At 74.3% G+C, this 57,236-nt stretch carries 56 protein-coding genes and 1 riboswitch (2 of these 57 running past the window's edge); of the genes, 6 read left to right on the top strand and 50 right to left on the bottom strand.

The annotated features are described in order from the left end of the window. The 14 genes from rplT to rpe all read right to left on the bottom strand — a co-directional run. Positions 1-41: the start of a 50S ribosomal protein L20 gene (rplT, locus tag O7600_RS00550; RefSeq protein ID WP_091577965.1), read on the bottom strand. 352 nt of this gene lie to the left of the window's left edge; the window shows 41 of its 393 coding nt (coding positions 1-41); the start codon lies at positions 39-41; the stop codon falls past the left edge of the window. A 32-nt stretch (positions 42-73) separates the two neighbouring features. Then, positions 74-268, bottom strand: coding sequence for a 50S ribosomal protein L35 (gene rpmI / locus O7600_RS00545; protein ID WP_007075851.1), 195 nt, complete (start codon positions 266-268; stop codon positions 74-76). Between the two features lie 18 nt (positions 269-286). Then, the gene (gene infC, locus O7600_RS00540; protein ID WP_091577968.1) at positions 287-937 is read right to left on the bottom strand and encodes a translation initiation factor IF-3; all 651 of its coding nucleotides are present in this window, start codon (positions 935-937) and stop codon (positions 287-289) included. A gap of 327 nt (positions 938-1,264) precedes the next feature. Then, complete coding sequence (locus O7600_RS00535; protein ID WP_281591762.1) at positions 1,265-1,738, bottom strand: PH domain-containing protein; 474 nt, start codon at positions 1,736-1,738, stop codon at positions 1,265-1,267. Then, positions 1,735-2,697 (bottom strand): DMT family transporter, encoded by a 963-nt coding sequence (locus tag O7600_RS00530; protein WP_281591761.1) that lies wholly within the window; start codon positions 2,695-2,697, stop codon positions 1,735-1,737. The genes O7600_RS00535 and O7600_RS00530 overlap by 4 nt, the downstream gene beginning before the upstream one ends. Next, the gene (gene hisG, locus O7600_RS00525) at positions 2,694-3,539 is read right to left on the bottom strand and encodes an ATP phosphoribosyltransferase (protein ID WP_091577975.1); all 846 of its coding nucleotides are present in this window, start codon (positions 3,537-3,539) and stop codon (positions 2,694-2,696) included. The genes O7600_RS00530 and hisG overlap by 4 nt, the downstream gene beginning before the upstream one ends. A 42-nt stretch (positions 3,540-3,581) precedes the next feature. After that, a complete protein-coding gene (locus tag O7600_RS00520) occupies positions 3,582-3,863 on the bottom strand; it encodes a phosphoribosyl-ATP diphosphatase (RefSeq protein WP_216642383.1) in 282 nt (93 codons plus the stop codon). A gap of 635 nt (positions 3,864-4,498) precedes the next feature. After that, positions 4,499-4,996: a 6,7-dimethyl-8-ribityllumazine synthase gene (gene ribH / locus O7600_RS00515; RefSeq protein ID WP_281591760.1), complete on the bottom strand. Its 498-nt coding sequence runs from the start codon at positions 4,994-4,996 to the stop codon at positions 4,499-4,501. 4 nt (positions 4,997-5,000) lie between these two features. Further along, complete coding sequence (locus O7600_RS00510; protein ID WP_281591759.1) at positions 5,001-6,266, bottom strand: bifunctional 3,4-dihydroxy-2-butanone-4-phosphate synthase/GTP cyclohydrolase II; 1,266 nt, start codon at positions 6,264-6,266, stop codon at positions 5,001-5,003. Next, positions 6,263-6,961, bottom strand: coding sequence for a nicotinamide riboside transporter PnuC (pnuC, locus tag O7600_RS00505; protein WP_281591758.1), 699 nt, complete (start codon positions 6,959-6,961; stop codon positions 6,263-6,265). The genes O7600_RS00510 and pnuC overlap by 4 nt, the downstream gene beginning before the upstream one ends. Continuing rightward, entirely contained in the window at positions 6,958-7,554 is a 597-nt protein-coding gene (locus O7600_RS00500; protein WP_281591757.1) for a riboflavin synthase, read from the bottom strand. The genes pnuC and O7600_RS00500 overlap by 4 nt, the downstream gene beginning before the upstream one ends. A 2-nt stretch (positions 7,555-7,556) precedes the next feature. Beyond that, positions 7,557-8,618: a bifunctional diaminohydroxyphosphoribosylaminopyrimidine deaminase/5-amino-6-(5-phosphoribosylamino)uracil reductase RibD gene (ribD, locus tag O7600_RS00495; protein ID WP_281591756.1), complete on the bottom strand. Its 1,062-nt coding sequence runs from the start codon at positions 8,616-8,618 to the stop codon at positions 7,557-7,559. Positions 8,619-8,790: 172 nt separating this feature from the next. Beyond that, positions 8,791-8,963, bottom strand: a riboswitch (FMN riboswitch). Between the two features lie 82 nt (positions 8,964-9,045). After that, on the bottom strand, positions 9,046-10,002 hold the full coding sequence (locus O7600_RS00490; protein WP_281591755.1) for a response regulator: 957 nt from the start codon (positions 10,000-10,002) through the stop codon (positions 9,046-9,048). 1 nt (position 10,003) lies between these two features. Next, the gene (gene rpe / locus O7600_RS00485) at positions 10,004-10,684 is read right to left on the bottom strand and encodes a ribulose-phosphate 3-epimerase (RefSeq protein ID WP_281591754.1); all 681 of its coding nucleotides are present in this window, start codon (positions 10,682-10,684) and stop codon (positions 10,004-10,006) included. 261 nt (positions 10,685-10,945) lie between these two features. Between rpe and O7600_RS00480 the strand changes: the two genes are divergently transcribed. Then, positions 10,946-11,833, top strand: coding sequence for a septum formation family protein (locus O7600_RS00480; protein WP_099161523.1), 888 nt, complete (start codon positions 10,946-10,948; stop codon positions 11,831-11,833). Positions 11,834-11,910: 77 nt separating this feature from the next. After that, entirely contained in the window at positions 11,911-12,801 is an 891-nt protein-coding gene (locus O7600_RS00475) for a septum formation family protein (protein WP_281591753.1), read from the top strand. A 42-nt stretch (positions 12,802-12,843) separates the two neighbouring features. Here O7600_RS00475 and O7600_RS00470 read toward each other — a convergent pair whose 3' ends face one another. From O7600_RS00470 to pyrR, 20 genes are all read right to left on the bottom strand, one after another. After that, the gene (locus tag O7600_RS00470) at positions 12,844-14,595 is read right to left on the bottom strand and encodes a M28 family peptidase (protein WP_281591752.1); all 1,752 of its coding nucleotides are present in this window, start codon (positions 14,593-14,595) and stop codon (positions 12,844-12,846) included. A 218-nt stretch (positions 14,596-14,813) separates the two neighbouring features. Next, positions 14,814-16,166 (bottom strand): transcription antitermination factor NusB, encoded by a 1,353-nt coding sequence (locus O7600_RS00465; RefSeq protein WP_348651390.1) that lies wholly within the window; start codon positions 16,164-16,166, stop codon positions 14,814-14,816. Between the two features lie 206 nt (positions 16,167-16,372). Further along, entirely contained in the window at positions 16,373-17,299 is a 927-nt protein-coding gene (gene fmt, locus O7600_RS00460; RefSeq protein ID WP_098746356.1) for a methionyl-tRNA formyltransferase, read from the bottom strand. Between the two features lie 5 nt (positions 17,300-17,304). After that, entirely contained in the window at positions 17,305-17,865 is a 561-nt protein-coding gene (gene def / locus O7600_RS00455; RefSeq protein ID WP_091578009.1) for a peptide deformylase, read from the bottom strand. 42 nt (positions 17,866-17,907) lie between these two features. Further along, positions 17,908-19,182 (bottom strand): cytochrome P450, encoded by a 1,275-nt coding sequence (locus tag O7600_RS00450; RefSeq protein ID WP_281591750.1) that lies wholly within the window; start codon positions 19,180-19,182, stop codon positions 17,908-17,910. An 85-nt stretch (positions 19,183-19,267) separates the two neighbouring features. Beyond that, positions 19,268-20,251 (bottom strand): AAA family ATPase, encoded by a 984-nt coding sequence (locus O7600_RS00445; protein WP_281591749.1) that lies wholly within the window; start codon positions 20,249-20,251, stop codon positions 19,268-19,270. Between the two features lie 232 nt (positions 20,252-20,483). Beyond that, positions 20,484-22,520 (bottom strand): primosomal protein N', encoded by a 2,037-nt coding sequence (locus O7600_RS00440; RefSeq protein WP_281591748.1) that lies wholly within the window; start codon positions 22,518-22,520, stop codon positions 20,484-20,486. A 59-nt stretch (positions 22,521-22,579) separates the two neighbouring features. After that, positions 22,580-23,785 carry a methionine adenosyltransferase gene (gene metK, locus O7600_RS00435; protein ID WP_091578019.1) on the bottom strand — a complete coding sequence of 402 codons (1,206 nt, stop codon included), beginning with the start codon at positions 23,783-23,785 and terminating at the stop codon, positions 22,580-22,582. 83 nt (positions 23,786-23,868) lie between these two features. Further along, positions 23,869-25,077 (bottom strand): bifunctional phosphopantothenoylcysteine decarboxylase/phosphopantothenate--cysteine ligase CoaBC, encoded by a 1,209-nt coding sequence (gene coaBC / locus O7600_RS00430; RefSeq protein ID WP_281591747.1) that lies wholly within the window; start codon positions 25,075-25,077, stop codon positions 23,869-23,871. A gap of 14 nt (positions 25,078-25,091) precedes the next feature. Further along, complete coding sequence (rpoZ, locus tag O7600_RS00425; protein ID WP_013285517.1) at positions 25,092-25,358, bottom strand: DNA-directed RNA polymerase subunit omega; 267 nt, start codon at positions 25,356-25,358, stop codon at positions 25,092-25,094. A gap of 59 nt (positions 25,359-25,417) precedes the next feature. Further along, complete coding sequence (locus O7600_RS00420; protein ID WP_281591746.1) at positions 25,418-25,951, bottom strand: guanylate kinase; 534 nt, start codon at positions 25,949-25,951, stop codon at positions 25,418-25,420. A gap of 25 nt (positions 25,952-25,976) precedes the next feature. Further along, on the bottom strand, positions 25,977-26,294 hold the full coding sequence (gene mihF, locus O7600_RS00415) for an integration host factor, actinobacterial type (RefSeq protein ID WP_013285515.1): 318 nt from the start codon (positions 26,292-26,294) through the stop codon (positions 25,977-25,979). A 179-nt stretch (positions 26,295-26,473) separates the two neighbouring features. Beyond that, the gene (gene pyrF / locus O7600_RS00410) at positions 26,474-27,310 is read right to left on the bottom strand and encodes an orotidine-5'-phosphate decarboxylase (RefSeq protein ID WP_281591745.1); all 837 of its coding nucleotides are present in this window, start codon (positions 27,308-27,310) and stop codon (positions 26,474-26,476) included. A 141-nt stretch (positions 27,311-27,451) separates the two neighbouring features. Continuing rightward, on the bottom strand, positions 27,452-28,726 hold the full coding sequence (locus tag O7600_RS00405) for an adenosylmethionine--8-amino-7-oxononanoate transaminase (RefSeq protein ID WP_281591743.1): 1,275 nt from the start codon (positions 28,724-28,726) through the stop codon (positions 27,452-27,454). Positions 28,727-28,834: 108 nt separating this feature from the next. Beyond that, positions 28,835-29,845 carry a quinone-dependent dihydroorotate dehydrogenase gene (locus O7600_RS00400; RefSeq protein WP_281591742.1) on the bottom strand — a complete coding sequence of 337 codons (1,011 nt, stop codon included), beginning with the start codon at positions 29,843-29,845 and terminating at the stop codon, positions 28,835-28,837. Between the two features lie 94 nt (positions 29,846-29,939). Continuing rightward, positions 29,940-33,287: a carbamoyl-phosphate synthase large subunit gene (gene carB / locus O7600_RS00395; RefSeq protein WP_281591741.1), complete on the bottom strand. Its 3,348-nt coding sequence runs from the start codon at positions 33,285-33,287 to the stop codon at positions 29,940-29,942. Beyond that, positions 33,280-34,428 carry a glutamine-hydrolyzing carbamoyl-phosphate synthase small subunit gene (carA, locus tag O7600_RS00390; protein ID WP_281591740.1) on the bottom strand — a complete coding sequence of 383 codons (1,149 nt, stop codon included), beginning with the start codon at positions 34,426-34,428 and terminating at the stop codon, positions 33,280-33,282. The genes carB and carA overlap by 8 nt, the downstream gene beginning before the upstream one ends. Continuing rightward, positions 34,425-35,702, bottom strand: a complete 1,278-nt coding sequence (locus O7600_RS00385) for a dihydroorotase (RefSeq protein WP_281591739.1) — start codon at positions 35,700-35,702, stop codon at positions 34,425-34,427. Before O7600_RS00385 ends, carA begins: the two co-directional genes overlap by 4 nt. Next, a complete protein-coding gene (locus O7600_RS00380) occupies positions 35,699-36,625 on the bottom strand; it encodes an aspartate carbamoyltransferase catalytic subunit (RefSeq protein WP_091578045.1) in 927 nt (308 codons plus the stop codon). Before O7600_RS00380 ends, O7600_RS00385 begins: the two co-directional genes overlap by 4 nt. Continuing rightward, entirely contained in the window at positions 36,622-37,206 is a 585-nt protein-coding gene (gene pyrR / locus O7600_RS00375; protein WP_281591738.1) for a bifunctional pyr operon transcriptional regulator/uracil phosphoribosyltransferase PyrR, read from the bottom strand. Before pyrR ends, O7600_RS00380 begins: the two co-directional genes overlap by 4 nt. A gap of 285 nt (positions 37,207-37,491) precedes the next feature. Here pyrR and O7600_RS00370 point away from each other — a divergent pair, with 285 nt between their 5' ends. Further along, on the top strand, positions 37,492-37,980 hold the full coding sequence (locus tag O7600_RS00370) for a helix-turn-helix domain-containing protein (RefSeq protein ID WP_013285505.1): 489 nt from the start codon (positions 37,492-37,494) through the stop codon (positions 37,978-37,980). A 61-nt stretch (positions 37,981-38,041) separates the two neighbouring features. Here O7600_RS00370 and nusB read toward each other — a convergent pair whose 3' ends face one another. From nusB to aroB, 4 genes are all read right to left on the bottom strand, one after another. Then, entirely contained in the window at positions 38,042-38,452 is a 411-nt protein-coding gene (gene nusB, locus O7600_RS00365; protein WP_172967998.1) for a transcription antitermination factor NusB, read from the bottom strand. 23 nt (positions 38,453-38,475) lie between these two features. Further along, positions 38,476-39,033, bottom strand: a complete 558-nt coding sequence (gene efp / locus O7600_RS00360) for an elongation factor P (RefSeq protein WP_091578052.1) — start codon at positions 39,031-39,033, stop codon at positions 38,476-38,478. A gap of 86 nt (positions 39,034-39,119) precedes the next feature. Beyond that, positions 39,120-39,560, bottom strand: coding sequence for a type II 3-dehydroquinate dehydratase (aroQ, locus tag O7600_RS00355; RefSeq protein WP_098745348.1), 441 nt, complete (start codon positions 39,558-39,560; stop codon positions 39,120-39,122). Next, complete coding sequence (gene aroB, locus O7600_RS00350) at positions 39,557-40,633, bottom strand: 3-dehydroquinate synthase (protein WP_281591737.1); 1,077 nt, start codon at positions 40,631-40,633, stop codon at positions 39,557-39,559. The genes aroQ and aroB overlap by 4 nt, the downstream gene beginning before the upstream one ends. A 92-nt stretch (positions 40,634-40,725) precedes the next feature. On the opposite strand from aroB, the gene O7600_RS00345 reads away from it, so the two are divergent. Both O7600_RS00345 and O7600_RS00340 read left to right on the top strand, forming a co-directional pair. Then, complete coding sequence (locus tag O7600_RS00345; RefSeq protein ID WP_281591736.1) at positions 40,726-41,247, top strand: DUF2243 domain-containing protein; 522 nt, start codon at positions 40,726-40,728, stop codon at positions 41,245-41,247. Then, positions 41,244-42,044, top strand: a complete 801-nt coding sequence (locus tag O7600_RS00340; protein ID WP_281591735.1) for a cytochrome c oxidase assembly protein — start codon at positions 41,244-41,246, stop codon at positions 42,042-42,044. The genes O7600_RS00345 and O7600_RS00340 overlap by 4 nt, the downstream gene beginning before the upstream one ends. 418 nt (positions 42,045-42,462) lie before the next feature. Here O7600_RS00340 and O7600_RS00335 read toward each other — a convergent pair whose 3' ends face one another. The 11 genes from O7600_RS00335 to O7600_RS00285 form a co-directional block, all read right to left on the bottom strand. Beyond that, the gene (locus O7600_RS00335) at positions 42,463-42,972 is read right to left on the bottom strand and encodes a shikimate kinase (protein WP_281591734.1); all 510 of its coding nucleotides are present in this window, start codon (positions 42,970-42,972) and stop codon (positions 42,463-42,465) included. Further along, positions 42,969-44,147 (bottom strand): chorismate synthase, encoded by a 1,179-nt coding sequence (gene aroC / locus O7600_RS00330; RefSeq protein WP_281591733.1) that lies wholly within the window; start codon positions 44,145-44,147, stop codon positions 42,969-42,971. Before aroC ends, O7600_RS00335 begins: the two co-directional genes overlap by 4 nt. A 158-nt stretch (positions 44,148-44,305) precedes the next feature. Next, positions 44,306-45,118: a shikimate dehydrogenase gene (locus O7600_RS00325; RefSeq protein WP_281591732.1), complete on the bottom strand. Its 813-nt coding sequence runs from the start codon at positions 45,116-45,118 to the stop codon at positions 44,306-44,308. Then, on the bottom strand, positions 45,118-46,314 hold the full coding sequence (gene mltG / locus O7600_RS00320) for an endolytic transglycosylase MltG (RefSeq protein ID WP_099161545.1): 1,197 nt from the start codon (positions 46,312-46,314) through the stop codon (positions 45,118-45,120). Before mltG ends, O7600_RS00325 begins: the two co-directional genes overlap by 1 nt. Then, positions 46,311-46,772, bottom strand: coding sequence for a Holliday junction resolvase RuvX (ruvX, locus tag O7600_RS00315; RefSeq protein WP_091578075.1), 462 nt, complete (start codon positions 46,770-46,772; stop codon positions 46,311-46,313). The genes mltG and ruvX overlap by 4 nt, the downstream gene beginning before the upstream one ends. A 67-nt stretch (positions 46,773-46,839) precedes the next feature. Then, entirely contained in the window at positions 46,840-49,521 is a 2,682-nt protein-coding gene (alaS, locus tag O7600_RS00310) for an alanine--tRNA ligase (protein ID WP_281591731.1), read from the bottom strand. Beyond that, on the bottom strand, positions 49,518-49,823 hold the full coding sequence (locus tag O7600_RS00305; RefSeq protein WP_091578080.1) for a DUF6167 family protein: 306 nt from the start codon (positions 49,821-49,823) through the stop codon (positions 49,518-49,520). The genes alaS and O7600_RS00305 overlap by 4 nt, the downstream gene beginning before the upstream one ends. A 31-nt stretch (positions 49,824-49,854) precedes the next feature. Next, positions 49,855-50,316, bottom strand: a complete 462-nt coding sequence (locus O7600_RS00300; protein WP_091578082.1) for a DUF948 domain-containing protein — start codon at positions 50,314-50,316, stop codon at positions 49,855-49,857. A gap of 147 nt (positions 50,317-50,463) precedes the next feature. After that, positions 50,464-51,114, bottom strand: a complete 651-nt coding sequence (locus O7600_RS30085; protein WP_348651389.1) for a hypothetical protein — start codon at positions 51,112-51,114, stop codon at positions 50,464-50,466. A gap of 2,714 nt (positions 51,115-53,828) precedes the next feature. Further along, positions 53,829-55,319: a replication-associated recombination protein A gene (locus tag O7600_RS00290; RefSeq protein WP_281591729.1), complete on the bottom strand. Its 1,491-nt coding sequence runs from the start codon at positions 55,317-55,319 to the stop codon at positions 53,829-53,831. Positions 55,320-55,393: 74 nt separating this feature from the next. Next, positions 55,394-55,606 carry a hypothetical protein gene (locus O7600_RS00285; protein ID WP_091578088.1) on the bottom strand — a complete coding sequence of 71 codons (213 nt, stop codon included), beginning with the start codon at positions 55,604-55,606 and terminating at the stop codon, positions 55,394-55,396. Between the two features lie 113 nt (positions 55,607-55,719). On the opposite strand from O7600_RS00285, the gene O7600_RS00280 reads away from it, so the two are divergent. Continuing rightward, positions 55,720-56,460, top strand: coding sequence for a GNAT family N-acetyltransferase (locus O7600_RS00280; RefSeq protein WP_281591728.1), 741 nt, complete (start codon positions 55,720-55,722; stop codon positions 56,458-56,460). 160 nt (positions 56,461-56,620) lie between these two features. Here O7600_RS00280 and O7600_RS00275 read toward each other — a convergent pair whose 3' ends face one another. Continuing rightward, positions 56,621-57,236 carry the final stretch of an MFS transporter gene (locus tag O7600_RS00275; RefSeq protein ID WP_281591727.1) on the bottom strand. 776 nt of this gene lie beyond the right edge of the window, so the window shows 616 of its 1,392 coding nt (coding positions 777-1,392); the start codon falls outside the window, past its right edge; its stop codon occupies positions 56,621-56,623.

Genomic DNA, 57,236 nt, shown 5'->3' with positions numbered 1-57,236 from the left:
CGCTTCTTCTGGGCGTTCACAGCCCGCTTGACGCGTGCCATCTCAACTCCTTCTTCGGTTCAGGTGGCGCGCGTCAGCGGCCGAGCAGCTTCTTGATGCGCTTGGTGTCGGCCTTGGCCAGCTCGACCGTGCCGGTCAGCCGACGGGTCTGGGTGCTGGGCTTCTTCTCCAGGTTGTGGCGGAGGCCGGCCTGCTGGGCGACGATCTTGCCCTTGCCGGTCACCTTGACCCGCTTACCCATACCCGTGTGGCTCTTCATCTTCGGCATGTGGAACGTCTCTCCCTGTTACTGGCCGCTGGTGTCAGCGGTCGGGCCGGTCTCACCGGCTGCTGCGGTCTCGCCGGCCGCCGGGGCCTCGCCACCTGCCGGGGCTCCGGACTCCTCCGCGGCGCGGTCCCGGGGCCCACCGCGCGACGCCGTGGCGGCGACCGCGGAGGCCTTGACGGCCCGGTGCGGAGCGAGAACCATGATCATGTTTCGGCCGTCCTGCTTCGGCGCGGCCTCGACGTATCCCAGGTCCGTGATCTCGGACTCGAGCCGACGCAGGAGCCGGTAACCCAGCTCCGGGCGGCTCTGCTCGCGACCGCGGAACATGATCGTCACCTTGACCTTGTCGCCCGCCTTGAGGAACCGCACCACGTGACCCTTCTTGGTCTCGTAGTCGTGCGGGTCGATCTTCGGCCGGAGCTTCATCTCCTTGATGACGGTCTGCTGCTGGTTACGCCGCGCTTCGCGCGCCTTGAGTGCGCTCTCGTACTTGAACTTGCCGAAGTCCATGAGCTTGCACACCGGCGGGCGCGCCATCGGCGCAACCTCGACCAGGTCCAGGTCGACGTCCGCGGCCAGCTGCAGGGCGCGCTCCAGCGGGACGATGCCCACCTGCTCACCCTCGGGGCCGACCAGTCGGACCTCACGTGCCCGGATCTGCTCGTTCACGCGTGGTTCGACGCTGATGGGGCCTCCTCGAGTCGAAGTCTCGTGTGGTGCCGACTCCGTGGGCTCCCGGGCGGGAGCCGACTCGGAAAGCAGAAGGCCCCGGCGTATGCCAGGGCCCACTCGACCGGTCGGCACGATCACAGGATCGCGCATCCGGGATCGGGACGTGCCCGAAACCCGGGGACCGGACCCGGACACCTGGACGGCGACTCGGGTGGGAGCGGGCGCTCCGCTTCATGACCACCCGCGCGTCAGAGACGGAGGCAGTCTGGTCGACTCCGCAAGACTACACCCTCGGCCCAGGCCACCCCAAACCGGGCCCGCAGGTCAGCGGGGTGCCGACTGGCCGGCGGCGAGCGCGGCCAGGTGCGCCTGGTGCAGGCGGCGCAGCGCCCGGACCGCCTCGACCGCGCTCTCCTTGTCGGCGGCCTGCAACGCGACCATCGGCAGCAGGTCGTCGTCGTGCAGCTCCAGGCTGGCCCACGGGGCGCCGCGGTCGAACCGGACCCCGCGCACGACCTCCCAGGGCAGCTCGTAGGAGCTGATCACGTTGCGCACCCGGACGCCCCGCGCGTCGGCGGTCACCCGGGGACGGGTGAACAGCAGGAAACCGAGCGCGCCGAAGACCCCGAGCCCGATCATGGCGAACTGGTCGCCGCGCTGGAACGTGCCGTAGCCGTCACCGGTGGAACCGGACAACGAGGTCGCGACCAGGCTGAACACCACCAGCAGCGTGACGGCCGACGCCCAGCAGACCACCCGGACGCGGCGGGGCCGCACGGTCACCACGGAATCGCTCACCCGACCAGTCTGCCATCCGGCTCGCGCTCACGTTCGGCCGCCACACGGACCGCGCCACGCCGGCGTACCCCGGCCACCAGCACGGCCACCAGCGTGAGCACCGCGCCGGCCAGCACCGGCAGCCGGACGCCGGGCCCGCCGGGCAGCGCCAGGTCGAGCAGCAGCGCCCCGCCGAGCTGCCCGGCCACCAGCGCCAGGCCGGTGCGCAGCACCCCGGCCGCGCGGACGCCGACCAGCAGCGCCAGCACGATGCCGACGCCGAACAGGCCGCCGACGTAGAGCCACCACTGCGTCGGCCAGCGCGGATGCTCGGCGAACGCGCCGGCCAGCACCGCCACCGCGCCGATCACCGTCGTGCTGACCAGGAAGTTCACCGCGAGGCCGGCGGCCGGGCCGACCACGGCCGCGACCCGGCCGTTGAGCGCCGACTGCAACGCGACCGCGAGCCCGCCGACCACGGAGAGCAGCACCAGGCCGACCGCGAGGTCACCGACCGGCCGGCCGAGCTGGGCGAGGGCCACCGCGCCGACGCCGAGCGCCGCCCCGGCCACCCGCGGCACGGTGAGCGGCAACCGCCCGCCGGCGGCCAACCCGGCCCGGTCGACCGCCAGCCCGCCGAGGCTGCCGCCGGCGACCTGGGCGATCGTGAACACCGCCACCCCGAGCACCGGGACCACCACCGGGGCGGTCAGCACGATCACCGCGCCGCCGAGCCCGCCCAGGTACGCCCACCAGGGCAGCCCGGCGCGGCGCAGCCCGGCCAGCCCGGCCCGCATCGACGGCACGACGGCCAGCCCGACCAGCACGAGCAGGCAGCCGCCCAGGTTGTTGACCACCGCGCCGAGCACCGGATCACCGGTCCGCTCCCCCAGCTCCGCGTTGACCACGCCCTGGGCGGCCGAGGCCACGCCACCCAGGACGACGACGGCCAGCGCGGCCGGCAGCGGCAGCGGCCTCACAGCCGGCAGGCGTGGATGTTGGTCACCAGGATCGCCCGGGCGCCCAACTCGTACAGCTCGTCCATGATCCGGTGCACGTCGTCGCGGAGCACCATCGCCTGCACCGCGACCCAGCCCTCCCGGTGCAGCGGCGAGACCGTGGGCGACTCGATGCCCGGGGTGAGCGCACTGGCCCGGTCGAGCAGGCCGGCCGGCACGTCGTAGGCGAGCATCACGTAGCGGCGGGCGACCAGCACGCCGTGCAGCCGACGCTGGAGCTGCTCCTGCTGGGCGCCGCCGGGCGCGCCGGCCCGGCGGACCAGCACCGCCGAGGAGCGCAGCAGCGGCTCGCCGAAGACCACCAGGCCGGCCTGGCGCAGCGTGGCGCCGGTCTCCACCACGTCGGCGACCACGTCGGCCACGCCGAGCCGGATGGCGTTCTCCACCGCGCCGTCGAGCCGGATCACCTCGGCCTTGACGCCCAGCTCGCCCAGGTGCCGCTCGACCAGACCCGGGTACGCGGTGGCGATCCGGTGCCCGCCGAGCTGCTGGACGGAGGCGACGTCGTCGGGGCGGGCGGCGAACCGGAAGGTGGCCCGGCCGAAGTTGAGGTCGACCACCTCCTCGGCCGGCGCGCCGGAGTCGATCAACAGGTCCCGCCCGGTGATGCCGACGTCCAGGTCACCGGAGCCGACGTAGGTGGCGATGTCCTTGGGGCGCAGGTAGAAGAACTGGATGTCGTTGGGCTCGTCCCGGCAGACCAGGTCCTTCGGGTCGGTGCGCTGGCGGTAGCCCGCCTCGCGCAGCATCCCGGCGGCCGACTCGGCCAGGGCGCCCTTGTTGGGTACGGCGACACGCAGCATGGAGTGCTCCTTCGTTCGATCGGATGATCAGCGGACGGGCACTCAGAGATGTCGGTAGACGTCCTTCAGGTCGAGACCGGTGGCCAGCATCAGCACCTGCGCCTGGTAGAGCAGCTGGGAGATCTCCTCGGCGGCCCGCTCCGGACCCTCGTGCTCGGCCGCCATCCACGACTCGGCCGCCTCCTCGACGACCTTCTTGCCGATGAAGTGCACGCCCTTCGCGAGCGCGTCGACGGTGCCCGAGCCGGGGGTGCCGGCGGCGGCCTTGGCCTGCAGCTCGGCGAACAACTCCTCGAACGTCTTCACGGAAGGCGATTCTTCCAGCCGCCCGCCGGAGCCGCTCGCCCCGGGTCCGTCGGTGGGTTCGACCGGCCGCCGCCGCACCCTCCCGGGCGGATCGGGGTGGGGCCTCCGCTCCGACGCTCTCCGCTGGCGTGCCGGCCCTCCGGCGGCCGGAATCCGCCCAGGTGCCTCCGTGCCGCCTGTCGAGCTGATATCAGAAACGACTCAGGCCGCCGACCGCGCCGGCCCGGCACCTCGGCGTCCTGAGTCGATCATCGGAACCCCGGCGGGCGGAGGTCGTGGACAGGGGCCGGCGGCGCCGCCGGGCCGGCACGGGACCGGACGGCACGGGACCGGACGGCACGGGACCGGACGGCACGGGACCGGACGGCACGGGACCCGGCGGCGCGGCGGCGCTCGCCGGCCACGACACGCCGGTTCGAACGGGTGAGTCGTTTCTGATATCAGCTCTAAAGGCGGCGCGAGCCCAACGGGTCACCGGCCGCCGTCGTTCGCCCGACCACCTCGACGCCGGGCGCGCTCAGGCGGTCACGCGGTCACGCGGTCACGCGGTCACGCGGTCACGCGGTCACGCGGTCACGCGGTCACGCGGTCACGCGGTCACGCGGTCACGCGGTCACGCGGTCACGCGGTCACGCGGTCACGCGGTCACGCGGTCAGGCGAAGCCGACGCGGTGGGTGGCGTGGGCGTCCAGGGTACGGACGGCCAGCGCGGCGTCGAGGGCGGCCACCGTGGCCGCCCAGCCCTTGTCCTCGGCCGAGCCGGGCAGCCCGGCCCGGTCCCGGGCCTGCTCGATGGTGTCCACCGTGAGCACCCCGTGCGCCACCGGCTTGCCCTCGTCCAGCGCCACCCGGGTCAACCCCTCGGTGACCGACTGGCAGACGTAGTCGAAGTGCGCGGTCGCGCCACGCACCACGACGCCGAGCGCGACGACCACGTCGTACCGGCGGGCCATGGCCTGGGCCACCACCGGCAGCTCCACCGAGCCGGCCACCCGGGCCACCACGGCCCGCGCGCCGCACGCCTCGGCCGCGGCGACCGCCCGCTCGGCCATGTGGTCGGTCAGCTCGCCGTGCCAGCGGGCCGCCACCACACCGACGGTCATGCCGGCGGCGTCCACCGCAGTCACGCCCGGCTCTCCGAAACCCGCCATCGTCCTACGCTCCGATCTCGTCACCGGCGACCGGCCGGCCCATCGGGGCCTCGGTCGCCTCGTCCAGCCCGTCCAGGAGGTGGCCCATCCGGTCCCGCTTGGTGCGCAGGTAGCGCACGTTCTCCGGGTTGGACCGCACCGGCATGCCCTCCCGGCCGGTCACGGTGAGGCCGTACCCCTCCAGGCCGGCCCGCTTGGCCGGGTTGTTGGTCAGCAGCCGCATCGAACGGACGCCGACGTCGTACAGGATCTGCGCGCCGGTGCCGTAGTCCCGCGCGTCGGCCGGCAGGCCCAGGTCGAGGTTCGCGTCCACCGTGTCGCGCCCCTGGTCCTGGAGCTGGTACGCCTGGAGCTTGTGCAGCAGGCCGATGCCGCGCCCCTCGTGCCCGCGGACGTAGAGCACCACCCCGCGTCCCTCTTGGGCGACCCGGGCCAGCGAGGCCTGCAACTGCGGTCCGCAGTCGCAGCGCAGCGAGCCGAACACGTCCCCGGTGAGGCACTCGGAGTGCACCCGGACCAACACGTCCCGCCCGTCGCCGAGGTCGCCCATGACCAGCGCGACGTGCTCGGCCGAGTCGTGCTCGGCGCGGTAGCCGAGCGCCCGGAACACCCCGTACGGGGTGGGCATCCGCGCCTCGGCGGCCAGTTCGACCTGCTTCTCGGTACGTCGCCGGTGGGCGATCAGGTCGGCGATGGTGACCAGCGTCAGCCCGTACTCGGCGCAGAACTTCTCCAGGTCCGGCAGGCGCATCATGGTGCCGTCGTCGTTGACCAGCTCGCAGAGCACCCCGGCCGGGCGCAGCCCGGCCAGTCGGGTCAGGTCCACCGCCGCCTCGGTGTGCCCGGCCCGGCGCAGCACCCCGCCCGACCGCGCGCGCAGCGGCACCACGTGGCCGGGACGGGCCAGGTCGGTCGGGTCGGTCCCGGCGTCGGCGAGCAGCCGGATGGTGTGCGAGCGGTCCGCGGCGGAGATACCGGTGGTGACACCCTCGCGGGCGTCCACCGTGACCGTGTACGCGGTGCCGCGCCGGTCCTGGTTGGTGTGGTGCATCGGCGGCAGGTCCAGCCGGTCGCACTCGTCCTCGGTCAGCGGCACGCAGATGTAGCCGGAGGTGTAGCGGACCATGAACGCGACCAGTTCCGGCGTGGCCAGCTCGGCCGCGAAGATCAGGTCGCCCTCGTTCTCCCGGTCCTCGTCGTCGACCACGACCACGGGACGCCCGGCGGCGATGTCCGCCACCGCCTGCTCGATGGAACCGAAGATGGTCATGCCACGACCTCCGAGTACGTCGCCGGGATCCGGGTGCGGGCGGTGGTGACGGCCCGGGAGGTGCGCCACCAGCTGTACAGGCCGGCGGCGCAGAACGCGCCGTAGACCAGGTACATCGCGGCCGACGGGTAGAAGCCGCCGCGCAGCAGCAGCGGCACGCCGACCGCGTCCACCGCGATCCAGATCAGCCAGAACTCCACCCAGCCCCGCGCCATGCCGTAGGTGGCGAGCAGGCTGCCGACCAGGATCCAGGCGTCCGGCAGCGGGCCCCACGAGCCGAGCGCGGCCAGCGCCGGGTAGGCGGCGGCGGTGCCGACGGCCGCGACCGCGAGCAGGCCCAGCCGCTCCCGCCAGGTGGCCCAGCGCGGCACCACGGCCGGCTCGCCGCCGCCACCCGCGCGGCGGTTGCGCGACCAGCGCCACCAGCCGTAGACGCTCACCGCGAAGAAGAAGACCTGGCGGCCGGCCTGGCCGTAGAGGTCGTGCGCCTGCGGGGTGGCGAAGACGCCGCCGAGGAAGACGGTGAACAGCAACGCGTTGCCGATCATGCCGACCGGCCAGGCCCACACCACCCGGCGCAACCCGAGCAGCGCCGAGGCGAGCCCGAAGACGTTGCCGACGATCTCCCGGACCAGCACCGGCGAGCCGGCGACGTGCACCTGGGCGTCGAGCAGCCAGCCGAGCGGGCCCGTCACCGGGCACCACCCATCAGCCGCTCGACGTACTTGGCCAGCACGTCGACCTCGAGGTTGACCGGGTCGCCGACCCGCTTCGTGCCGAGCACGGTGAGCTTCAGCGTGGTCGGGATCAGGCCGACCGAGAACCAGTCGTCACCCACCTCGGCGACGGTCAGGGACACGCCGTCGACGGTGATCGAGCCCTTTTCCACCACGTAGCGGGACAGCCCGGCCGGCAGCCGGAACCGGACCGTCTCCCACCGCGCGGCCGGCTCCCGGCCGACGACCTCGCCGACGCCGTCGACGTGGCCCTGCACCAGGTGCCCGCCGAGTCGGCTGTTCAACGCGGCGGCCCGCTCCAGGTTGACCGGGTCGCCGGGGCGCAACGCGCCGAGCGCGGTGCGCCGCAACGTCTCGCCCATCACGTCGGCGGTGAACACGCCGCCGTCGACGTCGACCACGGTCAGACAGACGCCGTTGACCGCGATCGAGTCGCCGTGCCGCGCGTCCGAGGTGACCAGCGGGCCGCGGATGGCGACCAGCGCCGAGTCGTCAGCGGTCTCGGTGCTCCGGACGATCTCGCCCAGCTCCTCGACGATGCCGGTGAACATGTTCAGGCCTCCCTCTTCCGGGGCAGCGCGGTGATCCGCAGGTCGGGACCGACCGGCGTAACGTCGGTGATCTCCAGGTCGATGGCGTCGGCGATTGTCGTCACGCGGGCGTCGAGCAGCGCGGTCGGGCCGGCGCCGAGCAGCTTCGGCGCGACGTACCCGACGATCTTGTCGACCAGGCCGGCGGCGAGGAACGCGCCGGCCAGCGTGGGGCCGCCCTCCAGCAGCGCGGCGCGTACCCCCCGGTGGTGCAGTTCGGCGAGCAGCGCCGTCAGGTCGACCCGGCCGTCCGGGCCGGCGCCGACCTCGGCGGCGGTGGCCACCCAGGTCCGGGCCGCGCCGTCGCGGACCCGGGCGTCGGCCGGGGTCCGCCCCGAGCTGTCCACCACCACGCGCAGCGGCTGCCGGATGGCGAGCGTGCCGTCGCGCAGGTTGCGGGCGGTCAGGCGGGGGTCGTCGGCGAGCACGGTGCCGACTCCGGCGAGCACCGCGTCGACGGTGCCGCGCAGCGCGTGCACGTCGGTGCGGGCCGCCTCCGAGGTGATCCACATGCTGGTGCCGTCGGCGGCGGCGGAGCGCCCGTCGAGCGTGGCGGCGTACTTCCAGATCAGGTACGGCCAGCCGCGGCGCATCGAGGTGAGCCAGGCGATGTTGCCGGCCTCGGCCTCCTCGGTGCGTACCCCGAGGGTGATCTCGATCCCGGCGGCGCGCAGGGTGGCCGCGCCGCCGGAGGCCACCGGGTTCGGGTCGGGCACCGCGACCACCACCCGGGACACGCCGGCCGCGATGAGCGCGTGACTGCAGGGGCCGGTGCGGCCGGTGTGGTCGCAGGGCTCCAGCGTGACGACCGCGGTGCCGCCCCGGGCGCGCTTGCCGGCCTGTGCCAGCGCGACGATCTCGGCGTGCGGCCCGCCGGCGTACGCGTGGAAGCCCTCGCCGACGACCTCGCCGTCGGCGTCGAGCAGCACGCAGCCGACGACCGGGTTGGGGCTGGTGGCGCCGAGGCCGCGGGCGGCCAGCGCGACGGCACGACGCATCGCCTCGTCGACGGAGACGCTCGCCATGGTCTGCCCTGCCCTCCCGCTCGCCGGTCACGCGCGGGCGGGTTCGACAGGAGCGGCACGGACACCGCGCACACGCGGCGGCGGAGAGACCCGGGGACGGCGACGCCGACCCCGGGGAGCCCACGGGCGCGGCTGAGGGTGCTCAGCGGCCACCAGGGACCTCCCCCGTTCCGCGCGCTGTCTCCCATCCGGACTGTCTGGGGGCGGACGAGCCGCACCCCAACCGTCGGCCCCGGATTCTCACCAGGTCCACCGTCCGGCCGAAGCCGTCCGGGTCGCGGGCTTACCACGGTCGGACCGTGGATCACCGCCGGTTCGGAATTTCACCGAGCCCCGCCAGCGCGTGGTGGGTACACCGGAAGTCTTACACGTTCGGCGGCGGCGCGCGCCACAGAGGCGAGCTACCTCACAGCCGCCGGCGCCCGGTTCAGGTGACGCCCCGGCGACGGTCGACCGCCACGTACGAGCCGGGCTGGCTCTTGGCCACGGTCTTCATCTCCGAGGCCACGGCGATGGCCTCCAGCGGGTCGGTGAACCGCTTGCCGGAATCGGACAGCGACACCCCGATGGAGAGGGTGACCAGCGCGGCGCGGCGGATGTTGCCGCGGCGGTCCTTCAACTCGACGAAGCCGCGTTCCCGGTCGATCGGGTCGTAGAGCCCGTCGGCGGCCTTCTCGAAGTCCTCCACGGCCCGGAAGGTCAGCGGCCGGACCTGTTCGGGTGCGCAGACGATGACGAAGTCGTCGCCGCCGACGTGGCCGAGGAAGGCCGGCGGCAGGCCGATCGACACCACCGCGCGGTGCAGGCTGCGGGCCAGCGCGGAGATGAACTCGTCACCGCGGACGAAGCCGTACCGGTCGTTCACGCTCTTGAACCGGTCGATGTCGATGTAGCCGACGGCGTAGTCCACCCCGCTGCGCACCCGGTCGCTGATCTCCCGCCGGATGCGGCTGTTGCCGGGCAGACCGGTCAGCGGGGAGACCTCCCGGAACTCCTTGTTGCGGCGCAGCGTGGAGCTGACCCGCGCGACCAGCTCGGCGGTGTCGAACGGCTTGACCAGGTAGTCGTCGGCGCCCGCACTGAGACCGTTGACCTTGTCGGAGGTCATCCCCTTGGCGGTCAGCATGATCACCGGCAGCGCCGAGGTCATCGGGTCGGCGCGCAGCCGGCGGGTCAGCTCCAGCCCGTCGATGCGGGGCATCATCAGGTCGACCACGGCCAGGTCCGGCCGTTCCCGCTCGATGACCTCCAGCGCCTCCTGACCGTCCGCGGCGTGCAGCACCTCGAAGCCGTGCAGGCGCAGGTTGAACTCGACGAAGCGGGCGATGTCCTCGTCGTCGTCGACGACCAGGATCACGTCGGGTCGGTCGTCGGCCGGGTCCATCTCAGGCCCCGGTCATCGCACGTTCCGCCAGGCCCCGCAGGCGGCGTACCGCCTCGGCCGGGTCGTCGGCGCCGTAGACCGCGGTGCCGGCGACGAACGCGTCCGCGCCGGCCGCGGCGGCCTGCTCGATGGTGTCCGCGGCGATGCCGCCGTCCACCTCGATGCGCAGCTCCAGGTGCCCGCTGTCGACGTGGCGGCGGGCGGCGCGCACCTTGTCCAGCAACTGCGGCAGGAAGCGCTGGCCGCCGAAGCCGGCCTTGATCGTCATGATCAGCAGCGTGTCGAAGCTGGGCAGCAGTTCCAGGTACGGCTCGATCGGGGTGTCCCGGTCGATCGCCAACCCCGCCTTCGCGCCGGCCGAGCGCAGGTCCTTGGCCAGCGCCACCGGGTCGTCGCACGCCTCGGCGTGGAACGTGACGTTGTACGCGCCGGCGTCGGCGTATCCGGGGGCCCAGCGGCGCGGGTCGGTGATCATGAGGTGCACGTCGAACGGGATCTGGGTCACCGCGCGCAGGCTCTGCACCACCGGCAGGCCGATGGTCAGGTTGGGCACGAAGTGGTTGTCCATGACGTCCACGTGCAGCCAGTCGGCGGCGGACTCCACGGCGCGGACCTCGTCGGCGAGGCGGGCGAAATCGGCGGCCAGGATGCTGGGCGCGACGATCGGCGGCGGTACGGTCACGGGGCCAGTGTACGAACGTGGTCACCCGCCGTCCGCAGCGCGGCACCGTGCGGGACAGGCTGTGACCCGCCCGTCACCCGTGGTGCACCATTGACCCGTCCAGCCGGGAAATCGACACGAATAGTCGTCGGTGACTGGCCGATCGATTGAAAGATGACGAAACTCCTACAGGGACGGTCACGTATGCTGCCGCCCGGGCGCGGGGGACGCCGCACGAGCCCGCGGTGTGCGGCTGCCATCTCTCCGGCGAAGGGGCGGACGATGCGACGGTGGCTCCACACGCTCGCGCTGGCCGGTGCCGTGACGGCGGTGATCGCCGGCTGCGTCCCGGCGCACCGGGCCGACGGGGACCTCGTCGACGACTGGGCGGCGCTGCCCGCGCCCCAGCTGTTCGTCCCGGCCACCGACGCGTGCCTGCCCCGGCTCACCGCGGTGGTGCAGGCCGCCACATACGAGACGGTGAACTGCGCCGGCAGCCACCTGGCCGAGGCGGTCCACGTCGGCACGTTCACCGGTCCGGCGGCCGCCGGCGCCCGCCCGGAGCCCGGCTCCCCGGCGCTGCGCGTCGCGCGCACCGAGTGCGACCAGCGGGCCCGGGAGATGATCGGCGGGGACTGGCACGCCGCCCGGCTCACGCTGAACATCGCGTTGCCCCCGGCCACCGCCTGGGTCGCCGGCGCGCGCTGGTTCCGCTGCGACCTGGCCGAGACCGACAGCATCGACAACACCCGGCCGGTCAACCGGATCGGCAGCCTGCGCGGCGCCCTGGTCGGGGACAACCCGCTGGTGCACCGCTGCTTCGACCCGAAGCTGATCGGGCAGAACCTCAACTACATGGCGCCGGTGCTCTGCACCGAGCCGCACCGGGCCGAGTTCGTGGGCGTCTACTCCGAACGCGACGTGAGCTGGGCGGAGTTCACCCGGGGCGCGCCGTCGGTGCACCGGCGCTGCATGACGTTGATCGCCGCCTTCGCCGACGTGCCGGACAACGCCGAGCTGCCGTACCGGGCCGGGTCCATCTTCTACCCGCCGTCGCAGCGGGAGTGGGAGGAGGGCGACCGGGGGGTGCGCTGTTTCCTGTGGAGCGACGACCGGAAGCTGACCCGCTCGATGCGCGGGGCCGGCCCGGAGGGACTGCCCGTCATCTGAGCATCAGTGCCGTATGCTGCGTCGCCGAGGCGTACCGGTCGGCCGGGCGGCTCCGGACGGCGGGGAGGTCGGTCGCGATGCGGCGATGGTGGGCGGCGGTCGCCGCGGGCGCGGTGGCGGTGCTGGCGCTCGGCGGCTGTGCCGCGCCGGCCGGGGTGGACCGTGACCTGGCCGACGACTGGCCCGCGTTCGCCGCGCCCGTGGGCTTCGTGCCGAAGGCCGACGTCTGCCACCCGACCGTCGCCGACGTCGGCTATCTCAGCGGCTACCAACCGGTCGACTGCGCCACCACACACCGGGCCGAGACGCTGCACGTCGGCACGCTGACCGGGCCGGAGGCCGCGCGCTCCGCGCCTCCGCGCGGCGGATCCGCCGGTCTGCGCGCCGCCCACGCCGACTGCGCCCGGCAGGTCACCAAGGCCGTCGGCGCGGACTGGCGGTCGGGGCGGCTGCAGCTGTCAGTGGTCTTCCCGTCGGCCCCGGCGTGGTCCGGCGGGGCCCGCTGGTACCGCTGCGACGTCGCCGAGGTCAACGACCTGGACGACGGCACGGTGACCGAGCGTCAGGGCAGCCTGCGCGCCGCCCTGAAGCCCGGTTCGCCGCTGGCGCTGGGCTGCTTCACCCCGAAGCTGGTCAAGGACGACATCGAGGCGATGCGGCCGGTCGCCTGCACCGCGAAGCACCACGCCGAGTTCGTCGGGATCTGGCAGGCGCCGGACATCAGCTACGCGGAGTTCCAGCGCACCTCGCTGCGGGCGCACAAGGCGTGCCGGGGACTGATCGCCACATACGCCAAGGTGCCGAACGACGGCAACATGCAGTACCGGGCCGGCACCATCATCTACCACCCGTACGAGCAGCAGTGGCGCGACGGCGACCGGGGCGTGCAGTGCTTCCTCTGGGTCTCCGACCGCGCGCTGACCCGGTCGGTCCGGGGCGCCGGGGCCAAGGCGCTGCCGGTCACCTGAGCCGGGTGCGGGGCGGGCGTCGGCCCACCCCGCCCGGTGTGCTCAGCCGACCTGGAGCGTCACGTCGTCCACGACGAAGCTGGTCTGCAACGAAGAGTCCTCGACGCCGGTCCACTTGAGCGTGACCGTCTGACCGGCGTACGCGGCGAGGTTGAAGGTGCGCTGGGTGTAGCCGGTGGCCTTGTTCAGGTTCGAGTAGGTCGCCAGCGTGGTCGAGCCGACCTGCACGGTCAGCTTGTCGTACGCGACCGAGCTGGTCGTCTCGGCCGTGTCGATGTGCAGCCAGAAGGCCAGCGTGTAGCTGGCGCAGCCGGCCGGCAGGGTGACCGACTGGCTCAGCGTGTCGGTGTGCGAGGAGCCGTACCCATCCAGCCACGCCTTGTACGAGCCGGTCCGGGCCGCCTGGCCGGAGTCGTTCGTGATCACGCCCGAGGTGGCCGTCCACGGCGTGCTGCCCGACTCGAAGCTGCTGTTGCCGATGAGCTGCCCGCCGGTGCAGCCGCCGCCCCCGCCGGTCACGGTGAGCGTGTAGCTGGCGGTGCGGGTGGCCGAGCCGGTGCCGGTCACGGTGAGCGTGAACGTGCCGGTGGTCGCCGACGACGAGGCGGTGACCGTCATGGTGGCGGAGCCGCCCGAGGTGACCGAGGACGGGCTGAAGCTCACCGAGACGCCGCTCGGGGCGCCGCTGGCGGACAGCGCCACGGTCTGCGCGCTTCCGCTGGTGGTGGCGGTGCTGACGGTGGCGGTGGTGGAGCCGCCCCGGGCGACGCTGCCGGAGGTGGGGCTCACCGCGACGGAGAAGTCGTTGGTCGGGGTGCCGCCGCCGACCGCGAGCGCCCAGATGGCGTACGCCACGCCGTCGGCGCTGCGGTTGAGGACGGTCGTGTTGATGTTGCTGGTGGTGTCGCAGGAGCGGTGGTAGCAGCCGTCGTACGCCGCGCCCGCGGTGCCGCCCCACTTGCTGGCCTGCGCCGCGGTCTTGGTGTAGCTGGCGCCCGCCGCGTACCCGGAGGTCTGGATGCCGGCGTTGGCGAACGAGTAGTCGTCGGAGCGGCCCTGGCCCTCGGTGTTCTCCTCCGGCTGGATGCCGAACGAGTCCCAGTACGCCTTCAGCGGCGCCGCGGTGGCCGAGGTGATCCGGTTGATGAAGTAGCCGCCGTTGGGCGAGCCGACCATGTCGAAGTTGTAGTAGCCCTTGATGTAGCCCCGCTGGGTGGAGCTGAGCTGGTTGACGTAGTGCTTCGAGCCCTGCAGCCCCTGCTCCTCGCCGTTCCACCAGGCGAACCGGACCCGCTTGGTCATGGTGGGGTTCTGCGCCGCGAGCACCAGGGCGTTCTCCAGCAGGGTGGCCGAGCCGGAACCGTTGTCGTTGATGCCCGGGCCGGCGGAGACGCTGTCCAGGTGGGCGCCGAACATGACGACCTGGTCGGTCGGGCCCTGCGGCCACTCGGCGATGAGGTTGCTGCCCGGGTAGGTGCAGGTGGTGCAGTTCTGCTCGGTGACCGTGTAACCGGCCGCCTGGAGCTTGCCCTTGACGTAGCTGACCGACGCGGCGTAGCCGGCCGAGCCGGCCCGTCGGTTGCCTCCGTTGCTGCTGGCGATGGAGTTGAACTGGGTGAGGTGGGCCTGGACGTTGGCCAGGGAGACGTCCGGCGCGGCGAGCGCGGCGGCGGTGGCGGGCGCCGGGGCGGGGGCCGGCGCGGGAGCGGCGGAGGCGGTGCCGGCCAGGCTCACCGTCGTCAGGGTGGCGACGAGGGCGAGCGCGAGGCTCGTGGTCGGCGTGCTGCGTCTCATGGAGACTCCTCATGGGGGTCGGCGGGCGGGGGTGACGGGTCGACCGGTGATCGGAACAGTTACATGTATCGATCGCACAGTCAACGGCGCGTCACATCCCACCAACCCCCTACCGCTCCCGGGATGCCTCTCCCCCGCCGCCGTCACGCCGATCGAGGGGTCCGCGTCGGGAATCCGACGCGAACCCCTCGAACGGGCCAGCGGAGGGACAGGGCCGGTCAGCCTCGGCGGAGGACGGCCAGGAACATGGCGTCCGTGCCGTGACGGTGCGGCCAGAGCTGCACCGTCGGGCCGTCGCCCAGACCCGGCATGCCGGCCGGCAGCAGCGGCCTGGCGTCGACGAAGTCGACCGGAAGGCCGCAGCGCCGGGACGCCTCGGTCACCGTCACGTGCGTCTCCACCACGTGCGGCGAGCAGGTCACGTACGCGACCAGGCCACCCGGACGGACCGCGCGCAGCGCGGCGGTGAGCAGCTCACGCTGCAGACGGGTCAGCGGCGGCAGGTCCGCCGGCTGGCGGCGCCAGCGCGACTCCGGCCGGCGGCGCAGCGACCCCAGCCCCGTGCACGGCGCGTCGACCAGCACCCGGTCGAAGTGCCCCTCCGGCAGCTTCGGGTCGCCGCCGACACTGCGCCCGTCCGTGTGCACCACCGTGACCGGCAGCCCGCGGGTGGCCTGGGCGACCAGGCGGGCCCGGTGCTCGGCCACCTCGACCGCGGTCAACCGCGCCCCGCGCGTCGCCGCGATCGCACCGAGCAGGCCGGACTTGCCGCCCGGGCCGGCGCACAGATCCAGCCACCGGCCGTCCGGGCCCTCCAGCGGCGCGTTCGCCAGCGCGTCGGCCACCAACTGGGAGCCCTCGTCCTGCACGTGCGCCCGCCCGTCGGCCACCGCCGCCAGGTCGCCCGGCGCGCCACCGGGCAGGTAGACCGCGTACGGCGAGAACGCGCCCGGCGCGCCGCCGACCTCGTCGGCCAGCGCCACCGGGTCGGCCAGGCCGGGTCGGGCGCACAGGTGCACCGGCGGGCGCTCGTTGTCCTCGATCAGCAGCCGGGTGGTCTCCCCCAGGTCACCGCCGAGCGCCTCGGCGAACGCCCGGACGATCCACTGCGGATGGCTGTACGCCAGCGCCAGGTGCCCGATCGGGTCGGTCTCCTCGGCCGGGGCGAGCTTGGCCACCCACGCGTCGGCGTCCCGCCCGGCGATCTCGCGCAGCACCGCGTTGGCGAAGCCGGTCGCGCCCGGACCCACCGTCCGGACCAGGTCCACGGTGGAGGAGACCGCGGCGTGCGCCGGCACCCGGGTGTGCAGCAGCTGGTAGGCCCCGAGCCGCAGCGCGTCCCGCACCGGCGGGTCGATGCGCTGCACGTCCCGGCCCGCCGCGTCGGTGACGATCGCGTCCAGGGTGCCGGTGTGCCGCAGCGTGCCGTAGGTCAGCTCGGTGGCGAACGCCGCGTCGCGGCCGCTGAGCCCCGCCTCGCGCAGCATCGTCGGGAGCACCAGGTTGGCGAACGCGTCGTCGCGGTGCACCGCGGCGATCGCCTCGTACGCGACCTGCCGCGGCAGGTCCACCACCGGACGGGCCGGACGCCCGCCCCGCCGGTCCCCACCGAGCCGGTCCCCGCCTCGCCGGTCGCCGCGCTCACGGTCACCACCGAACCGGTCACCGCCCCGCCGATCCGACCCGGTCCGGTCGCCACGCTGGCGGTCGCCGTGCTCACGCGCGTACCACCGGGGACGCTCGCCCTCGGCGGGCCGGTCCGGGCGCGACGGCCCCGTCACGCGAACACCTCGCCGGCGGCGACCCGGGCGCCGCGCGCCCAGTCGCCGGCCGACATGGGCTTCTTGCCGGCGGCGCGCACCTCACCGAGGCGCACCGGCCCGGTGGCGGTGCCGACCAGGACGCCGGACTTCTCCGCCAGCAGCTCGCCCGGCTTCAGCTCCGGGCCGTTGGCCAGCGGGGTGACCGGGCCGAGCTTGACCCGGTCGTCGCGGAAGGTGGTCCACGGACCCGGGGCCGGCGTGCAGGCGCGGATCCGCCGGTCCACCGCGAACGCCGGGTCGGTCCAGCGCACCCGCGCGTCCTCGACGGTGAGCTTCGGGGCGAGCGAGACGCCGTCCGACGGCTGCGGCTGCGCCCGGGCGGTGCCGGCGTCGATCGCGTCGAGCACGGCGACCAGCAGCCCGGCGCCCGAGTGGGCCAGCCGCTCCAGCAGGTCGCCGGAGGTGTCGGTGGGACGAATCTCGTCGGTGACGGTGCCGTAGACCGGGCCGGTGTCCAGCCCCTCCTCCAGCTCGAACACACTGGCCCCGGTCAGCTCGTCGCCGTGCAGCACGGCGTGCTGGACCGGCGCCGCGCCCCGCCAGGCGGGCAGCAGCGAGAAGTGCAGGTTGATCCAGCCGTGCCGGGGGATCTCCAGCGCCACCGGCGGCACCAGCGCGCCGTAGGCGACCACGGGCACGCAGTCCGGCGCCAACGCGCGCAGCCGGTCGAGGAACTCCGGTTCGCGCGGCCGGGCCGGGGTGAGCACCTCGACGCCGTGCGCGTCGGCCCACGCGCCGACGGGCGAGCGGTGCAGCCCTCGGCCCCGGCCGGCCGGGGCGTCGGGGCGGGTGACCACGGCGAGCAGCTCGTGGCCGGAGGCGGCGATCGCGTCCAGGGCCGGTACGGCGACCGCCGGCGTGCCGGCGAAGACCAGGCGCATCCGGGTCACCGCCCCAGGCCGAACGGGTTGGTGACGGGATGCGGGCTCAGCTTGACCGTGGGCGGGGCGGCTTGGTCGTACCAGTCCGCCTGCCGGATCGCCTTCATGGCCTCCTTGCGGCCGGCCGCGTCGAGGCGGTCGAGGAAGAGCACCCCGTCGAGGTGGTCGGTCTCGTGCTGCAGGCAGCGGGCCATCAGGCCGGTGCCGACGATCTGCATCGGGTCGCCGTGCGCGGTGAAGCCCTTGGCGATCACGTTCTGCCGGCGCTTCGTGTCGAAGTAGAGCCCAGGGATGGACAGGCAACCCTCCGGGCCGTCCTGTTCCTCCTCGTCGGGGAACTCCAGCACCGGGTTGACCAGGTGGCCGAGCATGTCGTCGACGTCGAAGGTGAACACCCGCAGGCCCACCCCGAGCTGCGGCGCGGCCAGGCCGGCGCCGTTCTGCTCGCGCATCGTGTCGGTCAGGTCGGCGATCAGCTTGCGCAGCTCGGCGTCGAAGTCGACCACGGGGTCGGCCGGCGTGCGCAGCACCGGGTCGCCGAACAGACGGATGGGCTGGACGGTCACGCGGCGTGGCTCCTTGTCTGGGACGGGTGGTGCCGTCCCAGTCTACGGAGTGCGGCTGGACGCTCCCGGTGGCGTACCGGGAACGGTGACCGAGGCCGCCTCCCGCCCGACGGTGACCGGCAGCGTGGCGTAACCGCGCAGGGTGAGCCGGACCCGCCGCTCGGGCGCGCCGGCCAGAGCCAGCCCGGGCAGCCGGCGCAGCAGCAGCGGGAACGCCACCTGCGCCTCCAGCCGGGCCAGCGCGGCACCGAGGCAGTAGTGCGGCCCGGCGCCGAAGGACAGCGGGTGGATCTGCGGTCGCCACGGGTCGAAGCGCGCCGGCTCCGGGTAGCGGCGGGGGTCACGGTTGGCCGCGCCGAGCATCACGATGACCCAGCTCTCCGGCGGCAGGTCGAGGCCGCCGTGCCGGGACGGCTCGGTGCTCATCCGGGAGGTCAGCTGCACCGGCGAGTCGTAGCGCAGCAGCTCGTCGACGTATCCGGGGGCGAACTCCGGGTGCTCGCGCAGCGTCGCGGCCGCGTCGGGGTGGTCGAGCAGCGCCACCAGACCGTTGCCGAGCAGGTTGGTGGTGGTCTCGAAGCCGGCCACCAGCAGCACGATCAGGTTGGCCAGCAACTCGTCGCCGGAGAGGCTCTCACCGCCGGTGTCGTGGGCCTGGACCAGCGCGGTCGTCAGGTCGTCGGCGGGGGCCCGGCGGCGGGCCGCGACCAGCTCGGTGAAGTAGGCCCGCAGCTCGCCCGCGCCCCGGTCGGCCACGGCCAGCTCGTCGGCCGTGATCTCCGGCTCCAGCACCCCGGTCAGGTCGGTGGCCCAGCGCCGGAACAGCGGCCGGTCCGCCGCCGGGACGCCGAGCAACGCGCAGATCACCCCGACCGGCAACGGGTACGCGAACTCGGCCATGACGTCGACCGGCGCGCCGCCCCGCCCGCCGGCCAGCAGCCGGTCGATCAGGTCGTCGGCCTGCGCCTGCACCACGTCGCGCATCGCGGCGATCCGGCGTGGGGTGAACGCGCCGGCGGCGAGGCGCCGCATCCGGCTGTGGTCGGGCGGGTTGGTGCGCAGCATCGACCGGGAGATGGACAGCACCGCCGGGCTCTCCCGCCAGCCGGGCATGAACTGGTCGCGCAGGCCGTCGTCCATCACCCCGAACCGGGCGTCGCGCAGGATCGCGTCGGCCTCGGCGTACCCGGTCACCACGTAGAAGACGGGCCCGGCCTGGACCACCGGGCCGTGCGCGCGCAACCGCTCGTACGTCGGGTAGGGGTCGACCCGGCCCGCGGGGGACATCAGCAGCGCGAGGGCGTCGGCAGGATCCACGGTCGGCCTCCCCAGGCGTCGGAGACCCCCATCATGCCCCGTTTCCGCCGGATCGGGCGATCCCGTCGCCGCGCCCGGACGGCCGTCAGGCTCCGGCGCCCGGCTCCCCGGCGAGCACCGCACCACCGCCGAGCAGGGCGTGCTCCGGCAGCGGCAGCGCGATGCCGTGCGCGTCCTCCCAGTCGTGGATCAGGCCCGGCCGGGCCTGGGCGGCGAAGAAGTCGACCGCGCTCATGCCGCCGACCACCGGCTCGTCGACCTCGGCGACCAGCCGGGCGGGCACCAGCGGGAACCCGCCGCGCACCGCGGCGCTGAGCCGCCGGTGCCCGTCGACGACGAAGAAGTACTCACCGGTGTAGCCGATGCTCAGCGGCTCCAGCGCCTCGTCGCCGGCCTCGGCCACCTCGCCGGCGAAGTCCGAGTCCCAGAGACCGCGCAGCGTGGCCACGTCCTCGGTCGGGTAGACCCGGTTCGGGTCGAGCAGCAGCAGCGGCTGGCCGGCGCGCAGCACCTCGGCGCCGAGCCGGCCCTCGTAGACGTCGACGACGTGCTGGATCACCTGCTCCGGGTTCGCCCGGGTGGTGTCGCAGACCAGGTCGTAGTTGCGCAGCCGGGCCTTGTCGACGCCGTACCGGACGATGAAGCGGCCGCGCTCGCTCTCGCTGCGCTCGCGCAGCTTGGCCCGCGCCTCCTCCAGCGAGGTGTAGCTCTCGGCCGGGCCGGACGGGCGGGCCAGCACCCGCCGGGCCGCCTCGGTCGGCTCGGTGATCATGTGCACCTTGAGCGCGTCGGTGAAGAAGTGCCACGCCAGGCGGGAGTCCATCACCAGCGACTCGCCCGAGGCGGCGATGTCGCGCTGGAGCTGGTCGACGTAGCCGTCGACGGCCTGGTCCAGCTCGGCGTGCAGGTTGAGCTGGAGGGCGGTCATCTGCCGCTCCTGGGCCATCTGGCGGTAGAGGTCGCCGACGCTGACCCGGCGCAGGCCGAGCCGCTTGGCGATCTCGACGGAAACGGTGCTCTTGCCGCTGCCGAGGTCGCCGTTGAAGACGATCGACTGACGAACGGTCACGACTGGTCCACCCCTGCTCACCGGCTGACTGACGACATCGAATCCGTGTCGGCCCGACGTGCTGGGAGCATCCGCCGTGCCGTGTCCCGCGCGGAAAACCGCGCGCCTGGGCATGACGGGCGATGCTATCACCGCCCGCTAGCCAATTGCCGGACCAGGTGTGCGGCAAACCCCAGCTCACGACCGTGCGCGCCGGCCCGGGTGCGCTGGGTCACGGCCATCGGGGGGCCGGTCAGAACAGGCTGAGCGGATCGACCTGGAGCCGGACCGGATCGACCGCCTTGCGCGCGCTGCGCTGCCCGGCCGCCGCGTGCAACGCGTCGGCCAGGGCGGCGGCCCGGGCCCGGGGGACCCGGACCAGCATCCGCTCCCGCCCCTCCTCCGCCGGCACCGGGCCGAGGACCTCCGCGTCGTCCGGCAGCCGGGCGCCGGCCAGCAGGTCGGCCACCGCCTCGGCCACGCCGGTGACGCTGGCCATCCGCACCGCCGGCGGGAAGCCCAGCTCGCGGCGTTCGGCCAGCTCCCGTTCGGCGAACCAGGCCGCGTCCCAGCGCAGCAGCGCCTGCACCGGCGCGAGGGCGCCGTCGGCGACCACCACCACCCGGCCCCCGGCCGCGCCGGGACGGGCCAGCGCCGCGGCGGCCAGCCACCGGCGCAGCGCCTCCTCCCCGGCCCGCAGGTCGGCCCGGGTGAGCAGCGCCCACGAGTCGAGCAGCAACACCGCGCCGAAACCGCCCTCGGCCACCGGCTCCGCGCCCGGGGTGGCGATCACCAGCCCGGCCCCGCCCGGCACGGTGGCCAGCACCTCCTCCCGGCCGGAGGTCCGCACCGGCACGCCCGGGAACGCCCGGCCCAGCTCCTCGGCGGTGCGCCGGGCGCCGGTGACCGAGGCCCGCAGCCGCCGCCCGCCGCACTCCGGGCAGGCGTACGCGGCGGCCACCCGGCCGCACCAGCGGCAGGCCGGCGTGCCCTGGGCCGAGGGCAGGCTCAGCGGGCCGGCGCAGTGCGGACAGCGGGCCGGGGCCCGGCAGTCGGCGCAGGCGACCGAGGGCAGGTAGCCGCGGCGGGGCACCTGCACCAGCACCGGCAGGTCGGCGCGAAGCGCGTCCCGGGCGGTGGTCCAGGCCAGGCTGGGCAGTCGGGCGGAGGCCGCGCCGGGGTCCCGGGCCAGCTGCGGGTCGTCGCCGGTGGGCGCCATGGCCGGCATCCGCGCCCGGACGGTGGCGCGGTCGGCGACCACCTCCCGGGCCCAGCCGGTCTCCACCAGCAGCTGCGCCTCGGCGGTCCGGGCGTAGCCGCCGACCAGGGCGGCCGCGCCGCTGAGCTGGGCCCGGGTGAGCAGCACCTCGCGGGTGTGCGGGTAGGGCGCGCGGGGTTCGGCGTGCAGGTCGTCGCCGTCGTCCCAGACGGCCACCAGGCCGAGCCGCTCCACCGGGGCGAACATGGCGGCCCGGGTCCCGATCACCACCCGCGCCTCGCCCCGGCGAGCGGTCAGGAAGGCGCGGTACCGGGCGGCCGGGCCGTCGGCGGCGGTGAGCCGGACGTGGCGCCCCGGGCCCGGCAGCGCGGCCAGCGCCGCGTCGAGGCGGTCCAGGTCCCGGGCGTCGGCGACCACGACCAGCGCTCCCCGGCCGCCGGCCACGGTGGCGGCCACGGCGTCGGCATACCGGTCGGCCCAGTCCTCCCCGGGCAGCGCGGACCAGACGGCGCGGGGCGCCCGGCCGTCGGCGAGCGCCCGGATCAGCGCCGGCCCGGCCGGGTAGTCCCGCCAGCCGCGCGGATCGGCCGGCGCGCCGGCCGGTTCCGGTCGCGCGGACCCGGGGTCCGCCGGGGTGGCGGCAGGCGCGCGGTCGGGGTCCGCGGGCGTGTCGGCGGCCGGCGGCGGCGCGACGTCGGCCTCTTCGGCGGCGTCCGGGGCGTGGTCGGCGTCCGCGGGCGCGGCGGCGGCGGTGACGGCCTTCTCGGCGCGGGCGTGCCGGGGCGGCACGGCGAGGCGGAGCACGTCGGCCAGGCTCCCGGCGTAGCGGTCGGCGACCGCCCGGGCCAGCCGGGCCACCTCCGGGGAGAGCACCGGCACCGGGGAGACGACCTTCTCCAGGTACGCCAGCTTCGGGTGCGCCGACTCGGCGACGCGTTCCAGCAGCCAGCCGTCGACGAGTTGCCCGGCGAACCGGACCTTCACCCGCACCCCGGGCCGGGCGTCGGCGTCCAGCGCCTCCGGGACCAGGTAGTCGAACGGCCGGTCGAGGTGCGGCAGCGGCACGTCCACGCAGACGCGAGCGACCGGCGACCCCTCGGCGGGTCGCCGGTCGCGGCGCGTGGTGGCGGTCAGGCTCCCGCGGCCGACTTGAGGTCGGCGGCCCGCTCGGTGCTCTCCCAGGTCAGATCCGCCAGCTCCCGGCCGAAGTGGCCGTACGCGGCGGTCTGCTGGTAGATCGGGCGCAGCAGGTTCAGGTCCCGGATGATCGCGGCGGGACGCAGGTCGAACACCTCGGCCACCGCCTTCTCGATCGAGGCCACCGCCACCGTCTCGGTGCCGAACGTCTCGATGAACAGGCTCACCGGGTGCGCCTTGCCGATCGCGTACGCGACCTGTGCCTCGCACCGCTCGGCCAGGCCGGCGGCGACCACGTTCTTGGCCACCCAGCGCATCGCGTACGCGGCGGACCGGTCGACCTTCGACGGGTCCTTGCCGGAGAACGCGCCCCCGCCGTGCCGGGCGTACCCGCCGTAGGTGTCCACGATGATCTTGCGGCCGGTCAGGCCGGCGTCACCCATCGGACCGCCGATCTCGAACCGCCCGGTCGGGTTCACCAGCAGCCGGTAGCCCTCGGTCTCCAGACCCAGGCCCTCCAGCTCCGGCGTGATGACGTGCTCCCGGACGTCCGGTGTGAGCAGCGACTCCAGCGAGATGTCCGCCGCGTGCTGGCTGGAGACGACCACCGTGTCCAGACGCACCGGACGCAGGCCGTCGTACTCGATGGTGACCTGGGTCTTGCCGTCCGGACGCAGGTAGGGGATGGTGCCGTCCTTGCGCACCGCGGCGAGCCGGCGGGCCAGCCGGTGCGCCAGCGCGATCGGCAGCGGCATCAGCTCGGGCGTCTCGGAGCAGGCGAAGCCGAACATCATGCCCTGGTCGCCCGCGCCCTGCGCGTCCAGCGCGCTCTCCGAGCCACCGGTGCGCAGCTCGAACGCGTTGTCCACGCCCTGCGCGATGTCCGGCGACTGGGCGCCGATGGACACGCTCACGCCGCAGGACGCGCCGTCGAAGCCCTTCTTCGACGAGTCGTAGCCGATGCCGAGGATGGTCTCCCGGACGATGGTCGGGATGTCGGCGTACGCCTTGGTGGTCACCTCGCCGGCGACGTGCACCTGCCCGGTGGTGATCAGCGTTTCCACCGCGACCCGGCTGTGCGGGTCCTGCGCGAGCAGCGCGTCGAGAATGCCGTCACTGATCTGGTCGGCGATCTTGTCCGGGTGGCCCTCCGTGACCGATTCGGACGTGAAGAGACGTGTCACGGCACTCCTAAGCATGTGAAGACTTTTAAAGGTCGCTCGGCGGCAGTTTAGTCGCCCCCGTTCCGGTCCGGCCCCGGGAACGGCGAGCAGACCAACCGTCAGGACGGCGGGCCCAGGCGCGCCGCCACGAGATCCCAGACGGCGTCGGCCAGGTCCTCCTTGGGCTGCTCGGGCAGCCGGTGCACGGTGCCGTCGGCCCCGATCACGGTCGCCGCGTTGGTCTCCGCGCCGAAGACCTTGTCGACACCCACCTCGTTGACCACGATCAGGTCGGCGCGCTTGCGGGCGAGCTTGGCCCGGCCGTTGGCCTCGGCGTCGTCGGTCTCCGCGGCGAAGATCACCAGCACCTGCCCGGGCCGGCGGTCCCGGCCCAACTCGGCGGCGATGTCCGGGTTGGTGACCAGCTCGACGGTCGGCGCGACGCCGTCCTCCGACTTCTTGATCTTCCCGGTGGCGTAGCTGGCCGGACGGAAGTCGGCGGGCGCGGCGGCCATCACCACGGCGTCCGCGTCGGCGGCCGCCGCCAGCGTGGCCTCGCGCAACTCCTCGGTGGTGCCCACCCGGACCAGGTCCGCGCCGGCCGGATCGGCGAGGGCCACGTTCGCCGACACCAGCGTCACCCGGGCGCCCCGGGCCACGGCGGCGCGGGCGAACGCGTACCCCTGCTTGCCGGAGGACCGGTTGCCGAGGAAGCGCACCGGGTCGAGCGGCTCGCGGGTGCCGCCGGCGGTGACCACCACGTGCCGGCCGGCCAGGTCGGCCGGGGCGGCCACGCCACGGGCCAGCGCCCGCCGGGCGACGGCGAAGATCTCCGCCGGGTCGGGCAGCCGGCCCTTGCCGGTGTCCCGCCCGGTCAGGCGGCCGACCGCCGGCTCGATCACCCGCACGCCCCGGGAGCGCAGCGTGGCCACGTTGGCCGCGGTCGCCGGGTGCTCCCACATCTCGGTGTGCATGGCCGGGGCCAGCACCACCGGGCAGCGCGCGGTCAGCAGCGTGTTGGTGAGCAGGTCGTCGGCGAGGCCGTGCGCGGCCTTGGCGAGCAGGTCGGCGGTGGCCGGCGCCACCACGACCAGGTCCGCGTGCTGCCCGAGCCGCACGTGCGGCACCTCGTGCACGTCGGACCAGACGTCGTCGGCCACCGGCTGGCCGGAGAGCGCGGCCCAGGTCGGCGCCCCGACGAAGCGGAGCGCCGACGCGGTCGGCACGACCCGGACCCGGTGACCCGACTCGGTGAGGAGCCGGAGCAGCTCACACGCCTTGTAGGCGGCGATGCCACCGCCGACCCCGAGGACGATCTCGGCGGGCATCGGCGCGGGCGGAACTACGGCTGGTCGGTCGGCTCGGCGGTGAGCAGGCCCGCGTTGATCTCCCGCATCGCGATGGAGAGCGGCTTCTCCTGCGGGGTGGTCTCCACCAGCGGGCCGACGTACTCCAGCAGGCCCTCACCGAGCTGGCTGTAGTAGGCGTTGACCTGACGGGCACGCTTGGCGGCGAAGATGACCAGCGCGTACTTCGAGGTGGTCTTCTCGAGCAGCTCGTCGATCGGCGGGTTGGTGATGCCCTCGGGGTTGGTGGCGATGGATCCCACGAATTCAAACCTCTGCGTCTCGTGCGCCGCCCAGGGGCGGTGACCGGCTGGCGGGGCGCTCAACCGCCGGGAGGCGGTCGGACCGGGGCCAGGAATGACGAACCGAGCAATCCTACCAGCTCGGTGGCGGCACGCTCGGTTCGGTCGTGCGCCACGGCGTGTGTGAAGACGGCCGCGACGGCCGGCTCGGCCCGGTACGCCGGCGGCGCGAGCAGCACCAGCCGGGCCCGCGGCGCCACCGCCCGTACGGCGAGCGCGCCGGCCAGGTCCAACGGCAGCAGCACCGGACGGCCCTGCCCGAGCCGGGTCCACACGTCCGCGCGGGGCACACCCCGGCGGTACGGCCCGATCCGGCACCACTCCAGCAGCTCGCCGGCCGCGACCAGCCGGTCGAAGGCGGGCGGGTCGAGGAAGAGCCGGTCCACACCGTCGCGCTCCCCCGGGCGCGGCGGCCGCGTGGTGGCGACCACCGGCACCCACACGGACGCAAGGCGCGCCCGGACCGCCTCGACGACACTGCCCCGCCCGGCCCCCGAGGGGCCGGAAAGGACAGTGAGCCGAGCCGCCGAGCGCGCCTCGTCATCCGTGCTCACCGCTTGTTTCTACACGGTGGGCCGTTCAGTTGGCGGCGAACTCTCCGAGCAGCGCCTTACGCTGCTGCTCGCCGAGGCCGCGCAGGCGACGGCTGTCCGCGATCTTGAGCTTCTCCATGATCTGGGTGGCCCGGATCTTGCCGATGCCCGGCATCGCCTGGAGCACTGCCGAAACCTTCAGCTTGCCCACGACGTCGTCGGACTCGGCCCGCTCGAGGACGGTGGCGAGGGTGGTCTTGCCCTGCTTGAGCTGCTCCTTCAGCTCAGCGCGGGCCTTGCGGATCTCCGCGGCCTTCTCCAGCGCGGCAGCGCGCTGTTCGGGGGTCAGTGACGGGAGCGGCACCAGTTCTCCTCAGGTCCCTAGTACGGCGGGCGGAGCGCCCCACCGCAGCTGTGAAACGTGGTGTCGCTGGCAACCAAAGGGGTCCGTGGTTCCCAGCGCGGGGAAAACTAGCGGTCAACGGAGTTTTCGGCAACGTGGACGCGCGATGATCAACGTAAAGTGACGGAGCCGTCAGTCAGTCAGGCGGTGGTCAGGGCGGCCCGGCACTCGGTCAGCACCCGCTCGACGGCGGCCCGCAGGGCCGCCTGGTCCGGCCCCGCGCCCAGCACCTCACGGGAGTACGACGGCAGCACCGACGGCAGGGCGGCGCCGAAGACCGCACGCAGCCCGGCGGGCGTCCCGCCCTGCGCACCGAGGCCCGGCGCGAGCAGCGGACCGTTGACCGCACCCAGGTCGTGACCGGTGTCACCGATCGTCGCGCCGACCACCAGACCGATGCTGCCGAGCGGCTCCGCACCCCGGTTGAGCTGGGAAATCTCGTCGATCACGGTCTGCGCCACGGTGCGTCCGTCGGCGGCCACGGCACGCTGCACGGCGGCGCCCTCGGGGTTCGAGGTGAGCGCCAGGACGAACACCCCGCCGCCGTGCGCGGCGGCCAACTCGAACATCGGGGCGAGCGAACCCACCCCCAGGTAGGGGCTCGCGGTGACCGCGTCGACATACAGCGGGCTGGATGGATCAAGGTACGCCGACGCGTACGCGCGGACCGTCGAACCGATGTCACCACGCTTGGCGTCGAGCAGAACGAGCGCGCCCGCATTTCGCAACTGTCGGATAGTTGACTCAAGCACCCCGACGCCCCGCGCGCCGAAGCGCTCGAAGAACGCCGACTGCGGCTTGACCACGGCCACCCGGTCTCCGATCGCCTCCACCACGGTGCGGCTGAACCGTTCGAGCCCTTCGACGTCGTCGGGCAGGCCCCAGTCGGCGAGCAGACCCGGGTGCGGGTCGATCCCCACGCAGAGCGGTCCCCGCTCCGCCACGGCCCGGTGCAGGCGGGCGCCGAACGTCTCCATCGCGCATCTCCCTCTTCCGGCGGCCGGGGCCGCCTCCGTGTCCGGCGACGGACCTCCCGTCGCGTCAGGTCGTCCCGGCCGGACCCCGCCGGCCCCGACCGCCCGGCCGGCTCCCGCCGGCCCTGACCGCCCGGCCGGGACTCAGCCGGCCTTGACCGCGGCGGCCACGCCGGCCGCGATCCGGGCCACGTCCGCCTCGTCGCAGACGTACGGCGGCATGGTGTAGACCAGGTCGCGGAACGGGCGCAGCCACACCCCCTCCCCGACCGCGGCGGCGGTCGCCCGCGGCAGGTCCACCTCGTGGTCCAGCTGCACCACGCCGATCGCGCCGAGCACCCGCACGTCGGCCACGCCCGGCGTGCCGCGCAACGGCTCCAGGCCGGCCCGCAGGCCCGCCGCGATCCCCGCCACCCGCCCGGACCAGTCCCCGGCCCGCAGCAGGCCCAGGGAGGCGTTGGCGACCGCGCAGGCGAGCGGGTTGCCCATGAACGTCGGACCGTGCGCCAGCACGCCGTCGGCGGAGATGGGCCCGGCCACCTCGGGGGTGCAGAGCGCCGCCGCCAGCGTCAGGTAGCCACCGGTGAGCGCCTTGCCGACGCAGAGCACGTCCGGCGTCACGCCGGCGTGCTCGGCGGCGAACATCCGGCCGGTCCGGCCGAAGCCGGTGGCGATCTCGTCGAAGACCAGCAGGACGCCGTGGCGCCGGGTCACCTCGCGCAGCACCCGCAGGTAGTGCGGGTGGTGGAACCGCATCCCGCCGGCGCCCTGGACCACCGGCTCGACGATCACCGCGGCCAGCTCGTCGGCGTGTCGCTCCACGGCCTCCACCAACGCCGCCTCGTACGCCGGGTCGGGCGCCGCGTCGAAGCCGGGCGGCGGCACCGGCGCGAACACCTGCCGGGGCAGCACGTCGCCCCACAGGTGGTGCATGCCGCCCTCCGGGTCGCAGACGCTCATCGGGTGGAACGTGTCGCCGTGGTAGCCGCCCCGCCAGGTGCCCAGCCGGCGGCGTCCCGGGCGCCCGACGGCACGCTGGTACTGCAGGCACATCTTCACCGCGACCTCGACGCTCACCGAGCCGGAGTCGGCCAGGAAGACGTGTTCCAGCCCGTCCGGGGCCAGCTCGACCAGGGTGCGCGCCAGGCGTACCGCGGGCTCGTGGGTGAGACCGCCGAACATCACGTGGCTCATCCGTCCGAGCTGGTCGGTCACCGCGGCGTCCAGCACCGGGTGCCGGTAGCCGTGGATCGCCGCCCACCAGGACGACATGCCGTCGACCAACTCCCGCCCGTCGCCCAGCCGCAACCGCACCCCGGCGGCGCTCTCCACCACGTACGGCGGGCTGCCCGCCGGCATCCCCGAGTAGGGGTGCCACACGTGCCGCCGGTCAAGGGTGCGGATCTCCTCGGGCGTCACGGACTCTCCTCCTTCGCCTCCCTCCGGCGATCTTGCGGTTTCGGCCCGTGTCGCGCCCGGTATGAGCGGTATGCCGGGGCCGAAACTGCAAGATCGCGCGAAGTGGAGTCAACGGGTGGTGCGGGTGATGGCCCGGGTGAGGGCGGGGCCGCGGTAGATGAAGCCGGTGTAGAGCTGGACCAGGGCGGCGCCGGCGTCGAACATCCGGGTCGCGTCGTCGGGGTCGAGGATGCCGCCGACGCCGATCACCGGCAGGCGGCCCCCGGTCTCCCGGTGCACGAAGTCGACCAGTTCCCGGGCCCGGGCGGTCAGCGGCCGGCCGGAGAGGCCGCCCGCCTCGGCGGCGCGCGCCCGGTCGGCGGGGGCGAGCCCGTCCCGGCCGAGCGTGGTGTTGGTGGCGATGACACCGGCCGCGCCCCGGTCCAGGCACACCTCCAGCAACTCGGCGACGGCCGGCTCGCTGAGGTCCGGGGCGATCTTCACCAGCACCGGCTTCTCCCCCACCAGCGCGGCGAGCAGCGCGTCCAGATGGGACCGGTCCTGCAGCGACCGCAGGCCCGGGGTGTTCGGCGAGGACACGTTGACCGCGAAGTAGTCGCCGTGCCCCTTGAGCGCCCGGTAGGAGGCCAGGTAGTCCTCGACCGCCTCGTCCAACGGGGTCACCTTGGACTTGCCCAGCGAGATGCCCAGCGGCACGCCGAGCGGGCGCGGCAGCGCCGCCAGCCGGGCGGCCAGGGCGTCCGCGCCGGCGTTGTTGAAGCCCATCCGGTTGATCACGGCCTCGCTGTCGCGCAGCCGGAACAGCCGGGGCCGGGGGTTGCCCGGCTGGGCGTGCGCGGTCACGGTGCCGACCTCGACGAAACCGAAACCGAGCGCCGGCCAGGCGGGCAGCGCCAGACCGTTCTTGTCCATGCCGGCGGCCAGGCCGACGGGGTTCGGGAAGCGCACCCCGAACACCTCCCGCGGCGAGGCCCGGAAGTATGTCCGACGCAGCGCCGCCAGCACCGCCGGCCGCCGCGACAGCGCGGCCAGCCGGGCGAGGGTCCACTCGTGCGCCGCCTCGGCGTCCCCGCCCCCGAGCGCGAACAGCCGCGGCCGCACCACCTTCTCGAAGATCACCGCCCCGCCCCCGACCCGTTGACCATGAGGTTGACGGCGATGTGGAGCTCCGTTGCCGCCGCCAACCTCATGATCGACGCGGACGTCGGGGTGGTCACTCGCCGGCCCGCAGGGCGGCGTGCAGGTCCTGGAGGGGGCGGACCTGGAGGTCACCGTTGATCCTCGCCTCGATGCCCATGACCGCGGCGGCGGCGCCGGGGACGGTGGTGACACACGGGATGTCCGCGGTGACCGCGGCGCTGCGGATCTCGTAGCCGTCCGAGCGAGCGCTCGCGCCGGAGCCCTGCGGGGTGTTGACCACCAGCGCCACGTCGCCGCCGAGGATCAGCGAGACCGCGTCCGCCCCCTCGCCCGACTCGTAGTGCTTGCGGATCTGCTCGCAGGCGATGCCGTGCCGGCGCAGCACCTCGGCCGTGCCGGTGGTGGCGACGATCTCGAAGCCGAGGTCCGCCAGGCGCTTGATCGGGAAGATCATGCCGCGCTTGTCCCGGTTCGCCACCGAGACGAAGATCTTCCCGGCCGTCGGCAGCGACCCGTACGCGGCGGCCTGCGACTTGGCGAACGCCCGGCCGAAGCCGGTGTCGATGCCCATCACCTCGCCGGTGGACCGCATCTCCGGGCCGAGCAGCACGTCGATGCCCTTGCCGGCCGGGGTGCGGAACCGCTTGAACGGCAGCACCGCCTCCTTGACCGCGATCGGCGCGTCGGCCGGCATGGTTCCGCCGTCACCGGTCGGCGGCAGCAGCCCCTCGGCGCGCAGCTGCGCGATCGTCGCGCCCAACGCGATCCGGGCCGCCGCCTTGGCCAGCGGCACCGCCGTGGCCTTCGACACGAACGGCACCGTACGCGAGGCGCGGGGGTTGGCCTCCAGCACGTAGAGCGTGTCGCCCTGCAACGCGTACTGGACGTTGAGCAGGCCGCGCACCCCGACGCCGCGGGCGATCTCCTCGGTGTAGCGGCGCACCTGGGTCAGGTGCGAGCCGGCCAGCGTGATCGGCGGCAACGCGCAGGACGAGTCGCCGGAGTGGATGCCGGCCTCCTCGATGTGCTCCATCACGCCGCCCAGGTAGACGTCGCCGTCGGCGTCGACGAGCGCGTCCACGTCGATCTCGATGGCGTCGTCGAGGAAGCGGTCCACCAGCACCGGGTGGTCCGGCGAGATGTCGGTGGCCCGGCCGATGTAGTCGCGCAGCGTGGCGTCGTCGTAGACGATCTCCATGCCCCGACCGCCGAGCACGTAGGACGGGCGGACCAGCACCGGGTACCCGATCTCGTCGGCGATCGCCTTCGCCTCGTCGTACGAGGTGGCCATGCCGTGCGCGGGCGCCCGCAGCCCGGCCCGGGCCAGCACCGCGCCGAACGCGCCCCGCTCCTCGGCCAGGTGGATCGACTCCGGGGAGGTGCCGACGATCGGCACCCCGGCGTCCTTGAGCCGCTGCGCCAGGCCCAGCGGGGTCTGGCCGCCGAGCTGGACGACCACCCCGACCACACCCGGCCCGCCGGCCGCCTTGCCCGAGGTGTCCTCGGCGTGCCAGACCTCCAGCACGTCCTCGAAGGTCAGCGGCTCGAAGTAGAGCCGGTCGGCGGTGTCGTAGTCGGTGGAGACGGTCTCCGGGTTGCAGTTGACCATCACGGTCTCGTAGTTCACGTCCCGAAGGGCCTGGACGGCGTGCACGCACGAGTAGTCGAACTCGATGCCCTGCCCGATCCGGTTCGGCCCGGAGCCGAGGATGAGCACCTTCGGCCGGTCCGAGGGCGCCACCTCCGTCTCCGAGTCGTACGTCGAGTAGTGGTAGGGCGTGGTCGCCTCGAACTCGGCCGCGCAGGTGTCCACCGTCTTGTAGACCGGCCGGACCCCGAGCCGGTGGCGCAGCGTGCGTACCCCGTCCTCGGCGGCCAGCTCGGGCCGCAGCGCGGCGAGCTGCCGGTCGGACAGGCCGGCCCGCTTGGCCCGACGCAGCAGGCCGGCGTCGAGCACGGGGGCGTCGACGATCTCGTCACGCAGCTCGACCAGGGCGGTGATCTGGTCCAGGAACCAGGGGTCCATGCCGCCGGAGGCCTCCGCCACCTCGGCGATGGACGCGCCCAGGCGCAGCGCCCGCTCGACGGTGTAGAGCCGGCCGTCGTGCGGCATCCGCAGCGCGGCGAGCGTGTTCTCCTTCGTGGCTCCCGCCGGGTCCGGGGTGGTCCAGAAACCGGACGACCTGGTTTCCATCGAGCGCATCGCCTTGTTCAGCGCCTCGGTGAAGTTGCGGCCCAGGCTCATCGCCTCGCCCACCGACTTCATGGTGGTGGTCAGCTCCGGGTCGGCGCCGGGAAACTTCTCGAACGCGAACCGGGGGATCTTCACCACCACGTAGTCCAGCGTCGGCTCGAACGCGGCCGGCGTCTTGAGCGTGATGTCGTTGGGGATCTCGTCCAGCGTGTAGCCGATGGCGAGCTTCGCGGCGATCTTGGCGATGGGGAAGCCGGTGGCCTTCGACGCCAGCGCCGAGGAGCGCGACACCCGCGGGTTCATCTCGATCACGACGATCCGGCCGTCGGCCGGGTTCACCGCGAACTGGATGTTGCAGCCACCGGTGTCCACCCCGACCTCGCGCAGCACCGCGATGCCGAGGTCGCGCAGCCGCTGGTACTCCCGGTCGGTCAGCGTCATCGACGGCGCGACGGTGACGCTGTCGCCGGTGTGCACGCCCATCGGGTCGACGTTCTCGATCGAGCAGACCACCACCACGTTGTCGTGGCGGTCGCGCATCAGCTCGAGCTCGTACTCCTTCCAGCCGAGCACGCTCTCCTCGATGAGCACCTCGTGCACCGGGCTGGCGGCCAGCCCGGAGCCGGCGATGCGCTCCAGGTCCTCGTCGGTGTGCGCCATCCCGGAGCCGAGACCGCCCATGGTGAACGACGGGCGGATGACCACCGGCAGGCCCAGCTCGGCGACCGTGTCCCGGACCTCGTCCATCGAGTGGCAGACCCGCGAGCGCGGGGTCAGCGTCGACGGATCGTCCAGGCCCAGGCGTACGCCGGCCTTGGCGACGATGTCCTTGAACAGCTGGCGGTCCTCACCCCGGTTGATCGCCTCGATGTTGGCGCCGATCAGCTCGACGCCGTACTTCTCCAGCACCCCCGCCTCGTGCAGGGCGACCGCAGTGTTCAGGGCGGTCTGCCCGCCCAGGGTGGGCAGCAGCGCGTCCGGGCGCTCCTTGGCGATGACCAGCTCGACGAACTCCGGGGTGATCGGCTCGACGTAGGTGGCGTCGGCGAACTCCGGGTCGGTCATGATCGTCGCCGGGTTGGAGTTGACCAGGCTGACCCTGATCCCCTCGCTGCGCAGCACCCGGCAGGCCTGGGTGCCGGAGTAGTCGAACTCGCAGGCCTGTCCGATCACGATCGGCCCCGAGCCGATCACCAGCACGTGCTTCAGGTCGGTCCGCTTAGGCATTCTTGCCGCCTTCGATGAGCTCGGCGAAGCGGTCGAACAGGTAGTCCGCGTCGTGCGGACCGGCCGCCGCCTCCGGGTGGTACTGGACGGTGAAGGCGGGCACGTCCACGGCCCGCAGCCCCTCGACCACGTTGTCATTGAGGCAGACATGGGAGACCCGCACACCGCCGAAGTCGGTGTCGACCACCTGGTCGGGGACGACCGCGCCGGACCGGACGCCCGGCACCTCGACCGCGAAGCCGTGGTTGTGGCTGGTCACCTCGACCTTGCCGGTGACCCGGTCGAGCACCGGCTGGTTGATGCCGCGGTGGCCGTACCCCAGCTTGTAGGTGCCGAAGCCGAGCGCCCGACCGAGGATCTGACTGCCGAAGCAGATGCCGAACAGCGGGATCCGCCGGGTCAGCACCTCCCGGGCCAGGGCCACCGGACCGTCGGCGGTCGCCGGGTCGCCCGGGCCCGGCGAGAAGAACACCGCGTCCGCGCCGGTGGCCAGCAGGTCGTCGATCGTCGAGCCGGCCGGCAGCACGTGCGTGGTGACGCCGCGGGCGGCGAGCCGACGCGGCACGTTGCGCTTGATGCCCAGGTCCAGCGCGGCCACCGTGAACCGGTGCTCGCCCTGCGCCTCGACGACGTACGGCTTGGGGGTGCTCACCTCGGCGGACAGGTCGGCGCCGACCATCTGCGGCGAGCGGCGTACCCGCTCCAGCAACGCCGCCGGGTCGTCCTCGACGCTGGAGACACCGACCCGCATCGCGCCGCGCTCACGCAGGTGCCGGGTGAGCGCCCGGGTGTCCACCCCGCTGATGCCGACCACTCCTTCGGCGGCGAGCCGGTCCTCCAGGCCGCCGGTGGCGCGCCAGTTCGAGCCGATCCGGGCCGGGTCGCGCACCACGTACCCGGCCACCCAGATCCGGCCGGACTCGTCGTCCTCGCCGTTGACGCCGGTGTTGCCGATGTGCGGCGCGGTCTGCACCACCACCTGCCGGTGGTAGGAGGGGTCGGTGAGCGTCTCCTGGTAGCCGGTCATGCCGGTGTTGAAGACCGCCTCGCCGAAGGTCTCCCCGACGCTGCCGTACGCCTCGCCGTGGAACGTGCGCCCGTCCTCCAGGACGAGGATCGCGCTTCTCCGCCTACTGCTCACTTGACAGCCTTTCCGTCCAGGACCGTCGGCTCGCCGCGCAGGAAGGTCGCCACGATGCGACCCGGCAGCGTCATGCGGGCGTACGGGGTGTTGCGACTGCGGCTGGCCAGCTCCGCCGGTTCGATGACGCGCCGGGCGGCCGGGTCCACCAGGGTCAGGTTGGCCGGTACGCCGGGCGCGGGGTCGACGCCCTGCCCGGCCAGGCCGGCGATCCGGGCCGGCGCCCGGGACATCCGCTCGGCGATCAGGTCCCACCGCGGACCGAACACGTCGAGCGCGATGGAGAGCGCCGTCTCCAGGCCGAGCATGCCCGGCCGGGCGTACGCCCACTCGCACTCCTTGTCCTCCACGGCGTGCGGCGCGTGGTCGGTGGCGATGATGTCGATCACGCCCTCGGCCAGCGCGGCCCGCAGCGCGGCGACGTCGGCGGCGGTGCGCAGCGGCGGGTTGACCTTGAAGACCGGGTCGTACGTCTCGGCCCGCTCGTCGGTCAGCAGCAGGTGATGCGGCGTCACCTCGGCGGTCACCCGCACCCCGCGCGCCTTGGCCTGCCGCAGCACCTCGACGCTGCCGGCGGTGGAGACGTGGCAAACGTGCAGTCGGCTGCCGACGTGCTCGGCCAGCAGCACGTCCCGGGCGATGATCGCCTCCTCGGCGACGGCCGGCCAGCCGGTCAGCCCGAGCCGGGTGGAGACCTCGCCCTCGTGCATCTGCGCGCCCTCGGTGAGCCGGGGCTCCTCGGCGTGCTGGGCGATCACCCCGTCGAACGCCTTGACGTATTCCAGCGCCCGGCGCATCAGCCGCGGGTCGGCCACGCAGTGCCCGTCGTCGGAGAAGATCCGCACCCGGGCCGCGGAGTCGGCCATCGCGCCCAGCTCGGCCAGGCGCTCCCCGGCCAGCCCGACGGTCACCGCGCCGATCGGCTGCACGTCGACCAGGCCGGCCTCCCGGCCGAGGCGCCAGACCTGCTCGACCACGCCGGCGGTGTCGGCGACCGGCGACGTGTTCGCCATCGCGCAGACCGCCGTGTAGCCGCCGAGCGCCGCCGCCCGGGACCCGGACTCGACCGTCTCGGCGTCCTCCCGGCCGGGTTCGCGCAGGTGGGTGTGCAGGTCGACCAGGCCCGGCAGCGCGACCAGGCCGGTCGCGTCGAGCACCGTGGCGTCGTCGGCGCTCAGGCCGGCGCCGGCCTCGGCCACCACACCGTCGCGGATGAGCAGGTCGGTCGGCTCGCCGTCGAGCACACGGACGTTCCTGATGAGGTACGCGGTCACCGGTTGTTCCCTCCGAGCAGCAGGTAGAGGACGGCCATCCGCACGGAGACCCCGTTGGCGACCTGTTCGACGATGGTGGAGCGGGACGAGTCGGCGACCTCGGGCGTGATCTCCATCCCCCGGTTCATCGGGCCGGGGTGCATGACGATCGCGTGCTCGGGCAGCCGGCGCATGCGCGGCCCGTCGAGCCCGTAGCGGCGGGCGTACTCCCGGGCCGAGGGGAAGTAGGAGTCGCTCATCCGCTCCCGCTGCACCCGCAGCATCATCACCACGTCCACACCGGGAAGAACGGTGTCGAGGTCGTAGGAGACATCGGTGCCGGGGGCGAGCGCCGGGGAGATGTCGCGCGGGATGAGCGTCGGCGGACCGACCAGGGTGACCTTGGCGCCCAGCGTGCTGAGCAGCAGCACGTTCGAGCGGGCCACCCGGGAGTGCAGCACGTCGCCGACGATCGCCACGTGCAGGCCGGCGAGCCGGCCCAGCCGGGACCGCATCGTGTACGCGTCGAGCAGCGCCTGGGTGGGGTGCTCGTGGGTGCCGTCGCCGGCGTTGACCACCGACCCGTCCACCCAGTCGGCCAGCCGGTGCGGCGCGCCGGAGGCGGGGTGCCGGACGACCACCGCGTCGGCGCCCATGGCCTGGAGGGTCAGCGCGGTGTCCTTGAGGCTCTCCCCCTTGGCCACGCTGGAACCCTTGGCGGAGAAGTTGATCACGTCGGCGCTGAGCCGCTTGGCGGCCGCCTCGAACGAGATCCGGGTCCGGGTGGAGTCCTCGTAGAAGAGGTTGACCACGGTGCGCCCGCGCAGCGCGGGCAGCTTCTTGACCTCGCGGCCGGCCACGGTGGCCATCTCGGCCGCGGTGTCCAGCACCAGCGTGGCGGTGTCGGCGTCCAGGTCGGCGCCGGAGAGCAGGTGACGGATCATGAGAGGGCACCTCCGAACAGACGTACCTCGTCCGTGCCGTCGGTCTCGGCGAGGGTGACCTTGACGTTCTCGGCCAGCGCGGTGGGGATGTTCTTGCCCACGTAGTCGGCGCGGATCGGCAGCTGGCGGTGGCCGCGGTCGACCAGGACGGCGAGCTGCACGGAGGCCGGGCGGCCGACGTCGCTGAGCGCGTCCAGCGCGGCCCGCACGGTGCGGCCGGAGAAGAGCACGTCGTCGACGAGGACGACCCGCTTGCCGTCGATCCCGCCGGGCGGCAGGTCGGTCGGGCCGACCGCGCGGGTGGCGTGCCGGCGCAGGTCGTCGCGGTAGAGGGTGATGTCGAGCACGCCGACCGGGACGGTCACGTCCTCGAAGGTGCTGATCCGGGCGGCGAGCCGCCTGGCCAGGGGCACGCCCCGGGTGGGGATGCCGAGCAGCACGGTGTCGGCGGCGCCCTGGGTCTTCTCCAGGATCTGGTGGGCGATGCGGTCGACCACGCGCGAGACGTCGGCGGCGGCGAGGATCACCTTCACCGAGGGTTGTCGCGGCGGCGACGGTTGGGCAGCCGGTGGGTAGGCCACGGCGGACCTCCTTCCCCGCCTCACGGGACGGGTCGTTAAAGGACGTCTGATCGACTCCGGCGGACCCGCGAGGGCCCGGATCGGGGCTTCACGCCACGTTACCAGCGGTCACCGGACCTCCCGTCGCCGGTCCTGACCTGCTGGTCAGCCCGGAGAAATGCGGACAAGCCACACCGGCCCCCGGACCCGGTGGAGAGCAACACTTGACCACGTGTCGCAATCCCCGTACCGTCACGCTCCGTAGCGATAGCTGGGAGAACCCCGAGCAGCACTGGGAGTGTCCGAATGCCCTCTGAATACGCCAAGTCGCTGGGCGCCCGCCTGCGCTCCATCCGCCAGCAGCAGGGCCTGTCCCTGCAGGGTGTGGAGGAGAAGTCGAACGGGCGGTGGAAGGCCGTGGTGGTCGGCTCGTACGAGCGCGGCGACCGGGCCGTCACCGTGTCCCGCCTGGCGGAACTGGCCGACTTCTACCGCGTTCCCGTCTCGGAGCTGCTGCCCGACGGCAGTGGGGTGCGTCACGAGCCCACCAGCAAGATCGTGCTGGACCTGGAGCGGCTCTACGACGAGGCCTCCGAGGACCTCGCGTACGTCGCCCGCTACGCCCGCGCCATCCAGCAGCAGCGTGGTGACTACAACGGCCGGGTGCTCTCCATCCGCGCCGACGACCTGCGCGCCCTCGCCATCGTCTACGACGCCTCGCCGTCGGGTCTGATCGAGCGGCTGACCGAGCACGGCGTGCTGGTCGCCGACCCGCGGGCGTTCTTCGCGTCCTGACCCACCCGTACGTCGAAAGGGCCCGTGCCGTCCGGCACGGGCCCTTCGTCGTCGCGGCGCGTCAGCGCGTGGCGTACTCGGCGATCCGGCCGAGGATGCCGTTGAGGAACCGGGGCGAGTCGTCGGTCGACATCTGCCGGGCCAGCTCGACGGCCTCGCTGATCGCCACCGCGTCGTCGATCTCGTCGACGTAGAGCAGCTCGTAGACGGCGATCCGGGCCAGGTTGCGGTCGACCACCGGCATCCGGTCGATCGTCCACCCCTCGGCGTAGCTGGCGATCGTCTCGTCGATCCGGTCCAGGTGCGCCGCGACGCCCTCGACCAGCCCGACCGCGTAGCCGAGGTGGTCGGGGCGGGGCTGCTCGATCCGCTCCAGGTAGCCGGCCAGGACCTCGACCGGGGGCCGGTCGCGCAGGTCGGCCTCGAAGAGCACGTCCAGCGCCCGCTTGCGCGCCTTGCGGCGCGCCGGCATCTGCTGCTTCGGACCCTCGGCCATCAGGCTCGGCCGAGGTAACGGCCGTCGCGGGTGTCGACCTTGATCTTCTCACCGGTGGTGATGAACAGCGGCACCTGGACCGTGGCGCCCGTCTCGACGGTGGCCGGCTTGTTGCCGCCGGTCGACCGGTCGCCCTGCAGGCCCGGCTCGGTGTAGGTGACCTCGAGCACGACCGAGGTCGGCAGCTCGATGTAGAGCGGGACGCCCTCGTGGGTGGCGACGGTCGCCTCGGCCTCGGGGAGGAGGTAGTTGGCGGCCTCGCCGACGACGCCGCCCATGACCGTGATCTGGTCGAACGTCTCCAGATCCATGAAGACGTAGTCCTCGCCGTCGGCGTACAGGTACTGCATGGTGCGCTTGTCCACGGTCGCCGTCTCGACCTTGGTGCCCGCGTTGAAGGTCTTGTCGACCACCTTGCCGGACAGCACGTTCTTCAGCGTGGTGCGCACGAAGGCACCACCCTTACCGGGCTTGACGTGCTGGAACTCGACGACGGCCCACAGCTCGCCGTCCAGGTTGAGTACCAGGCCGTTCTTCAGGTCGTTGGTGGTGGCCATTTCCTGCCTTGATCATCAATTGGCGGACAGACCCACCAAGTCTACTAGCTGTGTCGAATCGGACCCCGGCCCCAGGTGACGCAGCGTCAGGCGCCGGCGCCGAGCCGGAGCGCCAGGTGGTGCAGGGCGAGCCGGTAGCCGTCCACGCCCAGGCCGCAGATCACCCCGGTGGCCACGGCGGAGACCACCGAGTGGTGCCGGAACTCCTCCCGGGCGTGGATGTTGGAGATGTGCACCTCCACCAGGGGGCCGCGCAGCAGGGCACAGGCGTCGCGGACCGCGATCGAGTAGTGCGACCAGGCGGCCGGGTTGAGCACCACCGCCGCCTCCTCGTCGGCCGCCTGGTGCAGCCAGCCCAGCAGCTCGTGCTCGGCGTCGGTCTGCCGGACCACCACGTCCAGCCCCAGCTCACGCCCGGTCCGCTCGCAGTCTGCCACCAGGTCGGCGTAGCTGGTCACCCCGTAGACGTCGACCTGGCGGGTGCCGAGCCGGCCCAGGTTCGGCCCGTTGAGCACGTAGACCCTCACGAGCTGATCTCCCGGTACGCCTCGGCGAGCAGCTCGTCCGACGGCGCCTCCAGGATCGCCGGGCGGGCGAGCCCGTCCAGCACCACGAACCGCAGCCGGCTGCCCCGGGCCTTCTTGTCCACCCGCATCGCGGCGAGCAGCTCGGGCCAGGCGTCCGCCCGGTAGCCGGTGGGCAGGTCGAGCGCGGCCAGCACGTCGCGGTGCCGGCGCGCGGTCGCCTCGTCGAGCCGGCCGGCGAGCCGCGCGAGGGTGGCCGCGTAGACCAGCCCGACCGCGACCGCGTGTCCGTGCCGCCAGCGGTAGCCCTCGGCCTTCTCGATCGCGTGGGCGAGGGTGTGCCCGTAGTTGAGCACCTCGCGTACCCCGGACTCCCGCAGGTCACCGGCGACCACGTCGGCCTTGACCCGCACCGCGCGCTCGACCAGCTCGCGCAGCACCGGGCCGGTCGGGTCCAGCGCGGCGGCCGGATCCCGCTCCACCAGGTCGAGGATCACCGGGTCGGCGATGAACCCGCACTTGACCACCTCGGCCAGGCCGGCGGCCAGGTCGGCCGGGGGCAGGCTGTCCAGCGTCGCCAGGTCGCAGATCACGCCGACCGGCGGGTGGAACGCGCCCACCAGGTTCTTGCCGGCCGCCGTGTTGATCCCGGTCTTGCCGCCGACCGCGGCGTCGACCATGCCGAGCAGCGACGTGGCGACCGGCACCCAGCGCACGCCGCGCAGCCAGCTGGCCGCGACGAAGCCGGCCAGGTCGGTGACCGCGCCGCCGCCCACCCCGACCACCGCGTCGGTACGGGTGAAGCCCGCCGCGCCGAGCCGGTCCCAGCACGCGGCGGCCACGTCGACGTGCTTGCCCGCCTCGGCGTCGGGCACCTCCACCAGCAGCGGCGCCACGCCGTCAGCGCGGACCCGTTCGGCGAGCCGCTCGGCCAGCGCCTTCAGCGGCGGCGCGTACAGGAAGGCCACCCGCTCCGCGCCGGGCAGCAGCCGGGGCGGCGGGTCGAGCAGGTCGCGTCCCACCAGCACGTCGTACGGCCGTTCGCCGCCGACCGGGATCCGGGTCACCTCGTCCATCGCCGGCAGCCTAGTCCAGCGCCCGGCCCCGGCGCGGCGACTGTCCACTCAGTGGGGCGTTTGTCCGCGCGCGCCCCGGGTAGGGCGGCTGGATGAGCGAGAGCACGCAGCGCACGAGCATCCGGCTCCCCGCCACGATCCTCGGCATCGGGCTGGGTGGCTTCGTCGACGGCATCTTCCTGCACCAGGTCTTCCAGTGGCACCACATGCTCAGCAGCACCAACGCCGACCACGTGGGGATCAGGGACTACCCGGTCGACACCGTGCCGGGGCTGCAGATGAACACGGTGTGGGACGGCCTGTTCCACGTGGTCACCTGGGTGGCGGTGCTGACCGGGCTGGCCCTGCTCTACGCGCGGGTGACCCAGTCCCGGGGCCGACTGTGGCGATCGCCGATGCTCTGGGGCTGGGTCCTGGTCGGCTGGGGGCTGTTCAACCTGGTCGAGGGGGTCGTCGACCACCACCTGCTCGGCATCCACCACGTCCGCACCGGACCGCACCAGACCTGGTGGGACCTCGGCTTCCTCGCCCTCGGCGTGATCCTGATCGCGGTCGGCTGGGCGATCCAGCGGCGGGCCGACGGGGTGGACCTCTGCGCGCCGGAGCGAGGGTGACCCTCGCCCACGCCGGGCACGCCGCCAACGGGTTCCCGGCGACCGCGCTGCTCCCGGCGGTCCTGTTCTGGGCCTACCTGGCCGCCGCGCTGCGGCTGCGGGACCCCGACGGACCGGGCTGGGCACACGGGCGGACCGCGAGCTTCGGGCTGGGCACGCTGCTGGTGGCCGTCGGGCTGCTCCGGCCGGCCGACGACTTCGTCGGGCACATGTGGCAGCACCTGCTGATCGGCATGCTCGCGCCGCTGGCCCTGGTCCTCGGCGCGCCGGTCACGCTGGTGCTGCGCACCCTGGACCGGCGCGCCGGACGCCGGCTGGTGCACCTGCTCCGGCACCCGGTGGCGCGGGTGCTCGGCCATCCGGCGACCGGTCTGCTGCTCACCGCCGGCGGCCTGTGGCTGCTCTACCTGACCCCGCTCTACCGGGCCACGCTGGACAACCCCGCCCTGCACACGCTGGTCCAGGCCCACTTCCTGCTCAGCGGTTGCCTCTTCGCCTGGTCGATCGCCGGGCCGGACCCCGGCCCGCACCGCCCCCGGGTGCCGGTCCGGCTGGTGGTGCTCGGCGTCGGAGTCGCCGCGCACGCCACGATCGCCCAGCTGCTCTACGCCGGCGTCCTCGTCGACGTGCCGGCCGGCGCCGCCGAGCTGCGTGCCGGCGCCACCCTGATGTACTACTTCGGCGACCTGGCCGAGATCGCCCTCGCGCTCGCCCTGCTCGCCACCTGGCGACCGGAACGCCCGGCCCGCCGTCCGGCCGACCGCTCGGCCACCGGACCCGCGCCCGCCCGGGCGTGACCAGCGCGAACGGGTCCACCACCGCGCGGCGCGGGATGCTCGCAGTTCTGCCGCACGCGCCGCGCAGGCTGCTCGCGGTTCTGCCGCATAGCACCACGCGGCGCGCGGACGGCCGCAGCAGTCCGGGCCAGTTCGCCCCGCGAGCCGGCGTCGGGCCGCACGCTGACCGCGTGGTTGGCCGGCGACTCCCACCACCGGCACCCGAGCCGCCCGCACACCCATAGCGTTCCACCCACCAGCGTCGACGGCACCGAGTGGAACACCATGGGTGCCTCAACCCTCCGCAGACACCCACAGCGTTCCACCCACCGGCGCCAACGGCACCGAGTGGAACACCATGGGTGTCACGACACGGCCGGGCTTGCCCCCACCGCGCGCCGGGCCGGGCCGGGCCGGGCCGGGCCGGGCCGGGCCGGGGTCAGGGTTTGAGCAGCGCGGCGATCTCGGTGGCCAGATCCTCCGGGGCACGCCCGTCGGTGACCACCGTCGCGGTCGCCACCTCGGCGTAGAGCGGGCGGCGCTGGTCCAGCAGGTGCTTGAGGGTGGCGCGCGGGTTCAGCGCCAACAGCGGCCGGCCCGCGCCCAACCCGACCCGCCGGATCGCGTCGGGCAGCTCCACCGACAGGTGCACCACGGTGTGGCCGATCAGCGCGGCCCGGTTCTCCTCGGCCAGGACCGCGCCGCCGCCGAGCGCCAGCACCCCGGCGTGCGAGGCCAACGCCGCCGCCACCGCCGCCCGCTCCAACGCGCGGAAGTGGTCCTCGCCCTCGTCGACGAAGATCTCCGGGATCGGCTTGCCGGCCTGCCGCTCGATGTCGGTGTCGGTGTCCCGGAAGTCGACGCCGAGCGCGGCGGCGAGCGCGGTGCCCACCGTGGTCTTGCCGGAGCCCGGCGCCCCGACCAGCACGCAGACCGGTCGGGTGCTCATTTGACGACCAGGCTGTCGAGGTAGCTGGCCAGGTTGCGGCGCATCTCGGCGATCGAGTCGCCGCCGAACTTCTCCACCGCCGCCTCGGCCAGCACCAGCGCCACCATGGCCTCGGCGACGACCGCCGCCGCCGGCACCGCGCACACGTCGGAGCGCTGGTTGATCGCCGTGGCCGGCTCGCCGGTGGTCACGTCGATCGTCGCGAGGGCCCGGTTCAGCGACGAGATCGGCTTCATCGCCGCCTTCACCCGCAGCGGCTCACCGGTGGTGATGCCGCCCTCCAGGCCGCCGGCCCGGTCGGTCACCCGGCGCACCCCGGTCGCCGTCGGCATGATCTCGTCGTGCGCCTCGGAGCCCCGGGAGCGGGCCTGCTGCCACCCGTCGCCGATCTCCACGCCCTTGATCGCCTGGATCGACATCAGCGCGGTGGCCAGCCGGGCGTCAAGCTTGCGGTCCCACTGCACGTGGCTGCCCAGGCCCGGCGGCACCCCGTACGCGAGCACCTCGACCACGCCGCCGAGCGTGTCGGCGGCCTTCTTCGCGGCGTCGACCTCGGCGACCATCCGGGCACTGGCCTCGGCGTCGAGGCAGCGCAGCGGGTCGGCGTCGATCCTTGCCGCGTCCTCCGGCGTGGGCCGCAGGCCGGGCTTCACCGCCACCGGACCCAACTCCACCACGTGCGAGACGATCTCGACGCCGAGCGCCTGCCGGACCAGCGCCTTGGCGACCGTACCGACGGCGACCCGGGCGGCGGTCTCCCGGGCGCTGGCGCGCTCCAGGATCGGCCGGGCGTCGGTGTGGCCGTACTTCTGCATGCCGGCCAGGTCCGCGTGGCCCGGACGGGGACGGGTCAGCGGCGCGTTGCGGGCCTGACTCGCCAGTTCGTCCGGGTCGACCGGGTCTGCGGCCATCACGGTGCGCCACTTCGGCCACTCGGAGTTGCCCACCCGGATCGCCACCGGGCTGCCCAGCGTTACCCCGTGCCGGAGCCCGCCGATGATCTCGACCTCGTCCTGCTCGAACGACATCCGAGCGCCCCGGCCGTAGCCGAGCCGACGCCGGGCCAGTTCGCCGGAGATCTCCCCGGTGGTCACCTCGATGCCGGCGGGTACGCCCTCCAGCAACGCGACGAGGGCGGGTCCGTGCGATTCACCTGCAGTCAGCCAGCGCAACACAGCGGTCAGTGTGTCACGCCCGGTGGTCGCCGCCGTACGCCGGTCGCCGCGTCCCGCCCACCGGACAGGCCACCTCCGCGCGCTGATCTCCCACCAGGTGGCGGTGGTGTTAACAGGGGGCCCTTCCTCTACCGGAGGCGTTAAGAAGGGGCCCTTCCTTACCGCTGCACCGCAGCGCGCATCGCGGCGCGCGGCGCGGCGACGCCGGTGAAGTGCTCGAACTGCCCCACCGCCTGCGCCAGCAGCAGGTCCAGCCCGGAAACCACCCGGCAGCCGGCCGCCAGCGCCGCGGCGGCGAGCGGCGTCGGCCACGGGTCGTAGACCACGTCGAAGAAGACCGACTCCGGCCGCCAGTCGAAGTTGTCCGCGAGCGGGTCGGCGACACCCTTCGGCACGGTGGAGATCACCAGGTCGGCCCGGGCGTGCGCGGGCGCGCCGTCCCACTCCGCGCCGGCCAGCGGCACGCCGACCGCCGCCGCCACCGGGCGCAACTCGTCCACCGCCTCGGGCCGGCGGGCCACCACCGTCACCTCGGCCGCGCCGATCCGGGCCGCCGCCGCGATCGCCGCCCGGGCGGTGCCGCCGGCGCCGAGCACGGTGACCACCGCCCCGGCCACGCAGCCGGCGCCGGTGAGCACCTCGACCATGCCGGTCACGTCGGTGTTGTCGGCGTACCAGGTGCCGTCGGGCCGGCGTACCAGCGTGTTGGCGGCGCCGACGGCGGCAGCGACCGGCGAAACCTCGTCGGCCAGCGCGAGCGCCGCCTCCTTGCCGGGCATGGTCACCGACAGCCCGGCCCACTCCGGGCCGAGGCCCGCGACCAGGCCGGGCAACTCGTCCGCGCCGGCTTCGATCGTCGTGTACGACCAGCCGGTCAACCCGGTCGCCGCGTACCCGGCCGTGTGGATCGCCGGGGAGAGCGAGTGGGCGATCGGCTTGCCGACCACCGCCGCACGGTGGGGGGCCGCCATCAGATGATCCCGGCCTCCCGGGCCTTGGCCTTGTTCTGCTCGTGCTGTTCGGGTGTCTCCGCGAAGGCGGAGTGTCCCTCCTTGTCGATCGCCACGAAGAAGAGCCACTTGCCCGGCGGCGGGTCCAGCGCGCCTTCCAGGGCCTGCTTGCCCGGGTTGTTGATCGGCGTGGGGACCAGACCGGCCAGCTTGCGGTTGTACGGGTTCTTCGGGTTGTTCAGCTCGGACTCGGTCATCTGCTTGGAGGTCTTGGTCCGCTGCCCGGTCAGCTCCAGGTAGTAGTTGACCGTGACGTCCATCTCCAGGCAGTTGCACGGAAAGTCGCCGTAGACCCGGTTGTAGGCGACCCGGGCGACCTTGCCCAGGTCGTCCTTGTTGCCCGCCTCCGCCTGGGCCAGCGACGCGACGATCAACGCCTCGTAGGGCGCGATACGGCGGTCCGACTTCACCTTGTCGGCGTACTGCATCTCGCCCGTGACGGTGAGGAAGTTGTCCACCATCAGCTTGAGCACCGTCTCGGCGGTGGCCTTCGGCGGGATCTCGTAGGTGTCCGGGAAGAGGAATCCCTCGATCGAGGGCTTGATCTTCTTGCCGTCGGAGCGTTCGAACCACCAGTCCGGCACGCCGAGCGCGATCGGATCCTTCGCCGCCGTCTCAAAGTCCTTGACCGGGATGTCCGTCTTCTCGGAGAGCCGCTTGAAGACCGTCTTCGCGGTCAGCCCCTCCGGGATGGTGAGCCCGTTGACGACCCTGTTCTTCAGGTCGAGCATGGCCGCGACCGCCGCGTCACCGCTCATCTGCTTGCGCAGCTTGTACGTGCCGGGCTGGATGTTCTTGCTGCGCGAGTTCTCCTCGGCGGCCTCGATGAACGCCTTGGTGCTCTTCACCACGTCGGCGGCGACCAGCGCGTCGCCCATGTCGGCGATCAGCGCGCCCTGCTTGATCTCGACGATCGCCTCGCCGGTGCCGGAGCCGTCGTAGTCGGGGGTGACGAAGTAGTTCTGCACCCGGTCGAAACCGTAGAACGCGCCGCCGCCGATGCCGCCGAGCAGGATCAGCGCGAGCGCGAGGGCGAGGAGGGTCTTGCCCCGGCCGCCGCCGGACTTGCCCTGCCGCCGGCGCACCGCGCCGCGCCGGTGCCGGCCCTTCTCCCCCCTCTCCGTCTCGTCGAATCCCAGGTCAAGGTCGTCGATCATTGCGTCCGCCTCCGCTGTGCGTCCAGCCAGCTCTGCAGAATCTCCACCGCGGCGGCCTGGTCGACCACCGCCCGTTGGCGCTTTCCCCGGACGCCCCGTTCGGCCAGCCTACGACTCGCGACGACGGTCGACATCCTCTCGTCCGTCAGCGTCACCGGAATCGACCCCATTACATCGGCCAAACGGGTGGCGTAGGCCGAGACGTTCGCCGCCGCCGGGCCGTGCTTTCCGGCGAGGTTGACCGGCAGCCCGACGACGATCCCGACCGCCTCGTGCTCGGCGGCCAGCCGGACCAGCTCGGCCATGTCGGCGGGCACCGCGTCCGGCTCGGCGCTCAGGTCGCGGGCCAGGGTGACCAGCGGGGTGGCGAGGATGCCGTGCGGATCGCTGCGGGCCACGCCGACCCGGACCTGGCCCACGTCCACGCCCAGCCGGACGCCCCGGGCGAACTCGGTCATCCGCCACCTCCCCACCGGTACGGGCCAGGGCGGACCGGGAGGTCCGCCCTGGCGTCGATCAGTGCGCTCATGCCGCGTCCGCGACCGCCTTCTCCACCGTGACCAGCAGGTTCGACGCCTCCGTGGCGGGCAGGCCGCCGCCCTGCGCGAGGTCGTCGCTGCCGCCGCCCCGGCCGGAGAACGCCGCCTTGACCAGTTCCTTGGCGCTCAGGCCCCGCCCGCGTGCGGCCTGGTTGACGGCCACCACCAGCGACGCCTTGCCGTTCGCCCGGGCGGCCACCGCGACCACCGCCGGGCGGGCCGCGTCGATCCGACCCCGGATCTCCTGCGCGAGGATCCGCACGTCGTTGGCCGCCGCGCCCTCCGGCGCCTCGGTGCCCACGTACGCGACCCCGCGCACGTCCTTCGCCTGCGCCGCGAGCGCGCCGGCCCCGCCGAGCACGAGCTGGGCGCGGAGCTTCTCCAGCTCCTTCTCCGCGTCGCGCAGCTGGGTGACGGTCTGCTCCACCCGGTCGGCGACCTGCTCCCCCGGCACCCGGAACAACTCGGCCAGCCGGGACACCAGCAGGTGCTCGCGGGCCAGGAAGCCGAACGCGTCCATGCCGACGAGCGCCTCGATCCGGCGTACGCCGGAACCGACCGACGCCTCGGAGAGGATCTTCACCAGGCCGAGCTGGGCGGAGCGGGCCACGTGCGTGCCGCCGCACAGCTCCCGGGCGTAGTCGCCGACCTCGACGACCCGGACCCGCTCGCCGTACTTCTCGCCGAACAGGGCCATCGCCCCGATCCGGCGGGCCTCCTCCTGGCTGGTGACGAACGCGTGCACTTCCAGGTCGGCCAGCAGCACCTCGTTGACCTGCTGCTCGACATCGTGCAGCACGCTCGGCGCCACACCCGTCGGGGTGTTGAAGTCGAACCGCAGCCGGCCCGGCGCGTTCAGCGAACCCGCCTGGGTCGCCGACTCGCCGAGGAAGTTGCGCATCGTCTGGTGCACCAGGTGCGTCGCGGTGTGCGAGCGGGAGATCGCCCGCCGGCGCGACACGTCGATCTCGGCGTACCCGGTCTCGCCGGTGCGGACCTCGCCGCGCACCACCCGGGCCCGGTGCACGATCAGGCCGGGCACCGGCTGCTGCACGTCGAAGACCTCGACCTGGCCACCGCCGACCGTGATCAGGCCCTGGTCGGGCTGCTGCCCGCCGCCCTCGGCGTAGAACGGGGTGGTGTCGAGCACCAGCTCGACCGTGTCGCCCTCGACCGCCGCCGAGACCGCGGCGCCGCCGGACAGCAGCGCGCGCACCCGGGACTCGCGGTTCAGCTCGGTGTAGCCGGTGAACTCCACCGGGCCGCCGCCGTCGAGCACCGACCGGTACGCCGACACGTCGGTGTGCCCGGTCTTGCGGGCCTGCGCGTCGGCCTTGGCCCGGCTGCGCTGGTCGGCCATCAGCCGACGGAAGCCGTCCGCGTCGACCTGCAGGCCCTGCTCGGCCGCGATCTCCAGGGTCAGGTCGATCGGGAAGCCGTACGTGTCGTGCAGCTGGAACGCCTTGTCACCGGAGAGCGCCGGCTTGCCCGCCGACTTGGTCTCCGCGATCGCGGTGTCCAGGATCGTGGTGCCGGCGCGCAGCGTGGCGAGGAACGCGTCCTCCTCGGCGTACGCGTACTGGGAGATCCGGCCGAACTCCTCGGCCAGCTCCGGGTACGACGGGGCCATGCAGTCGCGCGCCACCGGCAGCAGCTCCGGCAGCGCCCGGTCCTGGTAACCCAGCAGCCGCACCGCCCGGATCGCCCGGCGCATGATCCGGCGCAGCACGTAGCCACGGCCCTCGTTCGACGGGGTCACGCCGTCGCCGATCAGCATCAGCGCGGTGCGTACGTGGTCGGCGATCACCCGCAGCCGCACGTCGTCCGGGTGCGACTGGTTGGCCGCGTGACCCGAGTGCGCGCCGTAGCGCTTGCCGGTCAGCTCGGCCGCCCGGTCCAGGATCGGCTTGACCTCGTCGATCTCGTAGAGGTTGTCCACGCCCTGCAGCAGCGAGGCCATCCGCTCCAGGCCCATGCCGGTGTCGATGTTGCGCGCCGGCAGGTCGCCGAGGATCGGGAAGTCCTCCTTGCCGACGCCCGGACCGCGCTCGAACTGCATGAAGACGAGGTTCCAGAACTCCAGGTAGCGGTCCTCGTCGACCTCCGGACCGCCCTCCCGGCCGTACTCCGGGCCGCGGTCGTAGTAGAGCTCCGAGCACGGGCCGCACGGGCCGGGGATGCCCATCGACCAGAAGTTGTCGGCCTTGCCCCGGCGCACGATCCGCTCGGTGGGCACGCCGGTGGCGCGCCAGATGTCGTACGCCTCGTCGTCGTCCAGGTAGACCGTCGCCCAGATCCGCTCCGGGTCCAACCCGAAGCCGCCCGCCTCGACCGACGTGGTGGCCAGGTCCCAGGCGAGCGGGATCGCCCCGTCCTTGAAGTAGTCACCGAAGGAGAAGTTGCCGTTCATCTGGAAGAACGTGCCGTGCCGGCTGGTCTTGCCGACCTCGTCGATGTCCGGCGTCCGGATGCACTTCTGCACGCTCGTCGCCCGCGCGTACGGCGGGCTCTGCTGACCCAGGAAGTAGGGCACGAACTGCACCATGCCCGCGTTGATGAACAGCAGGTTCGGGTCGCTGATGGCGGGCAGCGGAGCGGACGGCACCACGGCGTGCCCGTTCGCCTCGAAGTGGGCGAGGAACCGCCGCTTGATCTCCGCCGTCTTCATCGCTGGTGCTCCTCCGGGAAAATCTCTCGGTCGCCGATCCGCGGGTCCTCCCGCAGCTCGGCGAACTCGTCGTCGTACGCCTCGCCGCGGGCGAAGGCCTCGTGGATCTCCTGCTCACGCTCGGCCATACCGACCCGGACGTCGTCCACGAAGGCGCGCACCGACTCGACCAGCCCGCCGGCGGACTCGGACAGCCCGCTGGCGATGCCCGCCGGGGTGTACGCCTGCGCGGTCCGGGTGGCCTTGCGGACCACCAGGACGCCCACGGCCAGCCCGATGCCCAGCCAGAACAACCGCCTCATGCTCTCATCCTTCCGCGTACGCCGGCCGGGGTCAGCGGTTGCCGCGCCTGGCGGCCCGGCGCTGCTGCTTGATGGTGTCGCGCACCTCGCGCTCGGTCTCGGCGTGCCGGCGGGCGGAGGCGGCCTTGCGCACGCCGTAGCCGAACGCGGCCACCTTGACCAGCGGGTTGGCGGCGGCGGCGGAGACCACGGTCGCCAGGTTCGCCACGTTCGCGGTGACGTTCTGCGCGTGCGTGGTCATGGTGTCCACCTTGGCGAGCTGGAGGTTGACCCCGTCCAGCGAGGTCTGCACCTGCTCCAGCGCCACGTTGACGTTCTTCACCGTGGTGTTGACGTCCCCGAGCAGCGGCGCGGTGCGGTCGTTCAGGTCACCGATCATGCGGGTCGTCGCGTCGACGGTGTGCCGCAGCCGCAGGATCGGCACCGCCAGCACGAGCACCAGCATCAGGAACGCACCGGCCGCGATCAGCGCAGCGATCTCTCCACCACTCACGCGTATGTCCTCCTCAAGCAGTGTCCCGGCGCCGGACGGCTCCGGGACGCGCGACCGTCCCTACCCACTTCGCGCCACGCCGACCCGGTCACCGGGCGCGGGCGGGCGCGCCGACCCCAGACCCTACCGTCCGTGATGGAAGTCGGCTCACGACGGTGAGGGGGTCGGCTCGCCGAGCGGGTCGTCGGTGAGGGTCGGGTAGGGATCCTCTCCGGTGAGTGACGGATCGGTGGTCGGTGTCGGCCCGGTCCGCTCGTCGTCGATCGCGTTGCGGACCTTCACCGACACCAACGAGCCGGTGCACGCCGCCGCTGCGGGCGCGGGCGGCGCCGACGGCGCCGGTTCCCCGTCCACCGGCGGCGGGGTGCAGGCGGGGTCGCGGACCCACAGGTCGAGCGTGAGCTCGTCCCGACGCCAGCAGGTGTAGCTGCCCTCGACCTTCTCCTCCGGGCAGCGGTCGACCTTCCAGCGTCGCCAGCCGTCCTTGGCCAGGGCCGCCTCATAGACCGTCACCGTCTGCTTCCAGCCCTGCTCCGACTCGACCGCGCGTTCCCGCAGCCGGCAGTCCTGCAGGCACCACCGGCTGCCGCTGACGTTGTCGACCGTCTTGGTGGCCGCCCAGGACGGCACGTCGAGCGCGTCGAGGGTGTCGAAGACCGGGTCGCGGCTGAGTGTGCGCATGCCGAAGTAGAGCGGCACCGCGCCCAGCAGCACGAGGCTGACCAGGGCGAGGATGCCCATCCGCAGTCGACGCCGCTCGCGTACCTGCCGGCGCAGCTCGGACCGGGCGCCGCGCAGGCCGCCGGCCGCCGCGTCGTCGTCGGGGCCGGCCGGTCGCGGCGCCGGCGCGTCGCCGCCGCCGGGCCGGGTCCCCGCCGGCTCCCCCGGGGGTACGACCGCGGCGGCCCGGGCCACCGCCGGCACGCCCGGTCCCGGCCCCGTCGATTCGGGGGCGGGCGGAACGGCCCGGCCGGTGGTGCGCTCCTCCGGCCCGGCGGAACGGGCCACCCCGGCCGCCGCCCGAACGGGCGCCGGTCCACCGACCGGCCCGGGGGCGACCACCGGGCCGGCGGACGGTCCCCGGGTGCCCGGGCGGGGCGGACCGCCGGCGCCGGGCGCGACGGCGTCGTCGGGACGGACCGGTCCAGGCCCGTCGGGGCCAGACGGAGCGGGTCCGGGGCGGACCGGGGACGCGCCCCGGTCCGGGCCGGGACGCCCGCCGTCCACGCCGGGCGGGCGGCCGGCGGCGCGGGTCCGGTCGTCGGCCGGTCCACGCCCGCCGGGACGGCCGCCACCGACCGGCATGCCACCGGTCCGTTCGTGGTCACCGGGCGACGTGGGTCCGCCCGGCCCCATGGGACGACCCGGGCCGCCGGCGGCGCGGTCGCCGGCGCCCGGCGGCACCCCGGGACCGGTCGGGCCACCCGGGCGGTCACTCACCGGTGGCGCGCCGGGACGACCCGCGCGGTCACCCACCGGCGGGCCGCCGGGACGACCCGCACGGTCACCGGCGGCCGGGGCGACGCCCGGACGGGCCGGTCCGCCACCGGCCGTCGACGGCGCGCCGGTGCGGGCGGCGCCCCGGACGGGACCGGCCGGTCCGGGTCGGACCGGCGGCGCGGCCGGGCCGGGCTGCTCGGTGCGGGCCGGCGGCACGGCTGCCCCGGCACGGGCACCCGGCCCGCGGTCGGTAGCGCCGGCACGGGCACCCGGCCCGTCCGGCGGCGTGCCGGCCGGACGACGGGCGGCCGGCATGGCGGGGTCGGTGTGCGGTGTGCGACCGGCCTGCCGCAGCCAGTCGGCGGGGCGCTCCGGCCGCTGCGGTCGCGGCCCGCCGTTCTCGTCGCGGGCGGCCCGACCCGGTGCGGCGGGGACGGAACCGGAGCGGTCGGCCGCGTCGGCCGGGTCGGGCGCGGCGCGCCGGCCGCCGGCCGGGGTGCGGCGGGAGCCGGGCGCGGGCGTCGGGCCGCCGGACACCGGTGCGGCGGAACCCCCGCCGGGCATCTGCGGCGCGTTTCCGCTGCGCGGGACGGCGGGTGGCCGGTCCGGCTCGGCGGCCCGCCGACCGGCGCCCGAGACGGGCCGCGCGGCCGGATCGACCGGCGCGCGGTGGCCACCGGCGGCGGTCGGATCGTCCGGGCGGGCCCGCCGCCCGCCGGCGGAGGCCGCACGGGTGGCCGGGTCGGGGCCGGCCGGGTTCGGGCCGGCGCCCTCCGGCGCGGCGCGACGGCCGGCGCCGGACACCGGTCGCGTGGCGGCCGGGACGTCGTCGGGCCGCGCCCGACGACCCGCGCCGGACACGGGACGGACGCCGGAGTCGTCGGGCAGCGCACGGCGTCCACCGGGCACGGGCGGCATCGCGGGGTCGGTGCGCATCGGGTGGGTTCCGCCGGGAGCCTCGGCGCCGTGCCGGCCGCGCGGGGTGGGTGGCACCGCGACCGGTTGGTCGTCGCCGTCCCCGGGCCGGGGTCGACCCGGGGCGGGGTCGGTCGGCGCGCGCTCGGGTCCCCGTCGTCCGGCGGGCGGAGGGCCGGGCGGTGGGCCGGCGGGACGGCCGACCACCGGCGGTTGCGATCCGGTGGGCTCGTCCGTGCTCCGGCTGTATCGGGAACCGGCCGGCCGGGGCGCCTCGGGCACACCGGGCCAGGGACCGTCGACCGGGCGACGCGGGGCGGCCGGATCCGGTCCGCCCGGCCGGATCGGCGGCGCGGCGGGCCCGACCACGTCGGGGTCTTGTCGCGCGACCGGAGGACGCGGCCCGGGGCGGCCGCCGCCGGGGGTCTCCGGACCAGGGCGGCCTGCGCCGGCACGACCGGGCGAGGTGGGCATCTCGCCACCGGGCCGACCGGGCGCCGGGGGCCCGCCACGACCGGCGCCGGGGGGCGGCGCACCGGGACGACGGGATGTCGGAGGCATCGGCGCGCCGGGGCCGCCGGGCGGCGGCGTCATCGGGTCGGGGCGGCCGGCCGGTGGCACGGTCGCGTCCGGGCGGCCCGACGGCACGCTCGGGCCGGGGCGGCCCGACGGTGGCGCGTCCGGACGAGCGGCGGCGGGCGGGTGCGGCCGGCCGGGTACGGGCGGCGGAGCGGTCCGGGCGGCCGCCGGCGGCGGACCGGTCACCGGCGAGGACCCCGGTCCGACCGGCGGCACCGCCGCGCCGGGACCGGGGGGAGCCGGCGCGGGCGCGCCGGGACCGGCGCCCGGTCGGGGCGGTCGGCCCGACTCGGGCGCGGGTCCGGGCGGGGTGCCCGGGCCCGGTGGCCGACCCGGTCCCGGGACGGGGCCGGCACCGGACCGAGGACCCGGACCTGCCGGCGTCTCCCCCTCCGGGCCCAGCTCGCCCCGTTGCTGCTTGGCCGTGCGCAGGTCGTCGATCCAGCCGAACTCCTCGCCGGCGACGGCCGGATCCGGCTCCGCCTCGGCCCGGCCGCGCCCCCACCGGCGGCCCTTGGCCCGCGGATCGCGCCGCTCGTCGGGGCCGTCCGCCGGCCGCTCCGGACCACGCGCCATCACTACTGACCCCCCTCGGTGACGTCGCCGCCACCTTCGCTCGCCCCGCTGGCCTGCTCGGTGCCCCCCGCCTGTCCCCCGGTCGGGGCGCCCACCCCCGCCCGGGTCGCGGGTGCCGGCAACCCCCGGACGATCCGGCGCAGCACCGGCAGCCGGGTGGCGACGGCCCGCTCCGCGCCGTGCCCGGTGGGCCGGTAGTAGTCCGTCCCCACGAGATCGTCCGGAGCGTACTGCTGGGTGACCACCCCCCGGTGGTCGTCGTGCGGGTAGCGGTAGCCGGCCCCGTGCCCGAGGCCGCGGGCGCCGGAGTAGTGGGCGTCGCGCAACCCGCGCGGCACCGACCCGCCCCGCCCGGCGCGCACGTCGGCGACGGCAGCCCCGATCGCGGTGGTGGCCGAGTTCGACTTGGGCGCGGTGGCCAGGTGGATGACGGCCTGGGCGAGGTTGAGCTGCGCCTCGGGCAGGCCGACGTATTCCACGGCGTGGGCCGCGGCGGTGGCCACCGTCAGCGCGGTGGGATCGGCCATCCCGACGTCCTCACTGGCGAAGATCACCATCCGCCGGGCGATGAACCGGGCGTCCTCGCCGGCGACGAGCATCCGGGCCAGCCAGTGCAGCGCGGCGTCCACGTCCGAGCCGCGCATGCTCTTGATGAACGCGCTGGTCACGTCGTAGTGGGCGTCGCCGTCGCGGTCGTAGCGCACGGCCGCCACGTCGACCGCCTGCTCGGCCACGGCCAGGTCGATGCGGCCGGCGCCGAGCGCGGTCGCGGTGGCCGCCGCCGCCTCCAGCGCGGTGAGCGCCTTGCGGACGTCACCGCCGGCGAGCCGGACGAGGTGGTCCTCCGCCTCCTCGGCCAGGGTCAACGTGCCGCCGAGGCCGCGCTCGTCGGTCATTGCGCGACGCAGCAGCCCGCGCACGGCGTCGTCGTCGAGCGCCTGGAGGGTGAGCAGCACGCACCGGGAGAGCAGGGGTGAGATGACCGAGAAGTAGGGGTTCTCGGTGGTCGCCGCGAGCAGCGTGACCGTGCGGTCCTCGACGGCGGCGAGCAGCGAGTCCTGCTGGGTCTTGCTGAACCGGTGCACCTCGTCGATGAAGAGCACGGTGGGCGGGCCACCGGAGCGGCGCTGCCGCCGGGCGGTCTCGATCACGGCGCGGACGTCCTTCACGCCGGCGGTCAGCGCGGACATGGCCACGAAGCGCCGGTCGGTGGCCCGGGCCACGAGGTGGGCGATGGTGGTCTTCCCGCTGCCGGGCGGGCCCCAGAGGATGACCGACATCGGTGTCGCGCCCTCGACCAGCTGGCGCAGCGGCGCGCCGGGGGCGAGCAGGTGGTCCTGCCCGACCAGTTCGTCGATGCCGGCCGGCCGCATCCGGACCGGCAACGGGGAGTCGGCCCGGGCGGCGGTGAACCCGTCGACACCGCCGGAGCCCGCGGGTGCGCCGGGCGCTCCGGCGGGCTCGCCGAGGGTGAAGAGGGCGTCGGATTCCATCACGAGAACAGTACCGGGCCGGACCGACGGCGCCGGAATCGCGCCGCCGACCCGACCCGGGTGGTCGTTTCCGGTCAGCCGCGGCCCGGACGACGGCCGCGGTACCAGCGGCCGCCACCGCCACCGCGCGGGCCGGAGCCGACGCCGGCCAGGTAGAGCGAGAGCAGCAGGAAGCCGATCAGGCTGAGGGTCCAGTTGTTGAACAGGTCCGGCGCGCCGAAGTTGGTGTTCAGGAAGTCCAGCAGCAGCGCGAAGCCGAACACGATGGCCGCGAGAATGGCGAGCATGTCGTTCCTCCGGTGGGGGTTCCCAGTAGGTCGGCGAGGGATGTACCCGATCGGTCTGTTCGTCAATCTCCACCGTGGAACGGCTCGCCCGGGCGGGTGTCTAGGCTGACGACATGATCACTGCCGACCCGGCGCTGAACGGGCGCGAGGCCCTGCTCGCCGCCACCGGCCACCATCCGTACGCCCGGCACGCGCTCTGGCGTGACCAGGAGGCGCGGGGTTGGCGACGCGACGGCGCGGTGGGCTGGCTGCTCCCACCGGGACAGGGGCCGGCGGGCGGCGCGCTCGGCGCCGCCGGACCGGCGCTGGCGGTCTTCGCCGGTCTGCGGGCCGACGGGACGCTGCGGGCCGGCCAGTCGGTGCACCTGCCCCGGACCGCGCCGGCCGAGGTGGCCGCCCACCTTCCGGTGGCCCGCCTCGACGAGTGGGACTTCCTCTGGACCGCCGCGCCACCGCCGCCGCAGCCGGCGCAGGAGCGGGTGGTCCGGCTCACCGAGGCCGACCACCCCGCGCTCGCCGCGCTCGTCGAGGAGGCCTTCCCCAGCTCCACCTCCCGGCCCGGCGACCCGCGCGTCGTCGACTGGTACGGCATCCGGGACGGTGACCGCCTGGTGGCCTGCGGCGCGGACCGCAGCCGCGGCGACATCGGCTTCGTGGCCGGCCTGACCGTCGCGCCCGGGCACCGGGGCCGGGGGCTGGGCGCGGCGCTGACCGCCGGGATGGCGGCGGCGCTGTTCGCCCGGTACGACCACGTGGCGCTCGGCGTCTACACCGCCAACGTCGGCGCGATCCGGCTCTACCGGCGACTCGGTTTCAGCGGCACGGAGCCGCGCACCTCGGTCCACCTCGGCTGACCGGGACGGCGGTTCGGCGACGGGTGGCGGCCTCCGGCGCGGGTGTGCGGTGGCTACGAACCTGATGACCCGGATGGATCGGGGGGCACGCGTTCCCGCTCGCCTGAGCCGTTCGCGTCATCAGGTTCGTAGCCGGCGGCGACCCTACGGCCGACACCCGTCAGGCGGGCCGGTCGGCGGCGCCGGCCACGGCCGCAGGGTCCGGCGTCGGCACGCCACCCACCGCCCCGGTCACCGGACCCGCCGCCGGCCGCTCCGCCGCCTGGGCGTCCGCCCCGGGCCGGGCCGGTGTGGCGGCAGTGGTGGCACCGTCCGCGGCGGTCCGGCCGGCGCGCCAGGCCGGCAGGTAGAGCGGCGCGGCCACGGCGAGCACCACCGCGCCGACGAGCATGGCGGCCCCGACGCTCGTCGCGTCGGCGAGCGCGGTCAGCACCACCGCGCCGAGCGCCCCTGCCGCTCCGGCCATCATCGAGTTGAGCGAGAGCACGCTGGTCCGGTAGGCACCGTCGACCTGCCGGTGCAGCAGGCCCTGGTGCAGCGGGTTCGAGGCGCCGTGCACGGCGTAGCAGGCCAGGTAGGCCACGAGCACACCGACCGGGCCGGCCAGCAGGCCCATGCCGACCACCGTCGCGCCCTGCAGGATCCGCATCAGCGCGGCGGCCGGCGCGGCGCCGAGGCGGCGCAGCAGGAACGGGGTGAGCGCGGCCCCGGCCGCGTTGGCCAGCCAGGCCGCCGAGCCGGCGGGACCGAGGAGCGCGGCCGCCCGGTCGGCGTCA

Source organism: Micromonospora sp. WMMA1998 (assembly GCF_027497375.1).
GTDB classification, from domain to species: domain Bacteria; phylum Actinomycetota; class Actinomycetes; order Mycobacteriales; family Micromonosporaceae; genus Micromonospora; species Micromonospora sediminicola.
This window is presented reverse-complemented; position numbering and strand designations above follow the sequence as displayed.

Coding starts and splice junctions, on each gene's coding strand:
- metK (WP_091578019.1), bottom strand. CDS start 23,785: ATGCTTAGGAGTGCCGTGACACGTCTCTTCACGTCCGAATCGGTCACG.
- O7600_RS00380 (WP_091578045.1), bottom strand. CDS start 36,625: ATGATCCGTCACCTGCTCTCCGGCGCCGACCTGGACGCCGACACCGCC.
- O7600_RS00290 (WP_281591729.1), bottom strand. CDS start 55,319: ATGGAATCCGACGCCCTCTTCACCCTCGGCGAGCCCGCCGGAGCGCCC.
- O7600_RS00305 (WP_091578080.1), bottom strand. CDS start 49,823: ATGAGGCGGTTGTTCTGGCTGGGCATCGGGCTGGCCGTGGGCGTCCTG.
- mltG (WP_099161545.1), bottom strand. CDS start 46,314: ATGATCGACGACCTTGACCTGGGATTCGACGAGACGGAGAGGGGGGAG.
- O7600_RS00475 (WP_281591753.1), top strand. CDS start 11,911: ATGCGGCGATGGTGGGCGGCGGTCGCCGCGGGCGCGGTGGCGGTGCTG.
- O7600_RS00325 (WP_281591732.1), bottom strand. CDS start 45,118: ATGGCGGCCCCCCACCGTGCGGCGGTGGTCGGCAAGCCGATCGCCCAC.
- pyrF (WP_281591745.1), bottom strand. CDS start 27,310: ATGGAGACGTTCGGCGCCCGCCTGCACCGGGCCGTGGCGGAGCGGGGA.
- O7600_RS00470 (WP_281591752.1), bottom strand. CDS start 14,595: ATGAGACGCAGCACGCCGACCACGAGCCTCGCGCTCGCCCTCGTCGCC.
- rpmI (WP_007075851.1), bottom strand. CDS start 268: ATGCCGAAGATGAAGAGCCACACGGGTATGGGTAAGCGGGTCAAGGTG.
- aroB (WP_281591737.1), bottom strand. CDS start 40,633: ATGGACGAGGTGACCCGGATCCCGGTCGGCGGCGAACGGCCGTACGAC.
- O7600_RS00510 (WP_281591759.1), bottom strand. CDS start 6,266: ATGACCATCTTCGGTTCCATCGAGCAGGCGGTGGCGGACATCGCCGCC.
- coaBC (WP_281591747.1), bottom strand. CDS start 25,077: ATGCCCGCCGAGATCGTCCTCGGGGTCGGCGGTGGCATCGCCGCCTAC.
- O7600_RS00500 (WP_281591757.1), bottom strand. CDS start 7,554: ATGTTCACCGGCATCGTCGAGGAGCTGGGCGAGATCGTCCGGAGCACC.
- hisG (WP_091577975.1), bottom strand. CDS start 3,539: ATGCTGCGTGTCGCCGTACCCAACAAGGGCGCCCTGGCCGAGTCGGCC.
- O7600_RS00370 (WP_013285505.1), top strand. CDS start 37,492: ATGCCCTCTGAATACGCCAAGTCGCTGGGCGCCCGCCTGCGCTCCATC.
- ruvX (WP_091578075.1), bottom strand. CDS start 46,772: ATGACCGAGTTCGCCCGGGGCGTCCGGCTGGGCGTGGACGTGGGCCAG.
- nusB (WP_172967998.1), bottom strand. CDS start 38,452: ATGCCGGCGCGCCGCAAGGCGCGCAAGCGGGCGCTGGACGTGCTCTTC.
- O7600_RS00345 (WP_281591736.1), top strand. CDS start 40,726: ATGAGCGAGAGCACGCAGCGCACGAGCATCCGGCTCCCCGCCACGATC.
- ribD (WP_281591756.1), bottom strand. CDS start 8,618: ATGGCGAGCGTCTCCGTCGACGAGGCGATGCGTCGTGCCGTCGCGCTG.
- ribH (WP_281591760.1), bottom strand. CDS start 4,996: ATGGCGGGTTTCGGAGAGCCGGGCGTGACTGCGGTGGACGCCGCCGGC.
- fmt (WP_098746356.1), bottom strand. CDS start 17,299: ATGCGCCTGGTCTTCGCCGGCACGCCGGCGGTCGCCGTACCGGCCCTG.
- O7600_RS00480 (WP_099161523.1), top strand. CDS start 10,946: ATGCGACGGTGGCTCCACACGCTCGCGCTGGCCGGTGCCGTGACGGCG.
- carB (WP_281591741.1), bottom strand. CDS start 33,287: ATGCCTAAGCGGACCGACCTGAAGCACGTGCTGGTGATCGGCTCGGGG.
- O7600_RS00335 (WP_281591734.1), bottom strand. CDS start 42,972: ATGAGCACCCGACCGGTCTGCGTGCTGGTCGGGGCGCCGGGCTCCGGC.
- O7600_RS00280 (WP_281591728.1), top strand. CDS start 55,720: ATGATCACTGCCGACCCGGCGCTGAACGGGCGCGAGGCCCTGCTCGCC.
- O7600_RS00285 (WP_091578088.1), bottom strand. CDS start 55,606: ATGCTCGCCATTCTCGCGGCCATCGTGTTCGGCTTCGCGCTGCTGCTG.
- O7600_RS00490 (WP_281591755.1), bottom strand. CDS start 10,002: ATGGACCCGGCCGACGACCGACCCGACGTGATCCTGGTCGTCGACGAC.
- alaS (WP_281591731.1), bottom strand. CDS start 49,521: ATGAAGACGGCGGAGATCAAGCGGCGGTTCCTCGCCCACTTCGAGGCG.
- efp (WP_091578052.1), bottom strand. CDS start 39,033: ATGGCCACCACCAACGACCTGAAGAACGGCCTGGTACTCAACCTGGAC.